Source organism: Arthrobacter sp. Y3222053 (assembly GCF_059092805.1).
Genome location: NZ_JBNHIA010000010.1, coordinates 1 through 54,959 on the forward strand (window position 1 = coordinate 1; position 54,959 = coordinate 54,959).

55 protein-coding genes are annotated in these 54,959 nt (G+C 70.2%); 17 read left to right on the forward strand and 38 right to left on the reverse strand.

Annotation, left to right across the window (positions count from 1 at the left end; translation table 11 throughout):
* Positions 1–93: 93 nt before the first annotated feature.
* Positions 94–1,197, reverse strand: coding sequence for an alcohol dehydrogenase catalytic domain-containing protein (locus tag AC5RUW_RS16215; protein ID WP_494161622.1), 1,104 nt, complete (start codon positions 1,195–1,197; stop codon positions 94–96).
* A gap of 183 nt (positions 1,198–1,380) precedes the next feature.
* Between AC5RUW_RS16215 and AC5RUW_RS16220 the strand changes: the two genes are divergently transcribed.
* A complete protein-coding gene (locus AC5RUW_RS16220) occupies positions 1,381–1,887 on the forward strand; it encodes a MarR family winged helix-turn-helix transcriptional regulator (RefSeq protein ID WP_494161623.1) in 507 nt (168 codons plus the stop codon).
* 47 nt (positions 1,888–1,934) lie between these two features.
* Complete coding sequence (locus tag AC5RUW_RS16225; RefSeq protein WP_494161674.1) at positions 1,935–3,611, forward strand: MDR family MFS transporter; 1,677 nt, start codon at positions 1,935–1,937, stop codon at positions 3,609–3,611.
* Positions 3,612–3,703: 92 nt separating this feature from the next.
* On the opposite strand, the gene AC5RUW_RS16230 is transcribed toward AC5RUW_RS16225, so the two are convergent.
* The 3 genes from AC5RUW_RS16230 to AC5RUW_RS16240 are packed head-to-tail and all read right to left on the reverse strand — an operon-like array spanning position 3,704 to position 6,851.
* Entirely contained in the window at positions 3,704–4,846 is a 1,143-nt protein-coding gene (locus AC5RUW_RS16230; RefSeq protein WP_494161624.1) for an FAD-dependent oxidoreductase, read from the reverse strand.
* Positions 4,847–4,860: 14 nt separating this feature from the next.
* Positions 4,861–5,628: a class I SAM-dependent methyltransferase gene (locus AC5RUW_RS16235; protein ID WP_494161625.1), complete on the reverse strand. Its 768-nt coding sequence runs from the start codon at positions 5,626–5,628 to the stop codon at positions 4,861–4,863.
* Complete coding sequence (locus AC5RUW_RS16240) at positions 5,625–6,851, reverse strand: type III polyketide synthase (protein ID WP_494161626.1); 1,227 nt, start codon at positions 6,849–6,851, stop codon at positions 5,625–5,627. The genes AC5RUW_RS16235 and AC5RUW_RS16240 overlap by 4 nt, the downstream gene beginning before the upstream one ends.
* Before the next feature lie 216 nt (positions 6,852–7,067).
* On the opposite strand from AC5RUW_RS16240, the gene AC5RUW_RS16245 reads away from it, so the two are divergent.
* Together AC5RUW_RS16245 and mmsB are read left to right on the forward strand one after the other, a co-directional pair.
* Positions 7,068–8,507 (forward strand): MFS transporter, encoded by a 1,440-nt coding sequence (locus tag AC5RUW_RS16245; RefSeq protein ID WP_494161627.1) that lies wholly within the window; start codon positions 7,068–7,070, stop codon positions 8,505–8,507.
* A gap of 86 nt (positions 8,508–8,593) precedes the next feature.
* Positions 8,594–9,502, forward strand: a complete 909-nt coding sequence (gene mmsB, locus AC5RUW_RS16250; RefSeq protein WP_494161628.1) for a 3-hydroxyisobutyrate dehydrogenase — start codon at positions 8,594–8,596, stop codon at positions 9,500–9,502.
* On the opposite strand, the gene AC5RUW_RS16255 is transcribed toward mmsB, so the two are convergent.
* From AC5RUW_RS16255 to AC5RUW_RS16265, 3 genes are all read right to left on the reverse strand, one after another.
* Positions 9,486–11,141, reverse strand: coding sequence for a RecQ family ATP-dependent DNA helicase (locus AC5RUW_RS16255; RefSeq protein ID WP_494161629.1), 1,656 nt, complete (start codon positions 11,139–11,141; stop codon positions 9,486–9,488). The genes mmsB and AC5RUW_RS16255 overlap by 17 nt on opposite strands.
* Before the next feature lie 174 nt (positions 11,142–11,315).
* Positions 11,316–12,095, reverse strand: coding sequence for a cytochrome c oxidase assembly protein (locus AC5RUW_RS16260; protein WP_494161630.1), 780 nt, complete (start codon positions 12,093–12,095; stop codon positions 11,316–11,318).
* Complete coding sequence (locus AC5RUW_RS16265) at positions 12,088–12,579, reverse strand: DUF2243 domain-containing protein (RefSeq protein WP_494161631.1); 492 nt, start codon at positions 12,577–12,579, stop codon at positions 12,088–12,090. Before AC5RUW_RS16265 ends, AC5RUW_RS16260 begins: the two co-directional genes overlap by 8 nt.
* Before the next feature lie 87 nt (positions 12,580–12,666).
* Between AC5RUW_RS16265 and AC5RUW_RS16270 the strand changes: the two genes are divergently transcribed.
* Positions 12,667–12,960 (forward strand): DUF503 domain-containing protein, encoded by a 294-nt coding sequence (locus AC5RUW_RS16270; protein ID WP_494008415.1) that lies wholly within the window; start codon positions 12,667–12,669, stop codon positions 12,958–12,960.
* Between the two features lie 53 nt (positions 12,961–13,013).
* A complete protein-coding gene (locus AC5RUW_RS16275; protein WP_494161632.1) occupies positions 13,014–15,503 on the forward strand; it encodes a Tex family protein in 2,490 nt (829 codons plus the stop codon).
* 91 nt (positions 15,504–15,594) lie between these two features.
* On the opposite strand, the gene AC5RUW_RS16280 is transcribed toward AC5RUW_RS16275, so the two are convergent.
* The 3 genes from AC5RUW_RS16280 to AC5RUW_RS16290 all read right to left on the reverse strand — a co-directional run bounded on the left by AC5RUW_RS16280 (position 15,595) and on the right by AC5RUW_RS16290 (position 17,184).
* The gene (locus tag AC5RUW_RS16280; RefSeq protein WP_494161633.1) at positions 15,595–15,906 is read right to left on the reverse strand and encodes a hypothetical protein; all 312 of its coding nucleotides are present in this window, start codon (positions 15,904–15,906) and stop codon (positions 15,595–15,597) included.
* A gap of 97 nt (positions 15,907–16,003) precedes the next feature.
* Positions 16,004–16,696: an HAD family hydrolase gene (locus AC5RUW_RS16285; protein ID WP_494161634.1), complete on the reverse strand. Its 693-nt coding sequence runs from the start codon at positions 16,694–16,696 to the stop codon at positions 16,004–16,006.
* A 2-nt stretch (positions 16,697–16,698) separates the two neighbouring features.
* The gene (locus AC5RUW_RS16290; RefSeq protein ID WP_494161635.1) at positions 16,699–17,184 is read right to left on the reverse strand and encodes a very short patch repair endonuclease; all 486 of its coding nucleotides are present in this window, start codon (positions 17,182–17,184) and stop codon (positions 16,699–16,701) included.
* Positions 17,185–17,290: 106 nt separating this feature from the next.
* Between AC5RUW_RS16290 and AC5RUW_RS16295 the strand changes: the two genes are divergently transcribed.
* Both AC5RUW_RS16295 and AC5RUW_RS16300 read left to right on the forward strand, forming a co-directional pair.
* A complete protein-coding gene (locus tag AC5RUW_RS16295; RefSeq protein ID WP_494161636.1) occupies positions 17,291–18,250 on the forward strand; it encodes an asparaginase domain-containing protein in 960 nt (319 codons plus the stop codon).
* A gap of 114 nt (positions 18,251–18,364) precedes the next feature.
* Positions 18,365–18,598, forward strand: a complete 234-nt coding sequence (locus tag AC5RUW_RS16300) for a YegP family protein (protein WP_494008409.1) — start codon at positions 18,365–18,367, stop codon at positions 18,596–18,598.
* A gap of 97 nt (positions 18,599–18,695) precedes the next feature.
* Here the strand turns inward: AC5RUW_RS16300 and AC5RUW_RS16305 are convergent, their stop codons facing one another.
* Positions 18,696–18,845, reverse strand: a complete 150-nt coding sequence (locus AC5RUW_RS16305) for a hypothetical protein (RefSeq protein ID WP_494161637.1) — start codon at positions 18,843–18,845, stop codon at positions 18,696–18,698.
* A gap of 176 nt (positions 18,846–19,021) precedes the next feature.
* Between AC5RUW_RS16305 and AC5RUW_RS16310 the strand changes: the two genes are divergently transcribed.
* On the forward strand, positions 19,022–20,689 hold the full coding sequence (locus AC5RUW_RS16310) for an FAD-binding dehydrogenase (RefSeq protein WP_494161638.1): 1,668 nt from the start codon (positions 19,022–19,024) through the stop codon (positions 20,687–20,689).
* A 155-nt stretch (positions 20,690–20,844) separates the two neighbouring features.
* On the opposite strand, the gene AC5RUW_RS16315 is transcribed toward AC5RUW_RS16310, so the two are convergent.
* From AC5RUW_RS16315 to AC5RUW_RS16335, 5 genes are all read right to left on the reverse strand, one after another.
* Entirely contained in the window at positions 20,845–21,417 is a 573-nt protein-coding gene (locus AC5RUW_RS16315; protein WP_494161639.1) for a hypothetical protein, read from the reverse strand.
* Positions 21,418–21,521: 104 nt separating this feature from the next.
* A complete protein-coding gene (locus AC5RUW_RS16320) occupies positions 21,522–22,187 on the reverse strand; it encodes a hypothetical protein (protein WP_494161640.1) in 666 nt (221 codons plus the stop codon).
* A 170-nt stretch (positions 22,188–22,357) separates the two neighbouring features.
* Entirely contained in the window at positions 22,358–23,293 is a 936-nt protein-coding gene (locus AC5RUW_RS16325; protein ID WP_494161641.1) for a ribokinase, read from the reverse strand.
* Positions 23,290–24,237, reverse strand: coding sequence for a uridine-preferring nucleoside hydrolase UriH (gene uriH, locus AC5RUW_RS16330; RefSeq protein WP_494161642.1), 948 nt, complete (start codon positions 24,235–24,237; stop codon positions 23,290–23,292). Before uriH ends, AC5RUW_RS16325 begins: the two co-directional genes overlap by 4 nt.
* Positions 24,237–24,869, reverse strand: coding sequence for a GNAT family N-acetyltransferase (locus AC5RUW_RS16335; protein ID WP_494161643.1), 633 nt, complete (start codon positions 24,867–24,869; stop codon positions 24,237–24,239). Before AC5RUW_RS16335 ends, uriH begins: the two co-directional genes overlap by 1 nt.
* 171 nt (positions 24,870–25,040) lie before the next feature.
* On the opposite strand from AC5RUW_RS16335, the gene AC5RUW_RS16340 reads away from it, so the two are divergent.
* Complete coding sequence (locus AC5RUW_RS16340) at positions 25,041–25,775, forward strand: CE1759 family FMN reductase (protein WP_494161644.1); 735 nt, start codon at positions 25,041–25,043, stop codon at positions 25,773–25,775.
* An 18-nt stretch (positions 25,776–25,793) separates the two neighbouring features.
* On the opposite strand, the gene AC5RUW_RS16345 is transcribed toward AC5RUW_RS16340, so the two are convergent.
* From AC5RUW_RS16345 to AC5RUW_RS16405, 13 genes are all read right to left on the reverse strand, one after another.
* Positions 25,794–26,774 (reverse strand): asparaginase, encoded by a 981-nt coding sequence (locus AC5RUW_RS16345; protein WP_494161645.1) that lies wholly within the window; start codon positions 26,772–26,774, stop codon positions 25,794–25,796.
* Positions 26,771–27,976: a M20/M25/M40 family metallo-hydrolase gene (locus AC5RUW_RS16350; protein WP_494161646.1), complete on the reverse strand. Its 1,206-nt coding sequence runs from the start codon at positions 27,974–27,976 to the stop codon at positions 26,771–26,773. Before AC5RUW_RS16350 ends, AC5RUW_RS16345 begins: the two co-directional genes overlap by 4 nt.
* A 42-nt stretch (positions 27,977–28,018) precedes the next feature.
* The gene (locus AC5RUW_RS16355; RefSeq protein WP_494161647.1) at positions 28,019–29,017 is read right to left on the reverse strand and encodes a LysR family transcriptional regulator; all 999 of its coding nucleotides are present in this window, start codon (positions 29,015–29,017) and stop codon (positions 28,019–28,021) included.
* A 14-nt stretch (positions 29,018–29,031) separates the two neighbouring features.
* A complete protein-coding gene (locus AC5RUW_RS16360) occupies positions 29,032–29,721 on the reverse strand; it encodes a DUF1028 domain-containing protein (RefSeq protein ID WP_494161648.1) in 690 nt (229 codons plus the stop codon).
* A 6-nt stretch (positions 29,722–29,727) separates the two neighbouring features.
* Positions 29,728–31,215: a 4-hydroxyphenylacetate 3-hydroxylase family protein gene (locus AC5RUW_RS16365; protein WP_494161649.1), complete on the reverse strand. Its 1,488-nt coding sequence runs from the start codon at positions 31,213–31,215 to the stop codon at positions 29,728–29,730.
* A gap of 63 nt (positions 31,216–31,278) precedes the next feature.
* Entirely contained in the window at positions 31,279–31,833 is a 555-nt protein-coding gene (locus AC5RUW_RS16370) for a flavin reductase family protein (RefSeq protein WP_494161650.1), read from the reverse strand.
* A 156-nt stretch (positions 31,834–31,989) separates the two neighbouring features.
* Entirely contained in the window at positions 31,990–32,769 is a 780-nt protein-coding gene (locus AC5RUW_RS16375) for an amino acid ABC transporter ATP-binding protein (RefSeq protein ID WP_494161651.1), read from the reverse strand.
* Entirely contained in the window at positions 32,766–33,491 is a 726-nt protein-coding gene (locus tag AC5RUW_RS16380; RefSeq protein WP_494161652.1) for an amino acid ABC transporter permease, read from the reverse strand. Before AC5RUW_RS16380 ends, AC5RUW_RS16375 begins: the two co-directional genes overlap by 4 nt.
* 9 nt (positions 33,492–33,500) lie before the next feature.
* Positions 33,501–34,322 carry a transporter substrate-binding domain-containing protein gene (locus AC5RUW_RS16385; protein ID WP_494161653.1) on the reverse strand — a complete coding sequence of 274 codons (822 nt, stop codon included), beginning with the start codon at positions 34,320–34,322 and terminating at the stop codon, positions 33,501–33,503.
* Between the two features lie 234 nt (positions 34,323–34,556).
* Complete coding sequence (sigJ, locus tag AC5RUW_RS16390; protein WP_494161654.1) at positions 34,557–35,534, reverse strand: RNA polymerase sigma factor SigJ; 978 nt, start codon at positions 35,532–35,534, stop codon at positions 34,557–34,559.
* On the reverse strand, positions 35,480–36,634 hold the full coding sequence (locus AC5RUW_RS16395; RefSeq protein ID WP_494161655.1) for an NAD(P)/FAD-dependent oxidoreductase: 1,155 nt from the start codon (positions 36,632–36,634) through the stop codon (positions 35,480–35,482). The genes sigJ and AC5RUW_RS16395 overlap by 55 nt, the downstream gene beginning before the upstream one ends.
* A 140-nt stretch (positions 36,635–36,774) precedes the next feature.
* Positions 36,775–37,569, reverse strand: coding sequence for an anti-sigma factor (locus AC5RUW_RS16400; protein ID WP_494161656.1), 795 nt, complete (start codon positions 37,567–37,569; stop codon positions 36,775–36,777).
* Positions 37,566–38,246 (reverse strand): sigma-70 family RNA polymerase sigma factor, encoded by a 681-nt coding sequence (locus AC5RUW_RS16405; RefSeq protein WP_494161657.1) that lies wholly within the window; start codon positions 38,244–38,246, stop codon positions 37,566–37,568. The genes AC5RUW_RS16400 and AC5RUW_RS16405 overlap by 4 nt, the downstream gene beginning before the upstream one ends.
* Before the next feature lie 240 nt (positions 38,247–38,486).
* Between AC5RUW_RS16405 and AC5RUW_RS16410 the strand changes: the two genes are divergently transcribed.
* From AC5RUW_RS16410 to AC5RUW_RS16420, 3 genes are all read left to right on the forward strand, one after another.
* A complete protein-coding gene (locus tag AC5RUW_RS16410) occupies positions 38,487–39,266 on the forward strand; it encodes a hypothetical protein (RefSeq protein ID WP_494161658.1) in 780 nt (259 codons plus the stop codon).
* A gap of 268 nt (positions 39,267–39,534) precedes the next feature.
* The gene (locus AC5RUW_RS16415) at positions 39,535–39,993 is read left to right on the forward strand and encodes a class F sortase (protein ID WP_494161659.1); all 459 of its coding nucleotides are present in this window, start codon (positions 39,535–39,537) and stop codon (positions 39,991–39,993) included.
* A 138-nt stretch (positions 39,994–40,131) separates the two neighbouring features.
* On the forward strand, positions 40,132–40,659 hold the full coding sequence (locus tag AC5RUW_RS16420; RefSeq protein ID WP_494161660.1) for a hypothetical protein: 528 nt from the start codon (positions 40,132–40,134) through the stop codon (positions 40,657–40,659).
* Between the two features lie 87 nt (positions 40,660–40,746).
* On the opposite strand, the gene AC5RUW_RS16425 is transcribed toward AC5RUW_RS16420, so the two are convergent.
* A complete protein-coding gene (locus tag AC5RUW_RS16425; RefSeq protein WP_494161661.1) occupies positions 40,747–41,595 on the reverse strand; it encodes a cyclase family protein in 849 nt (282 codons plus the stop codon).
* 170 nt (positions 41,596–41,765) lie between these two features.
* Between AC5RUW_RS16425 and AC5RUW_RS16430 the strand changes: the two genes are divergently transcribed.
* On the forward strand, positions 41,766–43,451 hold the full coding sequence (locus AC5RUW_RS16430) for a thiamine pyrophosphate-binding protein (protein ID WP_494161662.1): 1,686 nt from the start codon (positions 41,766–41,768) through the stop codon (positions 43,449–43,451).
* Between the two features lie 61 nt (positions 43,452–43,512).
* On the opposite strand, the gene AC5RUW_RS16435 is transcribed toward AC5RUW_RS16430, so the two are convergent.
* From AC5RUW_RS16435 to AC5RUW_RS16460, 6 genes are all read right to left on the reverse strand, one after another.
* Positions 43,513–43,944, reverse strand: coding sequence for a VOC family protein (locus tag AC5RUW_RS16435; protein ID WP_494161663.1), 432 nt, complete (start codon positions 43,942–43,944; stop codon positions 43,513–43,515).
* A gap of 48 nt (positions 43,945–43,992) precedes the next feature.
* Positions 43,993–44,499: an FBP domain-containing protein gene (locus AC5RUW_RS16440; RefSeq protein WP_494161664.1), complete on the reverse strand. Its 507-nt coding sequence runs from the start codon at positions 44,497–44,499 to the stop codon at positions 43,993–43,995.
* A 292-nt stretch (positions 44,500–44,791) separates the two neighbouring features.
* Complete coding sequence (locus tag AC5RUW_RS16445; RefSeq protein WP_494161665.1) at positions 44,792–45,247, reverse strand: MarR family winged helix-turn-helix transcriptional regulator; 456 nt, start codon at positions 45,245–45,247, stop codon at positions 44,792–44,794.
* An 80-nt stretch (positions 45,248–45,327) separates the two neighbouring features.
* Complete coding sequence (locus AC5RUW_RS16450) at positions 45,328–45,588, reverse strand: hypothetical protein (RefSeq protein ID WP_494161666.1); 261 nt, start codon at positions 45,586–45,588, stop codon at positions 45,328–45,330.
* A 135-nt stretch (positions 45,589–45,723) separates the two neighbouring features.
* Entirely contained in the window at positions 45,724–49,011 is a 3,288-nt protein-coding gene (locus AC5RUW_RS16455; protein ID WP_494161667.1) for a DEAD/DEAH box helicase, read from the reverse strand.
* Positions 49,012–49,177: 166 nt separating this feature from the next.
* Entirely contained in the window at positions 49,178–50,239 is a 1,062-nt protein-coding gene (locus AC5RUW_RS16460) for a sulfite exporter TauE/SafE family protein (protein WP_494161668.1), read from the reverse strand.
* A 181-nt stretch (positions 50,240–50,420) separates the two neighbouring features.
* Here AC5RUW_RS16460 and AC5RUW_RS16465 point away from each other — a divergent pair, with 181 nt between their 5' ends.
* Together AC5RUW_RS16465 and AC5RUW_RS16470 are read left to right on the forward strand one after the other, a co-directional pair.
* Positions 50,421–50,948, forward strand: a complete 528-nt coding sequence (locus tag AC5RUW_RS16465) for a gluconokinase (RefSeq protein WP_494161669.1) — start codon at positions 50,421–50,423, stop codon at positions 50,946–50,948.
* A gap of 37 nt (positions 50,949–50,985) precedes the next feature.
* On the forward strand, positions 50,986–52,389 hold the full coding sequence (locus tag AC5RUW_RS16470; RefSeq protein ID WP_494161670.1) for a GntP family permease: 1,404 nt from the start codon (positions 50,986–50,988) through the stop codon (positions 52,387–52,389).
* Between the two features lie 116 nt (positions 52,390–52,505).
* Here AC5RUW_RS16470 and AC5RUW_RS16475 read toward each other — a convergent pair whose 3' ends face one another.
* The gene (locus tag AC5RUW_RS16475; protein WP_494161671.1) at positions 52,506–53,237 is read right to left on the reverse strand and encodes a FadR/GntR family transcriptional regulator; all 732 of its coding nucleotides are present in this window, start codon (positions 53,235–53,237) and stop codon (positions 52,506–52,508) included.
* Positions 53,238–53,353: 116 nt separating this feature from the next.
* Entirely contained in the window at positions 53,354–54,397 is a 1,044-nt protein-coding gene (gene ppk2, locus AC5RUW_RS16480; RefSeq protein ID WP_494161672.1) for a polyphosphate kinase 2, read from the reverse strand.
* A gap of 237 nt (positions 54,398–54,634) precedes the next feature.
* Between ppk2 and AC5RUW_RS16485 the strand changes: the two genes are divergently transcribed.
* Positions 54,635–54,892, forward strand: coding sequence for a hypothetical protein (locus AC5RUW_RS16485; RefSeq protein WP_494161673.1), 258 nt, complete (start codon positions 54,635–54,637; stop codon positions 54,890–54,892).
* The last annotated feature ends 67 nt before the right edge of the window (positions 54,893–54,959 follow it).

The window sequence follows — 54,959 nt, forward strand, 5'->3', positions numbered from 1 at the left end:
TGGACGATACGAGTGTGGTAACCCATATCGAACCGGAGACCCTCGCCTATTTAACTCTTGCCACGCCGTTCACAACCTCCGTAAGAGCTACACCTAGAACAGCACCACCTGGCGCAGTTCGGCGGCGTCGGCCAGCCTGTCCATGCCGAGGTTGATGTCCTCCAGCCGCAGCTGCGCGGAGATCAGCTTCTCCACCGGCAGCCGCCCTTCCCGCCAGCGCCGCACATACTCCGGAATGTCGCGTGCCGGCACCGCCGAACCGAGGTAGCTGCCGATGATGGTCCGCGCCTGTGCGGTGATCAGCAGCGGAGAAATACTGACCCGGGCCTCCGGCGAGGGCAGCCCGGCCGTCACCGTGCGTCCACCGGGAGCCGTGGCGGCAAACGCGGTTTCGAAGGCACGGGCGTTGCCGGCGGCCTCCACGGCATGGCTGGCCGTCAGGCCTAGGTCGGCCACCTGCTGCGGCGTGTACACCTCATGCGCGCCCAGGTTCCGCGCGTGCTCCAGTTTTGCTTCGGCCATGTCGACGCCGATGACCCGGACATCGGGCAGGGACGCTGCGACCATGACCGCCGCCATGCCCACGCCGCCCAGGCCCACCACCATGAGCGATTCACCCGGTGCGGGGCGGGCGGCGTTCAGGACCGCACCGCCGCCGGTGAGCACTGCGCACCCGAGGACGGCGGCCACCGGCGCCGGCACGTCGTCGTCCACCGGCACCACCGAATTGCGGTGCACCACGGCGTGGTCGGCGAACCCGGAGACGCCCAGGTGGTGATGGACAGGCCCGCCGTCGCGGTGCAGCCGCCGTCCGCCGCCCAGCAGTTCGCCGCGTTCGTTGCTGGCGCTGCCGGCGCTGCAGGGCACCTGGCCGTCCGTGGCGCAGCCGGCGCACTGTCCGCAGCGGGGCAGGAAGGTCATCACCACGCGTTGTCCCGGCACCAGGTCGGCGACGCCGCTGCCCACCTGCTCAACCCGTCCGGCGGCTTCGTGACCCAGCAGCATGGGCACCGGCCGGCGGCGGTTGCCGTCCACCACGGACAGGTCCGAATGGCACAGCCCGGCGGCCTCCATGCGGACCAGCACCTCCTGTTCGCCGGGCGGATCCAGCTGAAGGTCGACAACGTTCAGCGGCCGCGACCGCGCGTACGGCCGGGCGGCTCCGATCTGTGCCAGCACGGCTCCGGTGATCTGCATGGGCGGGCCTTTCCGTCGGTGGGTGGAGCCAGTCTGACACGAGCCGGCGGCCCGGGGTGCATACCGCCGGCATGCACCCCGGAACTGTACCGTGGCCCACAGTTGGTTGCCTGAAGCAAACAACCTGCGTATAGTTGCCTGACGCAAGCAAACTTCCGTTCCCGCATCCCCTGAAAGGCGGACGTGTCAGTACGACAGGAAACCGCTGAAGACCTCATCCACCAGATTTCGGTGCTGCAGCGCCAGCTGCGCTGCGTCACCCAGCAGAGCGTCATCAGCACCGGCCCAGGCGCGGCCCTGCAGGGCGTCATGCGTATCATCAGCGAAAGCGGTGAACTGCGGGCCACCGACCTCGCCCACCAGCTGGGCATCGGTCCGGCGGGCCTCAGCCGCCACATCGCTGAATTGGAGGAGTTGGGCTGGGTCCAGCGCCGGCCCGATCCGCAGGACGGCCGCGCCTATCTGATCAGCCTCTCCGCGGAGGGCCGGGCCACCCTGGCCGATGCCCTGCACCGCCGCGCCCTGCTCCTGCAGGACATGCTCAAGGAATGGACCGAAGACCAGGCCAGCGACACCGCCGGCTGCCTGGCCCGCCTGTCAGCGACCCTGCAGGCGTCCACCCGGTCAACCCGCCCGGGCACCACATCCCTGCCCCTCACTTCACCTGCCCCGGAGGCCAACGCCCAGTGACCACCCCCAAGACTCCAGCCGCTCCGGCCCACCACGACCCGGAGAAGATGACGCACCGCCAGATCCTGCAGGTGCTCACCGGGCTTCTGGCCGCCCTGTTCACCGCCATGCTGAGCTCCACCATCGTGGCGACGGCGCTGCCGACCATCATCGGCGACCTTAAAGGCACCCAGACCGACTACGCCTGGGTCGTCACCGCCGCCCTGCTCGCCAACGCGGTCAGCACCCCGATCTGGGGCAAGCTCGCGGACCTGTTCAACAAGAAGGTGCTCGAACAGCTCGGCATCGTCATCTTCGTGGCCGGCTCGGTCCTGGCCGGGTTCGCCAATGACATGACCGTCATGCTCGTGGCCCGGGTCATCCAGGGCCTCGGCATGGGCGGCCTGACCGCGCTGGGCATGGCGATCATCGGCTCGATCATTCCGCCGCGGGAACGCGGCCGCTACTCCGGCTACATGGGCGCCGTCATGGCGGTGGCCACCGCCGGCGGCCCGCTGCTGGGCGGCTTCATCGTCGACAGCCCGCTGGGCTGGCGGTGGACGTTCTTCAGCTGCATTCCGCTGGCCGTGATCGCGATGATCCTGCTGCAGTTCACGCTCAAGATCAAGCACGAGAAGAAGCCCGCCAGCATCGACTGGCTCGGCAGCATCCTGCTCAGCGGCGGCGTCTCGCTGCTGCTCATCTGGGTCTCCTTCGCGGACCAGGACGGCTACTACGCCTGGCTCTCCTGGGAGTCGGCGGCCATGGTCGGCGGCAGCATCGTGCTGCTGGCCCTGCTGGTGCTGGTCGAATCCAAGGTCAAGGCCCCGATCATTCCGCTGAACATCATCCGGCAGCGCACCACCGCCCTGGTGATCATCGCCTCGGTGGCCGTGGGCATCGCCATGTTCGCCTCCACCACCTATCTGGGCCAGTACTTCCAGGTTGCCCGCGGCTACAGCCCGACGGCGGCCGGCCTGCTCATGCTGCCGCTGATCGCCGGCAACCTGCTCGGTTCCGTCGGCTCCGGGCAGCTGATCACCCGGTACGGCAAATGGAAGATCTACCTGATCATCGGCGCCGCCCTCGTGGTGCTGGGCACCGGGCTCTCGGGCATGATCAACCACGAGACGGACATGGTCCTGGTCGGGGTGTTCCTGTTCATCCTGGGCCTGGGCATGGGCCTGCTGATGCAGAACCTGGTGCTGGCCGTGCAGAACACGGTCTCCATCTCCGACATCGGCGCGGCCAGCGCCTCGGTGGCGTTCTTCCGCACGGTCGGCGGCGCCGTCGGCGTCTCGGTGCTCGGCGCCGTGCTTTCCCGCCAGGTCACCTCCCGGGTCACCACCCGGTTCGAGGAACTGGGCATGCCCACCGGCCAGGGCGCGGAGGCAGCCACCCTGGACATCGGTTCCCTGCCCGGCCCGATCGCCGAGATCTTCCGCGCCGCGTACGGCGACGGCATCGCCGTGGTCTTCCGGATCGCCGCGCTGGTCGCCGTGATCGCGCTGGTAGCCGTGCTGTTCATCCGCGAACAGAAGCTGCGCCTGACCCTGGACCTGAAGCCGTCCGCCCCGGTGGACCCGGAAGTGACCGGCGGCAGCGAACTGGTCCGCACGGCAGCCGATCCGGCTGCCCAGCCCGCCGGGGTGCCCGCCCGCCCGGCAGCGCCCGACGCCGGGCCCGACGGGGGAGCGGGGACCGCCGACGGCGCCTCCGAACCTTCGGAGGCCGGCCGGCGCTGAGGCCCCGGAAGACAGCAGGCAGCAACGGCGGCCGGTTCATAGGAACCGGCCGCCGTTCGCGTTTCGGGCCGCCGTGAGCCGGTTCGGGGCGCTTATTGCATGGTGAAGCGGCGTGCCACGGCGTCGGCGGCCGGCCCGGACCGCAGCAGCGCCCCCATTGCCCGGTTGCGGACCGCCATCACCGCCGGCGGCAGCGGCCGGCCCAGGGCCATGTTCAGCCGTGCCTGGGCGTCCGCCACCACGGCGCCGCGCCGCCGGCGCCGCTGGAACCGCAGCAGGGCGGCCCCCACGTCGTCGCCGCGCAGGGAACGGACGATCAGCGGCACGGCCGCGGCGGCGTCCATCCAGCCCAGGGTCATCCCCTGGCCGCCGATCGGGCTCACCTCATGGGCCGCGTCCCCCAGGAACAGGGTGCGCCCGTGCACCATGCGCCGGACCCGCCCGGTGCGCACGGTGAACGCGCTGAGCATGGTGTTGGAGTCCGGATCGATCTTCACACCGGTGCGCCGGCGGACCTCCCCGGCCAGGTCCGCGGCGTCGTCCAGGGGCCGCAGCGCGCCGGTGTGCGCGACCCAGCGGCGGGTGCCGCCCGGAAGCGGAAACGACTCCACGATGCCGTCGGGCTCCAGGTAGAGCACGCCCAGCGGGCCGTCGCCGGTGTCGTCGGCGAAGTCGCCCATGAGGTAGGAATCCAAGACCCGCTCGCCCGTCCGCGGCACTGCCAGCAGCCCGCGCACGCCGGACCGGGCGCCGTCGGCCGCCAGCAGCAGCCGCGCGGTCACCGACGCGTCCGACGCAGGGCCGGCCAGGTCCAGGGTGACCGAGGCGGGGCCCTGGCGGACGCCGGTGACGGCCGTGCCCCGGACCAGCGCCGAGGCGTCCAGCGCGGCGAGCCGCTCCTCCAGCACCTGCTCCGTCCGGACCTGCGGCAGGGTCAGGACGAACGGGTACTTCGTGTCGGCGGAGTCGAACCGCACCTCGGCCACCAGGGAACCGGCGAAGCGGGCCTGCCCGCGGCGGATCCGCATCCCCTCGCCGGAGAGCTGCTCCGCGACGCCGGCCGCGGCCAGCGCCCGCAGCCCGGGCGGATGGATGCCGATGGCCCGCGAGTGCGCGCTGCGCTCCGTGCGCTGCTCAAACACCCGCACCCGCAGCCCCCGGCGCAGCAGCAGGATGGCGGTGTATAACCCGACCGGCCCGCCGCCGACCACGGCCACATCCAGCTCCGGCTCCACGGAGGCCGGTCCCCTCACGGCTGCCGGCCGCCGTCGGGGGTGAACATCAGCAGGTTCTGCCACGGCCGGTGCTGCACCGTCGTCCACCCGCCGGGCGCCGCCGCGGCCATCTCGGTGCGGGTGAAGCTGCGCCGGATCGACGTCAGGCCGTCTTCGCGGATGAACGAGCCGGGGAAAAAGGGGAGCGTGCCCACCGAGAACAGGGCGTAGCCCCACGGGTTCCGTTCGATGTCGCTGTGCAGGCACAGCCGGCGGGTCAGCTGCTCCGAATCGGTCAGCAGCTCCTTGAACCGGGTCTCGTCCAGATGGTGCAGCATGTGGTTGCTGACCACAAGGTCGTATTCCCGGCCCTCGGCCACCAGGTCGGAGCTGTACGCCTGGCGGAACTCAAGCCCCGGCCGGGGCCGTGCGGACGCGAAGGCGTGGGCGCGCGGATCAGGGTCCAGGGCCGTGATCCGCAGGTCGATGCCGTCGCGGCGCGCCCAACGGGCCAGTGCCCGCGGCAGGTCGGCGCCGCCGGAACCGATGTCGAGCAGCGTGTGCGGGCCCGGGCCGGAGAGCAGCGGCCGCAGGTAACGGACGTAATTGCGCCGCCAGCCGGACACCACCGCGTTGATCAGCCAGAACTGCGCGTAGGTCCGCTCCAGCCGGCGCGGATCGCAGTCCGGGCGGTCCATCTGCTCCACCGCGTCGGTGGCCCGCACGCTCAGGTCCGGGACCAGGGCCCGGCGCAGGCGCGCCGCCGGGCTTCCGGTCCGGCTTCCCGTGCCGGATGCGCTCATGCTCCTGCCGGAACGGCGGCGGGTGCGCCGTCGGACACGTCCGCAGCAGCCGGAACCTGCACCGCAGCGGCGTCGGCCGCCGGGGCGCCCACCGGCCCGCCCACGCGGGTGAACAGGCCGGTCTCCACGGTCAGGCCGGGGCCGAAGGCCATCGAGCAGATCCGCTCGTTGCCGCCCGAGAAGGGCTGCTCCAGGATGTGCTTGAGCACGAACAGCACGGTGGCGCTGCTCATGTTCCCGAAGTTGCGCAGCGTTTCCCGGGCGGGCAGCAGCTGCTCCTCGGAAAGCCCCAGCTTGGACTCGACCTTGTCGAGGATGCTCCGCCCGCCCGGGTGGATCGCCCAGTGTTCAATCTCGTGGTACGGCACGCCGTCCAGCGTCGGATCGGAGGCGAGCAGCGGCTCCAGGGCCCCGACGATGTGGTCGTCGATGATGTGCGGCACGTAGGTGCCCAGGACCATTTCGAAGCCCTCGTCGCCGATGTTCCAGGCCATCGACTCCTCGCCGACCGGAGTCAGCACGGTTTCGAAGTGGTCGAGCTGGATGGCGGGGGTGTCGGCGGGCAGGTCCCGTCCGGTGATCACCGCGGCGGCCGCGCCGTCGGCGAAGAGGGAGGAGCCCATGATGGTGTCCGGATCATTGGACGTGCGCACGTGCAGCGAGCACAGCTCCGCGCTGACGACCAGGACGACGGCGTTCGGGTCCTCCTGGCAGAAGGACTTGGCGGCGCGCATGGCCGGGAAGGCGGCGTAGCAGCCCATGAAGCCAAGGTGGTAGCGCCGCACCGACGGGTTCAGGCCCAGGGCCCGCACCACCTTGTAATCCGGGCCGGGGTTGAAGAAGCCGGTGCAGGAGACGGTCACGACGTGCGTGACGTCCTCGGCGGAGATGTCGGGGCAGGCGGCGAGGGCCTTCTGCGCGGCCTCGATGAACAGCTTGGTGGCTTCCACCGCGAAGATCTCGTTGCGGGTCTTGGTGCTCGGGCTCATCAGCTGCCCGGACGCGGAGTCGAAGAACGCCGGGTTCTCGGCGCGGTGCCCCAGCGAAAGCTCGGCGACCGCAGTACGGCGCGTATCGATGGCGGCGGAGTCGAAACAGGTGCGGACCAACCGCTGGCCCAGGCGGGTGAGCCCGGGCTGGGAGGCGAACACGTCACGTGCCTCTGACTGGATAAGGATGGTCGGCGGGAGAGCAGTTTCGAGGGACCTCAGGGTAACCGTCATAGTCCATTCTTAGGGGAGAGTGTCGCCGGGCACAATCCGAGGGGCGCCGGGGACGGGGCTGCGGCGCCGCCGGACACGCCCGCCGAAAGGATTGAGCAGCGGGCCCGGCGGGGCCATACTCGTACCACCCTGCCCCCGCAGGGCCGGCCGGGCCTGCCGCCCCTGTGCACAGCGCTCCGCCCGGAACCGTGTCAATGAGGACACCAAGGAGTGCGCATGGCTTCCGTATCCCGCCCGGCCCCCGACGCTGAGCCCTCGCCCAGGAACCTTCGGCAGGTGGTGGCGGCCTCCATGGCCGGCACCGTCGTCGAATGGTACGAGTTTTTCCTCTACGCCTCAGCCGCGACCCTGGTGTTCGGCAAGCTTTTCTTCCCCAACGCCGGCACCGACCTCGACAGCATCATCGCCGCGTTCGTCACCTACGCCGTCGGCTTCCTGGCCCGGCCCATCGGCGGCATAGTCTTCGGGCACTTCGGCGACAAGCTCGGCCGGAAGCAGCTGCTGCAGCTGAGCATCATCCTGGTCGGCACCTCGACCTTCCTGATGGGGTGCCTGCCCGGCTTCGACTCCATCGGCTACTGGGCGCCGGCCCTGCTGGTGACGCTGCGCTTTATCCAGGGCTTCGCCGTCGGCGGAGAATGGGGCGGGGCGGTGCTGCTGGTCGCAGAGCACAGTCCGGCCCGCTCGCGCGGCTTCTGGGCCAGCTGGCCGCAGTCCGCGGTGCCGATGGGCAATCTGCTGGCCACCGGCGTCCTGTTCCTGCTCTCCTCCACCCTCAGCGAGGAGGCATTCCTCAGCTGGGGCTGGCGGGTGGCGTTCTGGCTCTCCGCCGTCATCGTGATCATCGGCTATTACATCCGCACCAAGGTCTCCGACGCACCGATCTTCAAGGCGGCGCAGGCGGAGGTGGAGCAGGAGTCGAAGGGCTACGGCGTGGTGGAGGTCTTCCGCCGGTACCCGCGCGGCGTCTTCACCGCCATGGGCCTGCGCTTCGCAGAGAACATCCTCTACTACCTGGTGGTCACCTTCTCCATCACCTATCTCAGCACCGTGGTGAAGACCGATACGTCCCGGATCCTGCTGCTGCTCCTGGCAGCGCACTTCATCCACTTCTGCACCGTGCCGCTGGTGGGCCGGCTCTCCGACTCCCTGGGCCGCCGCCCGGTCTACCTGGCCGGGGCCGTGCTGGGCGCCACCTGGGGCTTTTTCGCTTTCCCGATGATGGACACCGGCCGGGACCTGATGATCCTGGCCGCGGTGACGATCGGCCTGATGTTCCATGCGCTGATGTACGCCGGACAGCCGGCCATCATGGCCGAGATGTTCCCCACCCGGATGCGCTACAGCGGCGTTTCGCTGGGGTACCAGGTCACCTCCATCGTCGCCGGCTCGCTGGCTCCGATCATCGCCACGAGCCTCCTGAGCCGCTACGACTCCTCCGTGCCGGTTGCCATCTACCTGCTGATTGCCTGCATCATCACCGTGGTGGCGGTGCTGGCCCTGCGGGAGACCCGGGGATTGTCCCTGCACGACGTCGACGCCGCCGACGCGCAGGGCACCGCGGATCTGATGAGCGCCAAGGCTGCCAAGGACGCGGAAACGGCGGCGGCCGCCGGCGCCGGCCGGGGACGGCGCCGCACCCGGCCCGGGCGCTAGCCGCAAGGGGCCGGCAGGCCTTGCCCGCCCAGGGGCGGGAGTGCAAGGCTGTCAGCACTTCTCAACGCGAAGCAAAGGAGCTTGGCATGGCCGCAGTGGGCTGGATCGGATTGGGCAACATGGGCGGGCCGATGGCCGCCAACCTGGTGAAGGGCGGGCACTCGGTGCGCGGCTTCGACGTCGTACCGGCAGCGGTGCAGGCCGCGGCGGCGGCCGGCATCGAACCTGCAGGTTCCGTCGCGGAGGCGGTCGGCGGGGCCGACGTCGTCTTCACGATGCTGCCCAAGGGCGAACACTCGCGTGCCGTGTACCTGGGGGAAGACGGCATCTTCGCGGCAGCCTCCACGGACACGCTGCTCGTGGAATCCTCCACGATCGACATCGAAACGGCGCAGCTGCTGCACGACACCGCGGCCGGGGCCGGGTTCCGGTTCGTAGATGCCCCGGTCTCCGGCGGCATCAGCGGGGCGGCGGCGGGCACCCTTACCTTCATGGTGGGGGGTGAGCCGGGCGCGGTGCAGGAGGCGGCCGGCTACATCGAACCGATGGCCGGCAACGTCATTGCCACCGGAGGCCCGACCACCGGGGAAGCGGCGAAGATCTGCAACAACCTGATGCTGTTCATCAACATGGCCGGCACCGCCGAGGGCGCGGTGCTGGCGGACCGGCTGGGCCTGGACCGGAAGGTCTTCTGGGACATCGCCTCCGTGTCCTCCGGAGACAGCTGGGCCCTGCGCACCTGGTACCCGCTGCCCGACGTCGTCCCGACGGCGGCCGCGAACAAGGACTTCGCGCCGACCTTTACGGCGGACCTGGCGAACAAGGACATCACGCTCGCGCTGCAGGCCGCGGAGGGCACCGGTACGCCCCTGCGGGTCGGCGCCAAGGTGCAGGAGCTGCTCCAGCAGCTGCTCGACGCCGGGCAGGGAGGCCGGGACTGCACCATGATCGTGCAGCTGGTGGACGGGCGGCTGGAGGTCACCGACCGGGCTTGAGGAGTTCCTTTTCCAGCACCAGCTCCAGGGACAGGGTCTTGTAGCCCTCGGACTCGAAGAGCACGGTAACGGTCGCGTCCTCGTAGCTCATGACCATCCCGGGCCCCCACTCCGGGTGGGTCACCGTGGACTGCACGGGGAAGGGCTGCGGGCCCTCGGATTCCTGCGGGCCCAGCTCTTCGCCCTGCTCCTCCGCGCGCTCGCAGTTGTCGCAGTACCCGCACATGTCCTCGGCGTCCTCGCCGAAGTAGTTCAGCAGGAAGCGGCGCCGGCACTCCGTGGTCTCGGCGTACTGGCGCATCATTTCCAGGCGGGAGGAGTCGATGTTCTCCCGCTGCCCGGAGAACTCGACGGCGGCCTGCACCGCCGCGTCGACCCCGCCGCGCCGGGACACGTAGCAGTAGCCGTCTTCGCCGGCCTCCACCGAGCCGGACTGCTCCAGCAGCGAGAGCTGGCCGGAGAGCCGCCGCGCGCCGACGTCCAGCTCCTCCCGCAGCTGCGCCGCGGGCACCGGGTTGTGCCGGCCCTTCAAAGCGTTCAGCACCTGCAGCAGGCCGTCCTCGTCCGGAGCCTTGGCGGCGAAGAAGCGGCGCAGCCCCAGGTCCTCGGGCCGGTAGTGCAGAAAGACCTCGCAGGCCTGGCCATCGCGGCCGCCCCGGCCGATCTCCTGGTAGTAGCTGTCCACCGAATCCGGGACATCGGCGTGCACCACGAACCGCACGTTGGGTTTGTCGATGCCCATGCCGAAGGCCGTGGTGGCCACCACCACGTCCAGTTCATCGCCCAGGAACTGCTCGTGGATGCGTTCGCGGTCGTCCTTCCGGCGGCCGGAATGGTAGGCGTCGGCGCGCACCCCCGCCTCCTGCAGCCGCTCGGCGTACTCTTCGCTTTCCCGTCGCGTCGCCACGTAGAGCAGTCCCGGACCCGGCAGCGCGGCCACCTGCTCGAGGATCGCCCGGCGCTTGTCCTCATCCTCGACGTAGCGGCCGGCGCCCAGGTGCAGGTTGGGGCGGTCAAAGCCCTGCGCCACCTGCAGCGGCTCCCGCAGGCACAGCTGCTCGATGATTTCCGCCCGCACGGGCGGGGCCGCGGTCGCGGTCAGCGCGACGACGGGCCGGCCGAGCGACTCGACCAGAGGACCGAGCTGCAGGTAGTCGGGACGGAAATCGTGGCCCCAGGCGGAGACGCAGTGTGCTTCGTCGATCACCAGCAGGGAGACGTCGAGCCCGCGCAGCCGGTCGGCAATTTCCTCCCGGGTGACCTGCTCCGGTGCCAGGAACAGGAACTTCGCCCGCCGCGACTCGTCGTCCTCTTCCGCCGCGGCCCAGGCCTCGTCCCAGGATCCCTGGGACTCTGTGGAGTTCAGCACGTAGGCGCGGACCGCGCCGGCGGCCTCGTTGATGGCGTCCGCCTGGTCCCGCTGCAGGGCGATCAGCGGAGAAATCACGACGGCGGTGCCCGGCATTGCCATGCCCGGCACCTGGTAGACGGCGGACTTGCCGGCGCCGGTGGGCATCACGCAGAGCACGTCCCGGCCCGCAGCGGCGGCCTCCATGGCTTCGAGCTGTCCCGGCCGGAAGTCTTCCCAGCCGAACACCTCGGCGGCGGTGCGCTGCAGGTCGCTGCGGGACGTGGTCATGGTCTTTCCTCCTGGCCTGGAAGCGGTGCCGGCGGCGCCGCGGTTCATCAGCCTACTGAGTTCCGCGGCCCCGCGCCGCATTGGGTGGCTTACGCCACGTCGGGGAGCTTCGCCCCCTGGGTTGCCGGTGACGGGCACGGGAATCGTGTGGGCTGACGGATGGGCGGAGCGGTGTCAGGATGCCCGGGGGCGGGCGACGGCGGCGCGTTCCCGGGGCCGGGCGGCCCGGTACCACTGCCGGCAGAAGATGATGATGACCACCAGCTCCAGCACCGCCCCGCCGTAGTACATCACCAGGGCGCCCGCCTCGGCCTGCTCCGCCGGGACACCGGCCGGCGGGTCCGCGTAGATCACCTTGGCCAGGATGTTGTGGGCCGCCACCGAAAGCACCAGCACCGCGGCGCGCAGCGGGAAGGACGCCCGGTGCGCCAGCGGATCCCGGCTGATCAGGGCGGCTGTCCACAGATAGCCGGCGGCCACCAGGTGCGCGGTGACCAGCCAGTGCACCGGCATTGACTCCTGCATGGCCTGCAGCAGCGGCGTGCGGAACATGAGCCACATGCCGCCGACGTTCAGCACCGCCGCTGTCACCGGATGGGCGAGGAAACGCAGCGGAACGCTGCGCAGCAGCCGGCTCAGCCGGCGGGCGGGAAACACCGCCAGGGTGCGCAGCGCCAGGGTGAAGGGGCGTGAGAGCACCAGCAGCAGCGGGGCGGCCATCCCGGCCATCAGGTGCGCGACGCTCAGCACCGTAAAGGAGTCATGGATCGCATTGGCCATCGGCTGCAGCACAGTGGCCAGGGCAGTCAGCACGCCGGCCGTGAAGAACGCGGTGCGGTACCAGGGCCAGCGTCCCGAGCGGGCGGAGAACGCAGCCCTGCCGTAGGCGATCACCGCCACGACGGCAGGAATGAGGAACAGGGACTCCGCGGTCCCGCCGCCGTGGTTATGCATCGGTCCCGTGCGTCACACGGTGGGCCGGCACGGCGCTGCGGGTGCGGTACAGCAGCAGGGTGCCGGCCAGGATCAGCAGCACGGCCACGCCGTTCCACACGGCGTCGTAGGGCAGCAGATCCACGTTGTAGCGGATCTGATGCAGGTTCAGGAGCTTGTGCTGCACGATGCCGTCGTAGAGCTGGAACGCCCCGGCACCCAGCAGCACGGCCCCGGCCCAGCGGGCGGGCAGAAGATCCTGCCGGCGGCGGAGATCCGCGAACAGGAACAGCGACGCCACGGTGGCGAACCAGCTGAAGGCATGGAACAGGCCGTCGGAGACCAGGCCGGCGGCCAGCGTCGCCCGGTCGTAGAAGTGGTGCCAGTGCAGCAGCTGATGGAAGACGACCTCGTCCACGAACCCGGCAATGCCGATGCCGAGCAGGAGCCCGGACAGGAGGTTGCGGCGGCGGGCGGTGGGGGCAGTCGTGGTCTCGGAGGCCATTAATCGAACATAACACTGCTGATGATTGCCGCACACGGCCGGCGGGCCTGCTGGCTCCCGACACCGCAACCGGGTGAGGATGGACCCATGTGGATCGGTGCCCTGGAATTCGACCTGCTGCTCGGCGACGTGCATTCGCTCAAGGCCAAGCGCTCGGTGGTGCGCCCCATCCTGGCCGAACTGAAGCGCAAGTTCGACGTTTCCGCGGCCGAGGTCGGCAGCCTGGACCTGCATCGCCGGGCGGCGATCGGCGTCGGGCTGGTGGGCGCTGACCGCGCCCACGTGTCCCAGGTGCTCGACGCCGCGGAGCGGCTGGTGGCCGCCCGGCCGGAGGTGCAGCTGCTGGCAGTGCGCCGTCAAATGCTCACGGCGGAGGACTGAGATCGGCCGCGGCGTTTGCGCCGCCCGGCCGGCCATGGGGAACAATTGGGCGGGTGAGCCCAACCGCATCCGAGACCGCTGACCAAACCGCCGAAGAATCCGTGCTCGCCCGGATCGCCGCTGAACTGGGCGTCGCCGTACGCCAGGTGCGTGCCGCCGTCGAGCTGCTGGACTCCGGCTCCACCGTGCCGTTCATCGCCCGGTACCGGAAGGAGGCCACCGGGGCGCTCGACGACGCGCAGCTGCGCGAACTGGAGGAGCGCCTGCGCTACCTGCGTGAGCTCCAGGACCGGCGCCGTGCCGTTCTGGAGGCGATCGGGGGCCAGGGCAAGCTGACCGATGAGCTGCGCGCGGCTGTCCTCGCCGCCGAGACCAAGGCCCGTCTGGAGGACATCTACCTGCCCTACAAGAGCAAGCGGCGGACCAAGGCGCAGGCCGCGCGGGAGGCCGGGCTGGAGCCGCTGGCCGAGGCCCTGCTGTCCAATCCCGGGCTCGACCCCGAGGCGGAGGCCGCCCGCTACCTTTCCGACGCCGTCCCGGATGCCGGCGAGGCGCTCGCCGGGGCCCGCGCCATCCTGGTGGAACGTGCCACCCAGGACGCGGACCTGCTCACCGAGCAACGTGAACGGCTGTGGAAGCAGGGTCGGCTGCGGTCCCGGGTCCGGCCCGGCAAGGACGCCGAAGGGCAGAAGTTCGCCGACTACTTCGATTTCGCGCAGTCGCCTTCCGGGATGCCCTCGCACCGGGTGCTGGCCCTGCTGCGCGGAGAGAAGGAGGGGGTGCTGGAACTGACCCTGGCCGAAGCGGATCCGGCCGACGCCGAGGCCCTGGCCGCTGCCCGGGCCCGGTTCGAGGCCGCGGTGGCCGCCCGGCTCGGCGTGCGCGCCGGCGGCCGGCCCGCCGACGCATGGCTGGCGCAGACCGTGCAGCAGGCCTGGCGGCGCATCCTCGCCAAACTGTCGGTGGACCTGCGGGTCCGCCTGTACACCGAGGCGGAGGAGGAGGCCGTGCGGGTCTTCGCCGCCAATCTGCGCGATGTGCTGCTGGCTGCCCCGGCCGGCAACCGTGCCACCCTGGGCCTGGACCCGGGGCTGCGCACCGGCGTGAAGGTTGCCGTGGTGGACGGCACCGGCAAGGTCGTGGACACCGACACCGTTTATCCGCACGCCCCCGCCCGCCGCTGGGACGAAGCGCTGGGCCGGCTGGCGGACCTGGCCCGCCGGCACGCCGTCGAGCTGATCGCCATCGGCAACGGCACCGCCTCACGCGAAACGGACCGGCTCGCTGCGGAGCTGCTGCGGCTGCTGCCCGGAACCCGGCTTCAGAAGCTGGTGGTGTCCGAAGCGGGGGCCAGCGTGTACTCCGCCTCCGCCCTGGCCAGCGCGGAACTGCCGGGGCTGGACGTGTCGCTGCGCGGCGCGGTGTCCATCGCCCGCAGGCTGCAGGATCCGCTGGCCGAACTGGTCAAGATCGACCCGAAATCGATCGGTGTGGGCCAGTACCAGCACGACGTCACCCAGGCCAAGCTCGAACGTTCCCTGGACGCCGTGGTCGAGGACTGCGTCAACGCCGTCGGGGTGGACCTGAACACCGCTTCGCCCGCCCTGCTGGCCCGGGTGGCCGGCGTCGGCCCGCTGCTGAGCGGGAACATCGTCGCCTACCGCAACGAGGTCGGCCCCTTCACCCGCCGGAAGGACCTGCTCAAGGTGCCGCGGCTCGGAGCGAAGGCGTTCGAGCAGTGCGCCGGGTTCCTGCGGGTCAGCGGCGGGCCGGAGCCCCTGGACGGCTCCAGCGTGCACCCCGAGTCCTACAGTCTGGCCCGCCGCATCCTGGCCGCCGCCGGTGCCGAAATGGGCCCGTCCGGGGCCGAGCTGGCCGGGCTGGACCCGGCGGCGTTCGTCGACGACACCTTCGGGCTGCCCACCGTGCTGGACGTGATGGCCGAACTGCGCAAACCGGGCCGGGATCCGCGCCCGGCGTTCAGGACCGCCGAATTCTCCGACGGCATTGAAAAGATCTCGGATCTGCAGCCAGGAATGGTGCTCGACGGTGTGGTCACCAACGTGGCCGCGTTCGGCGCGTTCGTGGACGTGGGCGTGCACCAGGACGGACTGGTCCACATCTCCGCGATGTCACACAGCTTTGTCTCGGATCCCCGGGAAGTGGTCAAATCCGGGCAGGTCGTCAAGGTGAAGGTCCTGGAGGCGGATCCGGAGCGCAGGCGCATCTCCCTGACCCTGCGGCTGGACGACGACGCCGCGCCGGGCGGCAATCCGCGCGGCGGACGCGAGGGGCAGCGGGCGGACAGCCGCCGGCCCGGCGCGGGCGCAGCCGCCAGCAACGGGAAAGGCCGGAACCGGGACGGCAAGACCACGGACCGTAGCGCCACGGCGGGCGCCGGCAGGGAAGCCCGCCAGCCTGCCGGCCGCGGCGGGCAGCCGGCCCGGCAGGGAGGAAAAGCGCCGCGCACACCGGGCAGTGCAGGACGGCCGGAGCCGCAGGGCGCCATGGCCGAGGCGCTGCGCCGGGCGGGGCTGGCCTAGAGGCATTCAGCGCCGGTCCCCGGGCAGCCGGTCAGCCCGGGGACCGGGCTGGCCGGCACAGCAAGGCCGATTGGCAGCCGGGGGGACAGGCTCAGCGCCCGGGCTCCTCATCCGCCGCGTCCGGATCCAGCAGCGCTTCCTCCGGGGCACCGGGGCCGGCCGCGCCGTCGCGCGCTTCGTCGCCGATGTAGGCGGCGGGAACGGTGCCGCCGGCATGGGTGCCCTGTTGCTCACGGATGTTGCCGGCGTGGCGGTCAGTGCCCGGGCCGTCGCCCGGCCGGGGGGCCTCCGGGTCGTGCTGCTCTCCGACAAGCCGCGGTTCGCCGGTGGCCTCGGGGACCCGGATGCTGGGGCCCAGCGGATCGGCGGCGTCGCTCTTCGGGCCGGTGGATTCATTGCTCACGAAAGAAGTCCTTCCTGCAGAGTGCTTCGACCCTAGCAGCGCAGCGTGCCGCCGGTGGAAGCTCCAAGCGTCATATGTCCGCGGCCGCCGCCCAGCGTCAGTCCCGGTCCAGCAGCCTGCCGAGCAGGCTCGCATCCAGTTTCTCCAGCAGTTCACGGGGATCGCCGTAAACTTCCTCCGCGCCGGCCTCACGCAGCTCCGCCTCGCTGGTGCCGCCGCAGGTCAGGCCGATGGTCGGGATGCCGAGCTCGGCGGAAGCATGCACGTCCCAGACCGAATCGCCGACGAAGACGGTGTCCTCGGCAGCCAGCTCAGCTGCCTCCAGAGCCGCCTGCAGGATGTCGGGGGAGGGCTTGGACTCCTCGGCGTCGCCCGAACTGGTGGCGGCGGTGATGGCGGAATCGGCGTCGATCACCTCGCGCAGCACCTTCAGCTCCGGCTTGGACGCCGAGGAGGCAAGCACGACGACGAGCTCGCGGTCCGCGCACTCACGGACGAGCTCCCGGGCGCCGTCGAAGCTGCGCAGCGACGGCCACCAAGTGGAGAACACCGCGCCGTGCGTCGCGTCGAGCTCCTCGTCCTGGCCGGCGTCGCGGTCCTCTCCGAGCAGATGCGCCACCAGCTTGTCTCCGCCCATGCCGATCGCCCGGTGGATGGCGGACATGGGCACGTCATGGTCGTACCGGCGGAAGGCCTGCCACCAGGCGACCGCGTGCAGGTAATTCGAATCGACCAGCGTACCGTCCACGTCGAAGAGGACGCCGCGCCTGCCTGAAGTTTCCGTTGCCATGCCTACCTGCCTTCGTTGCCGCCGGGGTGGTTCCCGGTTTCCGAGTCTAGTGCCCGCCCAGCCGGGCCGGCCGGTCCGAGGAAGGCGTGAAGCTGTGCCTCCAGGAGGGACGTTTCCAACAGGTCACACTCCCACACGGTGAAGGATTCCCAGCCCTGCGCCGCCAGCGCCTGGACCGCAGCCTCGTCCCGTGCCACGGTACGGGCGCGTTTCCCGGCCCAGAACGCGGCGTTGGTACCTGGCGCCGCCCGTCCCGCCCGGCAGGTGTGTGAATGCCAGAAGCACCCGTTGACGAAGATGACCTTGCGCCGGCCGGCGAAGACCAGGTCCGGGCGGCCGGGCAGCTTCCCTCCGCGCGCGGCGCCGTGCAGCCGGAACCGGTAGCCGGCGGCGTGCAGCAGCCGGCGCACCAGCAGCTCGGGTTTGGTGTCCCGGCCGCGGATCCGCGCCATGTTGCGGCTGCGCTGCTCCGGGGAGACGGTGTCCATGGTTCCAGCCTAGAGTGGCTCCGCGCGGCGCGGTGAAGCCCGCGGCTCTGGTGCATGCCGGGCTGCCCTGCTTTGGTAGAAGGTGATCTGCGAAAGGACACGGCGGATGGCGCACATTCGGATACTGGGCACCGGCGCAACGATCGCTTCCACGGCCGGCGACGACGGCGCCGCGGTGGCCGCCGGGGTCGAGCCGGGCACCCGGGAGGACCCGGAGACGGGGCTGGCCGGCCGGCACACGGTTTCCACCCGGCAGGTCGGCACCGCCGGACGGATGCCGCGCCTGGCCGATCTGCGCCGGGTGGTGCTGGCCGCCGTCGCAGCCTTGGAGGAGCCCCGGGTCGACGGCGCCGTGGTCACCTATCCGTCCGCCGGGATCGCCGAGGCGGCGTTCCTGCTCGACCTGGTGCTGGCCTCCCCCAAGCCGGTGGTGTTCACCGGGGCGCGGCGGGCACCGGGCAGGCCGGGCGCGGACGGGCTGCGGAACCTTGCCGAGGCGGTGGAGGCAGCGGCGGCCGAGGAGCTGCACGGCGCCGGTGTCCTGATCGCGATGGGCGGGACTGTCCGGACGGCACGCGGCGCGTTCATGGGCCCGCCGATCCGGGGCGGGACCGAGGTCGGGCGTTTCCTGGGTGACCGCCTCCACGTGACCGCCCGGCCGGTGCGGTCCGCTCCGCTGCCGGTGCCCTCCGATGACTTTGACCGGGCCCGGGTCGATATCGTCGACTGCCCGCTGGGTGCCGACACCTCGTTGCTGCGGCATGCGGCGGGGGCGGCGGACGCCGTGGTGCTCACGGGCTCGCAGCTGGCGGAACCGTCCGAGGATCTTGTGGCCGCCGTCCAGGACGCCGTGACCGCCGGATGCCCGGTGATGCTCAGCAGCTGGTGCTCCTCATTGGTGCTTCCCGGGTATGGGGAGCTCGTGGCGCCGGAGCTCGTCGCGGCCGGCGGCATGCCCTCCGGTGGGCTGGGGGCCGCCCAGGTGCGGATGCTGGCCGCGCTGCTGACGTCGGCGCCGGCCGCGCACGAGGAGATCCGCCGGGCCCTCACCACAGGCGGAGCCTGAACGCCAGTAGGGAAGGGTGATTCCTACGCATTTTTCCGACTACGGGTTTTCTGCTCCCTAAGTGAGCTTATGATTGACCCTACCGTTGGTACCCCTTACAAGGAGGTAAGAAAAATGTCGGGCTACTTCAAGCTGGTGGACGCCCATGACGGCGCCTACCGGATCAAGCTGATTTCCGGCGAGGGTGCCCTGATGGCCGTATCGGCGATGTTCCCCACAAAGCAGGCTGCCGTTGCCGGCATCGAGGCCCTCCGGGAGATTGCCGGGACCGGCCCGGTTGTCGATCAAAGCAGCGACGTCGACGTCCTGGCCGAAGCACGGCGCAAGGGCCCGGCCAAGGCCTCCTAGGAGACCGGCCCCGCCTCATAAACGGAGCCTGCCGATCCGCCCAGTGGGCGGGGAGGCAGGCTCCATTTATTGTGTCTGTCGGTCCGGCGCAGTCGGGTCAGGTCTGGTCTTCGCCGCCCTCAGCCGGCTCCTCGGGATGTTCCCGCTCCTGGGTGGGACCCGCTTCCGTTTCACCCTCGGCGGGTTCTTCGGGCCGGGTGCGGATCTTGTCGTCCGGGTCCGGATTGGATGTTCCGGTCTCACTCATGGGTCTCTCCAGTCGTTGGTGGTTCCTCCTGGCGCAGGCCCGCGATCGGCGCGCCCGTACCTGCCAGTCTAGGAACCGGCAGCGGCGGAGGACAGGGGCGGGGGCGCTGCCGGCCGGAACCGGGCCGCGGAGGCAGCCCTAGGCAGCGGGAGCAGTCCTTGGGTAGCGTGTGCCGCGTGCACCCTACAGACGCAGATGTCATCGTGGTCGGCGCAGGCCTGGCGGGCCTGGTCGCCACCGCAGAGCTGATCGACGCCGGCCGGCGGGTCCTCCTTGTGGAGCAGGAGGGCGGGCAATCGCTGGGCGGGCAGGCATGGTGGTCCTTCGGCGGGCTCTTCCTGGTCAATTCTCCCGAGCAGCGGCGCCTGAGGGTGAAGGACTCGGTGGAGCTGGCCTGGCAGGACTGGCTGGGCACCGCCGGCTTCGACCGTCCCGAGGACTACTGGCCGCGCCGCTGGGCTGAGGCCTACGTGAACTTCGCCGCGGGAGAGAAGCGGTCCTGGCTGCAGCAGATGGGCCACCGGTTCTTCCCCGTCGTCGGCTGGGCCGAGCGCGGCGGATACGGCGCCACCGGCCCCGGCAACTCGGTACCGCGGTTCCACATCACCTGGGGCACCGGTCCGGGCGTCACCGCCCCCTTCGAGGCGAAGCTGCGCGAGGGCATTGAGCGGGGACTGGTCCGGACCGCCTTCCGGCACCGGATGGAGGCGCTGACCACCGCAGGCGGCGCGGTTACGGGGGTCACCGGCAGCATCCTTGAGCCGACGACGGCGCCGCGCGGCACCGCCTCGCCCCGCACCGCCGTCGGGCAGTTCGAATTCTCCGCGCCGGCGGTGGTGGTGACCACCGGCGGGATCGGCGGCAGCCATGAGCTGGTGCGTGCCGCCTGGCCGGACCGGCTGGGCACTCCGCCGGGCCGCATGCTCAGCGGCGTTCCCGAACACGTGGACGGGCGGGGCATCGCAGCGGCCGGCGAAGCCGGCGGCAGGGTGATCAACCCGGACCGCATGTGGCACTACGTCGAGGGCATCCGCAACTGGAATCCGGTCTGGGCCAACCATGGAATCCGAATCCTGCCGGGCCCCTCATCGCTCTGGCTCGACGCCGCCGGGAACCGGCTGCCCGTCCCGTTGTTCCCCGGATTCGACACCCTGGGCACCCTCGCGCATCTGCGCGCCACCGGCCATGACTACAGCTGGTTCGTGCTGAACAAGGCCATCATCCGGAAGGAGTTCGCGCTCTCGGGCTCCGAGCAGAATCCGGACCTGACCGGCAAGTCGATCCGTGACGTGCTCAAGCGGGCCACGGCCGGAGTGCCGGACCCGGTCCAGGCCTTCCTGGACCACGGGGAGGACTTCATCTCCGCCGACAGTCTCGAGGAACTGGTGGCCGGCATGAACGCCTTGGCCAAGGAAGACACCGGAGGGCAGGCTCCGGTGCTGTCCGCCGAAGCGCTCCGACAGGAGATCGAGGCGCGGGACCGGGAAGTGGGCAACCGGTTCAGCAAAGACGCCCAGGTCACCGCCATACACGGGGCCCGCAGCTATCTGGGCGACAAACTGATCCGCACCGCCCCGCCCCACCGGATTCTGAATCCGAAGGCGGGACCGTTGATCGCGGTGCGGCTCTCGGTGCTGACCCGCAAGAGCCTCGGGGGGCTGGAGACCGACCTCGAGTCCCGCGTCCTGGGACCGGCCGGGCAGCCGGTCCCAGGCCTGTTCGCCGCTGGCGAGGCGGCGGGGTTCGGCGGTGGAGGCATGCACGGCTACCGGTCCCTGGAAGGGACGTTCCTGGGCGGGTGCCTGTTCAGCGGCCGCTCGGCGGGGCGGGCGGCGGCAGGATAGGGGCGGGACCGTCCGGGAGCCTCTTGGAGGGGTGGCGGGCAGCCGGTCACGCGAGGCCGCCCGGAGGCACACCCCGGCCGGGGCGGGCAGGCCCTCAACGTTTAAACGGCGGGGCCGGATGCCCCTGTGGCATCCGGCCCCGCGCTGCACCGCGCTCAGGCAGCGAACTTCCTGGCCTGGCGGTAGGCCTTGCTGGCCGTGAAGAACTCGTTGGAGGGCTTCAGGAACAGCAGGACGGCGGCAGCCACGAAGGTGGCGATGGACAGCAGGCCGGTCAGGCCGGCGAGCGGTCCGGCGAGGAAGAGGCCGCCCAGCAGGCCGGTCAGCGACAGGACGGCAAAAACCGTGAGGACGATCCGCGCCCAGTTCTGTCCCTGCCGGGCCAGAGCGGCCAGTGCGATCCTGATGGCGGTGCCGAAGATGAATCCGCCGGCCGCGGCTCCGGTCACCACGGCCCCGCCGGACATTTCGTTGAAGTAGTCCAGGGTCAGGAAATAGTTGAGGATGTTCAGCACTGACGAGGCGATGACCAGCCAGAAGGCCAGCTCAACCGTGCGCGGCCGGGCCGGCTCGGCGGCGGGGGCCTGCGGCATGCCGGCGTAGGGATTCCCGCCGTAGTTGTAGCTGCTTCCCGGGGCGCCCGGGTAGCCGCCGGCCCCCGGAGCGCCGGGGTTGTTCCCGGCAGCGGGGCCGGGCTGGTTGGTGTTGGACTGCATAGGTTCGCTCATGCTGGTTCCCCCTCTGATACGGCATGCCTGTGTACGAGTGCGGGTGCCCCATCAAGGGACACCCGCAGTCAGCGTAGCCGGATTTTCGGAGATTGGCAGCTACCTTAGTAAGCGCCGAATTTCCGTGCCTGCCGGAAGGCCTTCTTCCGGGTGAAGTACTCATTCGCGGGCTTCAGGAACAGCAGGACCACCGCCGCCACCGTGGCCAGGATCGAGAGCAGGGTCAGGATGCCCACCGCCGGGCCCGCCGAGAAGATCCCGATCAGCCCGAAGAGGGAGAACGCCGCGAACACGGTGACCACGATGCGTGCCCAGTTGTATCCGGCGCGCACCAGGAAGGCCAGGGCCACGCTCACCGCGAGGCTGAAGAGGCTGCCCAGGACGGCGCCGACCGTGGCGCCGGCGATCGTGGCGGAGAGGTAGGTCTGGTCAACGCTCAGGCCGGCGTCGCGTGCCGTCTGCTCCACCAGGTCCAGATACTCAGGCGAGTTGAAGTAGGAGATGGTGAACGGCAGTGCGATCAGCCCCAGCACGGCAGTGGCGATCAGCAGCCAGAAAGCCAGGTCGACTTCCTTGGGCCGCGCCGGATCCTGTGCGGGGGCCATCTGCCCGTAGGGGTTGCCCGGGTAGGCGTAGCCGCCCTGGGGCTGGCCCGGCTGGTTGCCCGGGTAGGCGTAACCGCCGGGCTGCTGGCCGGGCTGGCCTGCTCCGGGGTTGCTGCTGGTGCCGCCCTGCACTGCGTTGTAGTCCGGCTGGCCTGGTTCAGTCATGTTCGGTGACCCCCTGGGTTAGGCGTCCGATGCCCGCACCGGACGCTGTGGTGCCGCCCTCCGTGGAGGTGGGCGGATGCTCTGCTGCCAGCCTAGCCGGGGCGGGCGCGCGGCGGATCCGCTTTACGACGGATGCCGCGCGCCGCGGCCTCTCCGTCGCAGGGCGGGGATTACCGTCCGGAACGGCGGACGTCGTCCGCCAGATCCGCCAGGGGCGGATAGGAGGACTGCGCCCCGTGTCCGGTTGCCGCGAGGGCGCCCGCCCGGGCCGCCACCGCCGCAGCAGCGTGCAGGTCCGCGCCTGCGGCGAGGCAGGCACCCAGCGCTGCGGTGAAGGCATCGCCGCAGCCGGTGGTGTCAACTGCGGCCACCGGAACCGGAGGGACGGAACGCACCCGGGAGCCGGCGTCGGCGTCCGCGTCCAGCACCACGGCGCCGTCTGCGCCGAGGGTGACGACGGCGCGGCGCACCCCCAGCCGGGTCAGCGCCTCCAGCGTGCCGGGCCAGTCGGCGTCGGGCAGGCCGGTCACCTGTGCCGCCTCGTGGCGGTTCACCAGCAGCACGCTGGTGTCCGCCAGCAGCTCCGCCGGCACATCGCGGTAGGGCGAGAGGTTCAGGAGCACCGGAACCCCGGCGGCGCGGGCCTGCCGGGCCGCGGCCTGCACGGTGGGCAGCGGCACCTCCAGGCTCAGGCAGAGCACGGCCGCCGCCTCGAACAGGTCCGCCGGCAGGTCCGAGGGTGCCAGGGTGCCGTTGGCGCCGGGGGAGACGATGATCGTGTTCTCCCCGGCGGAGTCGACCACGATCATCGCGGTTCCGGTGGCCGTGCCGCTGCGGCGCAGCACGCTGGAGGCGTCCACACCGGCGGTCGTGGCGGCCCGGACCAGCAGCTCGCCGTGCGGGTCGGCGCCGACCGCTCCGAAGAGGACGACGTCGGCGCCCAGGACGGCGGCGGCCGCGGCCTGGTTGGCGCTCTTGCCGCCGGGCACGATGACCAGTTCGGAGCCGGCCAGGGTCTCCCCGGGCTGCGGAAAACGTTCGGTGCGGACGGTGAGGTCGGCGTTCAGGGAGCCGACGACGACGACGCGGGAGGCCACAGCGGTCACGGTTCCACCTCTCCGATGCGCTCCAGCGCATCCACGATCAGGTTCCAGAACCGCTCATGGTCCAGGTCCACGGCGACCGAGGTGGTGCAGCCCGCGGGAGCGGGGGCACGGAAGTCGGCAACCGTCATGCCCAGGGTGCGGGTGCCGGTGAGTTCCACGTCCAGCGGAGCCCGGCGGGTGGTCATTACGGCCCGGTCGATCACGTAGGCCACGGCGCAGGGATCATGGACCGGCGGGTGGTCGAAACCCTGCGCGTCCTGGTAGGCCTTCTCGAAGAAGGCCAGCAGCTCGCCCACGAAGCGGGCCGGTGCGGTGCCGACGGCGGCGATGCGCTCCACGACGTCGGGCGTGGCCAGCGCCTGGTGGGTCAGGTCCAGGCCGACCATGGTCAGCGGCCAGGACTCGTTGAAGACGATATGCGCGGCTTCGGGATCGATGATGATGTTGAACTCGGCCACCGCGGACCAGTTGCCCGTGTGGTAGCCGCCGCCCATCAGCACGACCTCCTTCACCCGTTCCGCGAGGCGCGGTTCCTTCCGTACGGCCAGGGCGATGTTGGTCAGCCCGCCGGTGGGCACCAGGGTGACGGTGCCCGGCTCGTGCGACATCACGGTCTCGATGATCAGGTCGACGGCGTGCCGGGGGTCCAGGTCGATTGCCGGTTCGGGCAGCACCGGGCCGTCGAGGCCCGAGTCGCCGTGGATGCCGGGCGCGGTTTCGATGGTCCGGACCAGGGGCCGGGCGCAGCCGGCGGCGAAGGGCACACCGGTGATGCCGGCGACGCGGGCCACCGAGAGGGCGTTGCGGGTGACCTTGTCCAGGGTCTGGTTGCCGACGACGGTGGTGACGGCCAGCAGCTCGATCTCCGGGTTCCCGTGGGCCAGCAGCAGGGCGATGGCGTCGTCGTGGCCGGGATCGCAGTCGAGGATGATTTTGGAGGGCATTACCTGGGTGCTCGTGTCTTTCCCTCGAACAGCAGCTCGAGTTTATGGTGCAGGTTCAGCCGGACGGCCGGCCATTCCGAGGCGATGATGGAGAAGACCACGGTGTCCCGCAGGCTTCCGTCGGCGCCGAGTTGGTGGTTGCGCAGCACGCCGTCCTGTTTGGCGCCCAGCCGGGCGATGGCGGCGCGGGACTGCCGGTTGTGCCAGTGGGTGCGGAACTCGACCGCAATGCAGTCCAGCTCCTCGAAGGCCCGGGTGAGCAGCAGCAGTTTCGCTTCGGTGTTGATCGGGGTGCGCTGCGCGGAGGCGGCGAGCCAGGTGGAGCCGATCTCCAGCCTCCGGTTCGCGGCGTCAATGTTCATGTAGGTGGTCATCCCGCAGGCGGCGCCGGTGTCCTGCCGGCGGATCGTCCACGGTGCCATGGTGCCGGCCGCCTGCAGTGCCAGGCGGCGGTCGATTTCGGCGGGGACGTGTTCCGGTTCCGGGACGTGCGTGTACCAGGCCCGCCACAGTTCGCCGTCGCGGACCGCCTCCGCCAGGGGCGCGGCGTCGGCGCGGGCCAGCGGCTCCAGGGCGACGGTGCGGCCGGCCAGGGGCACGGGCGTGGCAAAGGCCGGAGGCGGGGGAGTCATGGCTCCATCATAGGTAGCCGCCGGCGGAAGCCGGGCACCGGGGCGATGCGTCCGCGGTCCCGGCAGCCTGCCCGCCGCACCCGTCCTGCGGCTTCCGGGAATATCCGGGCGGGGCGGCCCGTTGGAAGGAACATGCAAACGCATGAAAGCAAAGGTGGGCGGGAGAGCGGGATGACCGTTACGGGAACGGCACGGATTGCGGTGGTGACGGCGGGGCTGGGTACACCGTCGTCGTCCAGGATGCTCGCGGACCTGCTCTCGGCGGAGGCCGCCCGGCAGCTCACCGACGCCGGAACAGCAAGTCGGCGGGCACTGGAGGTGGACACCTTCGAGCTGCGCGACTTCGCGGTGGACATCGCGAATGCGATGGTCTCGGGCTTCGCGCCGCCCCGGCTGGAGGAGGCGATCCGGTCCGTCGTCCGTGCGGACGCGCTCATCGCCGTGACCCCGGTCTTCACCGCGTCCATGAGCGGGCTCTTCAAATCCTTCTTCGACGTCCTCGACAACAAGGCGCTCCAGGGCAAACCGGTGCTCATCGGAGCCACCGGCGGAAGCGCCCGGCACTCCATGGTGCTGGACTTCGCGCTGCGGCCGATGTTCGGCTACCTGCGCACACGGCTGATGCCGACGGCGGTCTTCGCCGCCCCGGAGGACTGGGCCGGCGGATCCGGGGCCGATGGCAGCACCGCCTTGGACGACCGGGTACGAAGGGCGGCAGGAGAGCTCGCAGCAGAGCTTTCCGCGGTCCGGGGCGGGCAGCCCGTGGCCTGGCAGGAGGGCCCGAAGACCGAGGACACGGATCAGGGCGCGGAAGCGGGGCCGCGTCCCGCCGTCAGCCTCGATCCGGGGACCGACCCCTGGCAATCGCTGCCGTTCGAGCAGCTGCTGGCCCGAACCCAACGCTGAGCCGGACCGGCACGCAGGCTAGGTGCCGGCCGCGGCAAAAACCTCACGAATGACGGACAGCGGGCTGCGGTTGCCCAGCAAAACCGCCAACAACAGTCTGCTCCTGTGGCCGCCCAGGAAACCCGAATCGATCAGCCCGCCCCCGAGCAGGTCCTGCTCGCTGCCGGGAAAGCCGTATGTCCGGCGGAAGATCGGACCGGCGGACGCACGGGACGCCAGGACCACCGGCAGCTGAGCCGCGGCCAGGTCCTTGGCAGCCTCCGCCCACGCCTTGGACACATGGCCGGCTCCGAAGCCCTGCACGACGACCCCGGCGAATCCCAGGTCCGGCAGCGCACGAAGGATCCGCCCGTCGTCGCCCAGGCTGAAGGGCACCAGGGCAACCGGAGGGTGGGCCGCCGGCAAACCGAGCCGGGGAAGCGGTGCCGCCGGGCGGGCCGCCAACCGGACGTTGCCCTCGCTGACCAGGCCCAGTGGCCCGAACCCGGGGGACGTGAAGGCCGACACGCTGGCGCTGTGCGCCTTGGCCACGTGTGCAGCGCCGTGGAGTTCGCCGGCAAAGCAGACCAGCACGCCAAGCCCGCGCACCGAGGCTGATGCCGCCGCAGCGATGGCATCAGCGACGTTGCCCGGCCCATCGGCAGACGGTGCCGAGGCCGCCTTCATGGCACCGGTGACGAGCAGTGGCGCCTCCGCGTCCCAGGTCAGGTGCAGGGCCCAGGCCACGTCCTCCAGCGCATCCGTTCCGGTGGACAGCACAATGCCGTCCACGCCGTCCCGCACGAGCGAGGCGCAGAACCGGGCGACGTCGGCGATGCGGTCCAGGGTCAGTTCCACCGAAGGCAGCAGGTCCAGGCTGTGCGCCTCGATGCTGATATCTTCGGCTATCGGCACGGCAGCCAGCTGGCCGGCGGCTCCGAGGCTGGGAACGGCTCCTTTGCCGGTGGCGGAAGTGCTGGAGATGGTGCCGCCGAGGGAGCAGTAAGCGATCCTGGTCACTTGGCCCCGCCTTGGCTTGATTCTGCTGCCGTGGAGCCGTCCAGGTCGAACCGTCCGGTGCCGGCGAGCTGGTCCAGGATCCCGCACAGCAGGGCGATTTTTCCCGGCAGGGCGTCGAGGTCGACATACTCGTCGGCAGTGCAGATTCCGCCGCCGTCGGCGCCGAGCCCGTCCACGGTGGGTATGCCCATGGCAGCGGTGAAGTTGCCGTCGGAGCCGCCGCGGGTGGTGACGAACCGGACCGGCAGCCCGATGCTTGTTCCGGCCCGCCGTACCGCGTCCTGCAGCGGAGCCAGGGGCAGGTCATCAGGGTAGGCCGGGCGGGTGATTCCGCCCCTGACGCGGGCTTCGACGCCGGGCACGACCGGGCGGGAGGAGACCTTGGCGATGTGCTCAAGGAGCCGGGCCGCGTCCGGGCCGGTGGCGGCACGAAGGTCGATGTTGAGCTCCGCGTGGGCCGGAACCACTTGGCGTGCCGTTCCCGCGTGCAGTTCTCCCACATTCAGGATCCGGCCCCCGGGCCGGTCGCTCGCGGACTCCAGGGCGATGGCCATGTGCGCTGCGGCGATGAGGGCGCTGGCGCCCGGGTCGTCCGAGGAAGCGTGGGAGTTGCGTCCGGACACGCTGATGCGCAGGGCCCCGACAGCGCCGCGCCGTCCGACAAGTGAGCCGTCCGCCCGCCCGGGTTCCATGACCAGGGCGAAGTCGGCCCCGGCGGCGTGTTCCTCCACGATCCGCCGGCCGTGGATACTGCCCAGCTCCTCGTCACCGGTGGCGATGACCGTGAGCCTGCGGGGACCGTCCCAGCCGTCCCGGAAAAGGTGTTCCAAGGCGGCCAGCGCTACGACCCAGCCGCCCTTCATGTCCAGCACGCCCGGGCCCAGTGCGCGTCCGTCCTCGATCCGGAAGACGGGGCCGGGGTAGGTCCGGCCCGGCCAGACCGTGTCCAGGTGCAGCAGGAGAACGACCTGGCCGGAACCGCTTCCGGCGCGGTGTCCGACGACATGGTTGCCGCCGTCGGGGTTTTCGATGATGGTCGGAGCGAAGCCCAGCACTCGAAGCTCGGCGGCGAAGACCTCAGCCGTCGAGTCGACCTTTGCCTTGTCATCGGAGCCGCTTTCGGCGCGCACGTACCGTTCCAGCCGGGCGGCCAGCTCGGCTTCGCGCAGCGCCCAGGAATGGCGGACGGCGGACAGATGCACAGTTATCTCCTTCGGTGCCGGCCGCAGCCGGGGCGTGGTTTGTCAGGCCCGGCGGGAAGGGCGGTGGGGACTGAACTCCGCAGCGATTGAGGGGACCGCCTCCCGGAGCAGGGCGGCTACGGCCTCAGCCCTGGTGGTCAGCCGGGATCCGCGCACCGTGGCCATGACCACCGGGATGTCGGCAAACGTGCCTTCGAGCTCCAACGCCACGACCCGGCCGCCGTCGTAGGTGAGGTCGTGAACGGGGCGCTGGTTCAGGACCGAGTATCCGAGCCCTGCCGCGACCATCGAGCGGACCGTCTCGAAGTTTGGGCTGCTGAACGCGATCCGGGGGCTGATTCCGCTGTTTTCGGCGATGTCCAGGAAGTACCGGCCGGGAAAGGGGATGTCGAGCAGGATCATCCGGTCTTCCGCGAGTTCCTGCAGGGTGATGCGGCGTCGCGGCGTCCGCCGGGCCAGGCGGTGGCGCTCGCCGACGATGACGTAGGGAGGGGACACGGCCAGCTGCTCAGTGGCGATCATTCCCGGAACTTCGCTCTCGTAGGTGAGCGCGACTTCGGCTTCGCCGGTCAGCAGGGACTCGAAGACTTCGGCCTTTTCTCCCTCGACAACCCGAATGGACAGCAGCGGATACTGTTCGGCCACCCGTTCCAGGATGCGGGGCAGGTAGAAAGGGCTGAGGGTGTGGTAGCAGGCGAGCTTGACCTCGCCTTCCACACTCTCGCCGAGTCCGCCGGCCAGGGAGAGGATGTCGTTGGCTCGGGCAAGCAGGTCCCGTGCCTGCAGCACGAACTCCCTGCCCGCCGGGGTCAGCGTGAGTCCGCGGGCATGGTGCCGGATGAACAGCTGGACCTTCACATGGCGTTCCAGCTGGGCGATGGCGTTCGAGACGGCGGACTGGGAGGCATGCATGGCACGCGCCGTCGCCGTCATGCTCCCGGTCTCCGCTGCTATCGAGAAGTAGCGCAGCTGTGTCAGCGTGAACCCCGGGTCATCCTGGGTGCCCCGCTGCGGTGCTCCTGCGTCCTCCGAGCCGATCATCCGAACACGTCCCCCTATACCTGGTTCTCGGACTCCAACTGGCTGCTGACCAGTGCATATGCCTCCCGGGGATCATATGCCCTGTCCCGGTAGGCAGCTGCCTGGGGCAACCAGCGGGCGGTCAGGTCCGCCAGCTGCTCCAACGGGTGCCCGTGCCAGTCCACACGGACATCGACGAGCGGCCAGGAGTCGCCGGCCAGGACCATGACCCCGGCCGAACGCAGCTCACGGACCTCGCCGCCGGCGGCTTCACCTGCCTGCAGGGCATGGACCAGGCGAAGGGCCAGCGGGGCGTTCGGGTCCTGCCGGTAGCCGGCGGAGACCGCTTCAAGGACCTGCCCATGGGCGAGCATGTTGCCGGCGACGACGTGGTCGCCGGCGTCGAGCACCGCATGGTAGCCCAGCACCAGCGGGCCGCTGTAGCCCGCATGGGCTCCGGCGAAGGACATGGCGGTCAGCTGGCGGTACTCAAAGTGGGCCTCCTCGGCCTGCAGGCCGGCGAGGGCCGCCGTCGGATCCTGGCCCCGGCCGAGGCGGGCCAGCAGGCTTTCGCCCAGCCGCGGGTCGGTGATGCTCTGGGAACAGGAAATGCCGACCGCGGGATCCCAGCGCAGGCAGCGGGCTGCGACGGAAAAACTCGAGGAGGTGACCGCTGCTCCAACGGACGTGCCGTTGGAGCAGCGGGCAACAATGGAAATGGTCATTTCCGGCTAGGCCCCTGCACCGGACAGAGCCAGGTCCTTGGCGTACCGCTCGGGCAGGATGTTGTCCGAAAGCCCGGCGGCTTCCTTGACGACGTCCAGCGAGTGGTTCCAATCGAAGGAGCGGTAGAGCGCGTCCGAGTTGGCGAAGGGCGGAGACTGGGCGAAGAGCTGGAAGGTGACGCGGTGTCCGGCGTAATCGCTGTTCAGCAGGTCGCGGGCGTAGGCGAGCAGGCGGCGGCGGTCCTCCGCAACCCAGTTCTCGTTCACGCTGTAGAACTTGTTCAGCCAGGGACCGGTTTCCGGGTGCTGGAAGGACGCGTAGTCCGGGGTCAGGACCATCTGGCCGCCGCAGAGCTCACGGGCGAGGTGCATCATTTCCGGCAGCTGGCTGGAGGCCAGGATCCGGCCCGAGTACAGCAGCGACTGGTTGGGCATGTACAGGCCGCCGGGGCTGGTCTCACCCAGCTTCACCGCGGCCGTCAGGTGGGCGTGGATTCCTTCGCGGTAGCAGGCAAGCCGGGCAAGTTTCTCCTGCACGGCCGGAACCTTGTCCAGCCCGGTCTGCTTCACGTTCCACAGGGCGGTGCCGATCAGCATGTCGGCCAGACGGATGACGCGCAGGACGAAGGGGTAGGCGCTGTAGCGGTGCAGGGTCTGGCGGATGTAGGTGGCAGCCTTGGTGTGCTGGTAGAAGAACACGTCCTCCCAGGGGATCTCGACGTCGTCGAAAACCACCAGCGTGTCGACCTCGTCCACCCGGTTGGACAGCGGGTAGTCCTCGGGCTTCTGGCGGCCGGCAAAGCCCGAGCGGCAGATGAACTTAAGCCCCGGCGTATTCATGTCCAGGGAGAAGCCGAGGGCGTACTCGGAGAGCTCCGAGTTGCCCCAGTTGGCGATGGTGGGCTTCACGAAAGCCCGGTTGGCGTAGGCGGCAGCCGTCTCGTACTTGGCGCCGCGGACGATGATGCCGCGCGGGGTTTCGGCCACGGCGTGCAGAAGCATGTCCGGATCCTGCTCATGCGGCGGACGCGAGCGGTCGCCCTTGGGGTCGGTGTTGGCCGACACCTGGAAAAGGTCGGCGGTCACGGCATCGTCAAGGTGACGGCCGATGTTGTCCGCGTAGGCGGGGTTGACCTCGTTGAGGACGTCGCGGCCGTCGTACAGGGACCACATCTCACCGATGGTGGCGTCACCGACCCGGGTAACGACACCCTTGACATCGTCCAGGACGGCTTCGACCGCCCGGCGCTTGTCCAGCCAGTCCTGCTCGGAGTACGGGCGCTTGTGGGCGATCGAGTTCGTCTCCCCGTCTGCCTCATAGGTCATGATGCTGCGGGTCTTATCTTCATGCGCCATGTCATAGATGCGGGCACGGACGTCGATCGCGGGCTTGAAAACCGGGTGGTTGAGTATGTCCTCCACCTTTTCGCCATCAATCCAGATATCTCGGCCGGTATTGATGGAGTGGCGGTATTCGTCACCTGTGCGGATCATGGGGTTTCTCTCTTTCTCGGTAAAAACTGTTGCGCTGCTGATCGGTTGAAGCGGGGATCTGTTTCAGGCCGCGGGGGTATGGGAACCGAACGAGCGGGCGTGGTAGGTCATGGGCGCGGCGTCGGCGGCCCCGGGCAGGCTCTGGACCGGAGAGGCCACGAAGACGTGGTGGGTGCCGTAGCGGTGGTGGCCGATCAGCCGGCATTCGAACACGGCGGCGCTCGCGTCCAGGAGCGGCTGGGCGAGGGCTCCGGACCGCCAGGCATGGCGGGAAAAGTCGTAGGGAGCTGATCCGCCGGGAGCCTGGCCGGCGAAGGTCTGCGCGGCGTCTGCCTGGTCGGCGGCCAGCACGTTCACGGCGAGGGCGCCGTTGGCGATCACGGCCTGCGCCAGGGGGCTCTTGTCATGTACGCACACCAGCAGGCAGGGCGGATCCGCGGAGACGGAGGCCATGGCGCTGACCGTCTGGGCGAACCGGCCGGCCGGACCGTCGGTTGACACGATGGTGACTCCGGTCGCGGCCATTCCCATGGAGCGGACAAAGGAGGTGCGGGCGAGGGTTTCGTCGACCTCTGTGGTCGGGGCCGCAGAGGGAGGAAAAGTTGGTGCAAGGCTCATGATTTCATCCTCACGATCATTCTTGCAAAAATAAAGCGGATTCAAGATAAAAGAGTCATCGAAAAAAGTGTTGCAATTGGGTAGGCGGGAGGGAGCGATCGTTTCCCGGGCCCGCCTGGCCCCTGCCGCCGGCGGCAGGGACCAGGCGGAGCGCTGCTACAGCGCCTGGAGCAGGAACCGCCGGGTGACGTCCTCCGCCGGATCGGTAAAGATCTGCTCCGGCGGTCCTTCCTCCAGGATGCGGCCTTCGTGGAACACGGCGACGGTGTCGGCAACATGGCGGGCAAAGCCCAGCTCGTGTGTGACCACCATCATGGTCATGCCGTCGGCTGCCAGGGACTCCATCACGGCCAGTACCTCCCGGACGAGCTCAGGGTCAAGGGCCGACGTGGGTTCGTCGAACAGCAGCACCTGCGGCGACATCACCAACGCCCTGGCGATGGCGACGCGCTGTTGCTGTCCGCCCGAGAGCTCGGAGGGGAACGCGAAGCGGCGCTCCGTCAGTCCAACCCGCTCCAGCATGGCCTCGGCGATCTCCCGGGCCTCGGAGCGGGCCGTCCCCTTCACCCGGCGCAGGGCCAGCATCACGTTGTCGATGGTGCTGAGGTGCGGGAACAAATTGAAGGACTGGAACACCATGCCCATGGGTCGGCGCTGCAGGGCAAGACGGCCCTCCGGCAGGGGCCTGCCCCGGCCGTCAACGCCCATCCGCTCCCCGTTCAGGAGGATCTCTCCTCCGTCAGCGTGCTCGAGCAGGGCGGCCAGGCGCAGCAGGGTTGACTTGCCCGAGCCGGAGGGGCCCAGGACCGCCTTCACCTCACCGTGTCGGAGGGAGAAGTCGACGCCTTTCAGGACCTCGGTGCCGGCGTAGGCCTTGCGCAGCCCGCGCACTTCGCAGACGGCGGATCCGGTGCGGGAAACAACTGTTTGGCTCATGCGGACACACTCGCTTTTGTTTTCTTCGGCTGGGAAGTGGATCGGGAAGAGGTCCACTTGTAGCGACGTTCGACGTAGTGCTGCGCCAGCATCAGCAGACTCACGATGACCAGGTAATAGACCGCAGCCGCGGTGTAGAACTCGGCATAACGGAAGGTCCGCGTTACCTCGTCCTGAGCTGCGGTCATCAGTTCCTCCATAGCAATGACGCTCGTGAGGCTGGTGATCTGAACCTGCAGGATGATGCGGTTTCCCAGTGGGGGAAGGATGGTGCGGATGACCTGCGGCATGATGATCCAGCGGTAGGTGCCCACAGGTGCGAACCCGAGGGCCCGCCCCGCAAGCCGCTGCCCGTCGTTGACCGAGCTCAGGCCGGACCGGAACACCTCGGACATCAAGGCTGTCTCATGCACCGTCAGGGCCAGCAGCGCCGCCAGGAAGGGCGTGTACCAGGACTCGCGGAGTGCCGGAACCATCTGGGGCAGTGCATTCCAGGCCAGGATCAGCAGCAGCAGGACCGGGAGGGCCCTGAAGACCCAGGCGTAGCCGAGGGCGAAGAGACTCAGGGGCCGGAAGGAACTGCGCCGCAGCATCGCCACGCCCAGTCCCAGCACCGAGCCCAGGAACTGTGCAAGGAAGGCAAGCCCGATGGCGAGGGCTGCGCCGGACAGGTATGCCTGCGAGGTCAGGGCCTCCAGGAACAGGGAGACATCGAATTGCACGACGAGCCCCTACTTGCCGTCGGAGATGGACTCGGGGCTCAGGTTGAACTCTTCCAGGATGCCCGCGAGGGTGCCGTCGGTGCGCAGCTCATCCATGGCGGCAGTGAGTGCATCCTCCAGTTCGCTGTTTTTGTAAAGGAAGCCGGTTACCGATCCGGTGGGGAAGAACGTCGGCTCGAAATCGAGGCCGGCGCGTTCTTCGCTGAAGAAGTTGCTGGCGAAGATTTCAGTCTCGCCGGCTGCATCCGCTTTTCCGTTCATCACTGCGTTGATGGCGGTAACGGGGTCGTCGTAGCTCTGGACCGTAATGGGTTCCTTCCCGGCAGCCTCGAGATCCGCCGATACCGCCTCGACGGTGCTGGCCTGGACGGACCCGCGCTGGACAGCGACAGTCTTGCCGGCGAGGTCCTCGGGCTCCGCGTAGCTGTTCCCCTCGGGGAAGATCAGCGCCACGTTCGCTGCGAGATAGGGCAGTCCCTTCATGGTTTCCAGCCGCTCCGGGGTCAGGAAGAACGCTCCCATGGCCAGGTCGCAGCGGTCGGACTGGATAGCCGGGATCACGCCGGCGAAAGCCATGCGGGTGAAGCTGACTTCAAGGCCGAGGCGCTCAGCCAGCGCCTCGGTCAGGGACGGCTCCACGCCGGCGAACTCGCCGTCGTGCATGGAATACATGGGCGCGTAGTTCGAGTCGGAGCTGCAGACGGTCAGTTTCCCAGCCTCCGTCAGGCCGGGCAGCGAACCCTCGGTGGTGGCTTCCGCGCTGCTGCAGGACACCAGCGCGAAGGCCAGTGCGGAAACGCCCAGCGCGGCTGAAAGACGGCGTCGGTTCATTGATTCTCCTTGGTGCGCGTCCGGCTTCTGCACGGAGGCAGAAGCCGGACCTGTGGGGGGCGAATCAAGTATGGTTTGGGGCTCAAGACCAGTGCAATCGCTCTTGTCTTATAGCAGTCATCGAAAAAAATGATGCCAATGGCTCGTCCTCAGGAATTCCGCGTTTTTTGCCGAGCGGGGACAAAAAGCGGAAGTACGCGCGAAACACAGATTTAACCTGGTGACGCGGTGCCCCTAGGCCTGGAGCCGCACCAGCTTGTCCGGATTGCGCATGGTGTACACGCCCTGCACCAGCCCGTCGGCCACGCTGAGCTGGAAGACGGTGGTCACCGCGCCGTCGGCCTCGCGGAAGGCGACCGCCGGCAGCCCGTTCAGTTCCAGGAAGAACGGTTCCACCCCGGCGCCGTACTTTTCGGCCAGCCCGAGCATCAGGCGGGCCACCTTCTCCGGTCCGGTGACCGGGCGCAGCGCGGCGGTGGCCTTGCCGCCGCCGTCGGAAATCAGCACCACGTCGGGCGCGAGCACGTCCAGCAGTCCCTGGACCTGGCCGTTCGAGGCAGCAGCGAGAAACCGTGCCACCGTTGCCCGGTGCTCCGCCGGGTCCGGCGGGTTCCGCGGCACCCGGGCCTGCACCCGTGCCCGCGCCCGATGCACCAGCTGGCGTGCCGCGGGCTCACGGGTGTCCAACGCCCCGGCGATTTCCGCATAGCCGAAGCCGAACACCTCGCGCAGGAGGAAGGCCGCGCGCTCCGGCCCGGTGAGGGTCTGGAGGACGACCAGCAGGGCCGTCGAGACCTCGGCTGCGGTCAGCGCCGCAGCTTCAGGATCGGCTGCCGGCCCCCATGCCGCGTCGGAGCCGGCAGCCGCCGGACCCTGCCTTCCTGCCCCAGCACCGGTCAGCAGCGGCTCCGGCAGCCACTCGCCCGGATAGTCCTCCCGCCGCCGCTCAGCGGTGCGGACGGCGTTCAGCGCCTGCCGAGCCGCGATCCGGGCGAGGTAGGCGCGCGGATTGGCGACGTCGCCCGGCACCGCCCGCCAGCGCAGATAGGTCTCCTGGACGATGTCCTCCGCGTCCGCCACCGAGCCGGTGATGTCGTACGCCACCGCAAACAACAGCCGCCGGTGGGCAACGAAATCCTCGTCGCGGTCCGCGCCGATCAGGGGCGGCTTTCCACCGGTGCCCGCCGCGGCGCGGTCGGTCCCTTCGGCCATGAGTACGCTCCGCTTCTTTTCGCTTCGCTGCGGATCCACCGCAGGGTCATTCGGCAGATTATTTCCTTCAGGACCGCAGCCGTCCGACCATGCAGGTGCAGGCTCCGCGGCGTGTCGTCCGCGCCGACGAACTGCACGAGTCCGTCGGTACGGCCCAGGCTGATGCACTGGGCCTGGAAACCGCTGTCGTGCCGGCGCGGGGGCAGTCCTTCAAGCGCGCGGAGAATGTTCCCGGCGGCCTCCGCTCCCATCGGCATCGCCGCCGCGCAGCTCATCCGCAGATAGGCATATCCGGGATCCCCGATCACCGCGGCGTCACCGGCGCCGAACACACGGTCCTGCCCGGCAGCGCGAAGTGACGCGTCCACGCACAGGCGGCCGGCGCCGTCCACCGGCAGCGCGCTGCGGGCAGCCAGGTCCGGAACGCTGAACCCGGTGCACCACAGGACCAGGTCCGCGCCGAGCTGCCCGCGGGGATCCGTCGCGGCGGACACCGGAACCTCGGGATGCACCTGCACTCCGGACCGGCGCAGGCAGCGCAGCAGGCCGGCCCGGGAGGGCTCCGGCAGCAACCGTCCGGGGAGGGCGGAGCACCAGAGGTGGACCCGGAGCCGGGGATGGGCCCGTGCCGTCTCGGCCGCGGTCTCCAGGGCGGTCAGTCCGCCGCCCACGACGGCGACCGCCGCCCCGGCGGGCAGCGAGCGCAGGGACGTGCGCGCCGCCGCGGCGTCCGCGACGTCGGCCACCGCCAGCGCGCCCGCCGGTGCAGCCGGGCCGGTGCTGCCGACCGCGTAGAGCAGATAGTCGTAGGGCAGCGTTTCGCCCTCGGCCAGGCCGACCGTGCGCCGCCCGGCGTCGATGGCGACGGCGGTGCCCGCCACCTGGCGGACGGCCGGATGCAGCAGCCGGCCGAAGGACACGGCCACGCCTGCGCGGGTGCCGGCTGCGTACTCGTGCAGCCGGATCCGTTCGATGAACTGCCGGCGCGGATTCGCCAGCCGAACCTCCAGTCCCGGCCTGGACGCGACGGCCAGCCGGTTCGCCGCCATCACGCCCGCGTAGCCGCCGCCGAGGATGAGGACTCTGGTTTCGACGCTCATGGTCTTGGCTCCTGTCATTCGGGGCCGGCCCGCTGCCGGTCTGTCCATAGGACACCGGCCGACTCCGATTTGTGACAGCGTCCCGGCGCACGGATGATGCCGACGGATGCCTTAGCCGCCCCGGACGGCGCTGAGGCGCGTCAGCCGTCGATCGCGGCGACCGCCAGCAACGGGTAGGTGGGTGTCGCCGAGCCGCCCTCAGGCTCGATGGTCAGCGCCACCGCGTTGGCGGCGGCAAGGTTCCCGCGCAGCCACACTCCGCGCTCCCCGCCATCCTTGAACCGCGCATCGGGGATCGGAGTCTCGTCGTCTACCAGCCAGAGCTGATACTCGCTGTCGGGCTCCGGCGCCGGCAGGTCGGGGCCGACGAACAGGCCTTCGTTCCGGCTCTCGGAGAACAGCAGGGTTGCGGCGGCGCCGTCGACATCGACACTTCGGGCCTCGATGTCGGGGGCGGCGAGCAGCGCGCTGAGCCGCTCCTGCTCCGCGGCGGCGAGTTGCCCCTGTTCCTGTTCCGCGGTCCTGACACCGAGAGCCCAGCCTGCCAGGGCGATTCCCGGCACCAGCACCACGGCTGCGGCCGCAGCCAGCAGCCGGCGGGTCCGCCGCCGCCGCTCGACCAGCCCGTCCGGCACGGGCGCCGCCGCCAGCGGTTGAAGCCCGTGGGGTGCCTGCTGTCCGGGCTGCGGCCGTGTGTTCCGGATTGCGGCAAGGACCGATGCCCGCACCGCCGGCGGCGGGGCCAGGGCCGTCCCGGCTGCCAGTCCGGCGGCCGCCTCCGAGAAGCCGACGACCTCGTCACGACAGGTCCGGCAGCCAGCGAGGTGCTGTTCAAAGGCGGTGCTTTCCTCAGGGCTGAGGGCATCCACGGCGTAGAGGGCGGCCAGGTCGTGGAGGTTCCCGAAGCCCACGCCTTTGTCTTCCGGCCGGGTCATGGCTGACCGCCCAGTGCCGAACGCAGGCGGGTGAGGCCGTCGCGGATCCGGGCCTTCGCAGTGCCCAGGGGAACATCGAGACGCCGGGCCACTTCCTGGTGCGTGAAGCCCTGGTAGTAGGCCAGGGCCACCGCCTCCCGCTGGAGGGGCGTAAGGTGCCCCAGCCCCGCCCGGACCTCGTGCGTGTCCATTGTCTGCTCCACTTCCTCCCAGGTCTGGTCCGTGGGCGTTTCCGCCCGGCGCTGCTCATACGTCTGCTCCCGCTCCCGTTCCCGGGCTGCCTGGCGGATGCGGTCCACGGCCCTCCGGTGGGCCAGGGTGCAAAGCCAGGCCGGCACGGAACCGCGCGAAGCATCGAAGCGACCGGACTGCTGCCAGGCCATCAGGTAGGTCTCCTGGACCACCTCCGCGGCGAGTTCGGGGGAGCGTGTCACCCGCATCGCCAGGCCGTACACGGCGGCGGAAGTGACGTCGTAGAGGGCGGCGAAGGCCGCCTCGTCGCCCTGCCCGGAGCGGCGGACCAGGTCCTGGAGGCCGTCAGGCGTTCCCGGCTCGTGCGATGCGACGGCGGACGCCGGCACATCATGAGCGGCTGCGGGAACGGTGGGATCCGTTCGGCCGGGACGCTCCGGACGCCGGCCGAGGCTCCCGCCGGGGTCCGCTTCCGCATCAGTCATCGGCGTCCACTGCAGTCCCTTCGGCCTTGCCGCCCCGTTGGGAGGACACGGAGCGTTTCGGTCTGAACCTTGCCACAGCCGGGCTCCGGCCGCCAGCCGTCTTCAAACACCGCCGCCTCCGCCCGGCCGGGAAAAGATTTCGCCTGCAGACCCATCCGGAACGGGGACGGCTCCGAATAGCCCATGTCACCTGAACGCCGTGCACCCGCTGTGCGGCCCGACACGCTGGAGGAACCGAAAATGAACACGAAGATGCGACTGCTGGCTGTTCCGACCCTCGCGCTGGGTGCCCTGGCACTGTCCGCCACGCCGGCGCTGGCCCATGGCGAGGACTCCTGGTCAGGCCAAGCCACCCTGAATACCCTGAACAACTCGGGCACCAGCGGCCAGGCCATGGTCGAGGTACACGGCACCGAGGCGACGGTGACGGTTGATGTGGCCGGTGCGGCCGAGACTTTCATGGACGGGCCCTTCCCACACGCCCAGCACATCCATATCGGCGCCCAGGGCACCTGCCCGGGCTCCGACGCCGACACCGACGGTGATGGCGTCGTGAACACCACCGAGGGCCATCCGTTCTACGGCATGATCGGTACGTCGTTGACCACCGAGGGCGACACCAGCCCCGACTCCGCCCTGGCTGTGGAACGGTTCCCGGGCGGCTCCGCATACTCCTACGAGCGCACCTTCCAGCTTGATCCCGAAACGGCCGCCTCGCTGGAGAACGGCAGCGCGGTGATCGTGGTGCATGGCGTCGACCCCGCGCTGATGCCGACGGCAGCCGCCGAGAAGATGTCCGACCTTGACCCGACGCTGCCCGCCGCCGCGACTCTGCCGGCAGCCTGCGGCACGGTCGCGGTTTCACAGATGGGGGCCATGCCTGAAGGCGGCGCCGACACGGGTGTGGAGGTCGGCACCGATCGGGGAGTGAGCGCAGGTATGTCCGCAGCCGGCGTCGGCGCCGGCGGACTGGCCGTGGCCGCAGCAGCCGTGGTCGCCCGACGCCGCGCCCGCGCCTGAGCACTGCGCTGCCGGTGATGGGAAGAGCGTCATCATGACCGCATCCCGCGACGGCCGCCGAGCAGGGCTGATGCCCTGGGCAGCGGCCGCACTGGTTCTGCTGGCCGGGTGCGCCGCGCCGGATACCGAGGCAGGACCGTCGCAGGCCCCGCCTCCGTCGCCTGCGCCGACTGCGGGAACGTCGTCCGCTCCCGCTGTGCCGGGCCCGTCGGGTTCGACTCCTGCGGGCACGGAGGGCGCGGAGGGAGGCGAAACCGACCTTCCACCGGTGCTCCCGACAGCGGTCCCCGTCTCCCTGCGGATTCCCGTCACCGGCACAGAGTCGGATCTGCTTCAGCTGGGGCTGCGCGGGGATGGAACTCTGGAGGTGCCGCCCGAGGCGCCAGGATCCCCGGCAAGCTGGTACACCGACTCACCTGCTCCCGGAGCCCGCGGACCTGCTGTGCTGCTGGGCCACGTCAACGCCACCGGGGGTGGCCCCGGCGTGTTCGCTGACCTGCGCAGCCTGGTTCCCGGGGACCGGATCGAGATCGCCCGTGATGACGGGACCACGGCCGTCTTCCTGGTGGACCGGGGAGAACAATACGGAAAGGGCAGCTTCCCCACGCTGGAGGTGTACGGCAATACGGAGGGCTCCGAACTCCGGCTGATCACCTGCGACGGGTATGACCCGGTGACCGGGACGTTTAACGACAACTACGTCGTCTTCGCCTCGCTCGCCGGCTGACCGTGCCCGGTGAAGACGGTTCCTGACCGGTACGCTGCCGGGTCTGGCCAGCGGGCGCCGGCCGATACAGGAATGTGACAACGGCCAGGTCGGCAGGCCCGGTAGGCTCTGGCACAAAACCGGCCGGCAGGGGGAGTGATGGCACACGGGCAGGACCAGGACATACAGGATCAGCACGACGGCGCGGACAGCACCCGGGCGACGGCGGACCCGGCTGCCCGCGAAGTGGTGGCGGCGGCGTTCATCGCCGCTCTCTGCTACTTCCTGTTCACCGGGCGGGGCAGCGCCGGGGGGTGCGCCGGCGGCTATACGTCCGACGGCGGGTTCACAGACGGCCGGGGAAACCCCACGACAGCCGTTCCGCAATGCGTGCAGATCGAGTACGGGCCGCTGCCTGTCGTCATGCTTCTGGTGCTGGCCGTTGTGACTGCGGCGCTGGCCTGGATCCGGTACCGGCGGACGCGCAACCGTTCAACCAGGCCCGTTACCGCGACGGTGCTCCCGGTGCTGACGCTGATCGTCGCCCTCTTCGTGGCCGCGCAGGCGGCCTACCGGCCCGGCGACGCGGTCCAGGAGTGGGTGGAGACCGGAGTCCTGCCGCCGCCGCCTGCCCTGGCCGGGGTTACGGTGACGTACTCAGAGATGCCGCCGCCCGACCTGCCCTGAAGGCGCGTACCTGCGCCTTCGCGGATGGGAAGAACCCGCCTCGGCCGGAGGGAAGTCCCGGCCCGAAGGTCCCTGCTTCCTTCCCGGTCAGAGGGCGGATTCGGCCCCCAGAGTCTCCGCCAGCACCTCGGCCGGCTCCGGCCTGCGCTCCACCAGGGCGTACACCCGGGCCGGGGAACCGGTGCCGCCGACAATGGGCAGCGGCGCGACAATGAGCATCGCCCCTGTGGGCGGCAGCTGGGCCAGGTTCTGCAGCAGGGTCAGGCCGTACTTGTTGTTTCCCATCAGGTAGTAATGCGCCGGGAAGGGCGGATCGAAGGATCCGGCGTTGCCGGCGTCGATCCCCACCGTCTCGACGCCGAGCCCGGTGATCGGGCGCTCCTCGCCCAGCCAGCGGGCGCATTCGGCGGAGATGCCGGGGGTGTGGGAGCCGGTGTCGTCGATATTCAGGAACGCGGCCTCATCGTCGGCGAATTTGTCCCACCCGGTGCGCAGCAGCAGCCAGGCGCCGTCCGGCAGCGGCCCGTGCTCGGCCTCCCACGTCTGGATGTCCGCCACCTCCACCGTGAAGTCCGGGTCCAGTGCGGCCTGCTCGCTGAAGTCGAGGACGACGGCGGGCCCGATCAGCCGCCGCGGCGGCACCTGGGAGACATCGTCGCCGTCCCGGCCGGAAATCCAATGCGCCGGGGCGTCCAGGTGGGTGCCGATGTGCTCACCGGTGTGGATGTTGTTGTGCCGCCAGAACGGGCCGGGCTCGTTGAAGGCCGCGACCTCCTCCAACCGGAAGTCGATGAGGTTCACGAAGGGCTCGGGCAGCTTCAGCGACGGCGTGCCGCTGCTCAGCGGAGCGGTCAGGTCCAGCACCTCCAGGGCGCCGGAGGACAGCGCCTCCAGGAACGAGCCGATCAGCTGCGGTTCGGTGCCGTTCAGGCTCATGTGATCTCCTCGTGCGTTCCGGTGGGTGTGCAGGAAGAATACCCGCCGCCCGGCCATGTACCGCGCACCGGCGTCATATAGCCGTTCCCGCCCGGCGGCGGGAACGGCCTAGAGTCTTGAGGAGGAACGCTGGACGGCAGCGGCATCATCAACGGTGGAACGGAGCAGGCGTGGCGGAGCAGGGGACCGGGCAGACCGTGGCCGGCGTCATCGGACGGACGCTGGCGGAGCTGGGAATCGGACACGTGTTCGGCGTGGTGGGCAGCGGCAACTTCCACCTGACCAACGCCCTGATCCGCCACGGCGTGCCGTTCACCGCCGCCCGGCACGAGGGCGGCGCCGCCACCATGGCCGACGCCTATGCCCGGATGTCCGGCCGCCCCGCCGTTATCACCACGCACCAGGGCTGCGGCCTGACCAACGCGGCGACCGGCATCGGCGAGGCAGCCAAGTCCCGCACGCCGCTGATCGTGCTGACCGCCGACACGGCCGGCGCCGCCGTCCGTTCCAACTTCCGCATCGACCAGGACGGGCTCGCCCGCAGCCTCGGGGCCGTCCCCGAACGCATCCACAGCCCGGGCGGCGCCGTCGCCGATACGGTCCGGGCCTGGCGCACCGCCGTCAACGAGCGTCGCACCGTGGTGCTGAGCGTGCCGCTGGATGTCCAGGCCGCGCCTGCCCCGGCCGGCTCCGGGCCCGCCCCGGTGCCGACGCCGCCGCCCGCACCCCGGGTGCGCCCGGAGCCGGACGCCGTCGCCGCCCTGGCCGCCGCGCTGCGCCGGGCCCGGCGCCCCGTGTTCGTGGCCGGGCGCGGCGCCCGCGGGGCCGGGCCTGAGATCGCCGCGCTCGCCGAAAAGGCCGGCGCCCTGCTGGCCACCAGCGCCGTCGCCAACGGATTGTTCGAAGGCAGCGACTGGAACCTGGGCATTTCAGGCGGCTTCTCCTCGCCGCTGACCGCGGAGCTCATTGCCGGCGCGGACCTGATCGTCGGCTGGGGCTGCACCCTGAACATGTGGACCATGCGGCACGGGGCCCTGATCGGTCCGGGCACAACCGTGGTGCAGGTGGACGTGGAGGAACCGGCCCTGGGCGCCAACCGGCCCATCGACCTGGGCGTCCTGGGCGATTCCGCGCTGACCGCCGCCGACGTGCTGGCCGCCCTGCCGCAGCGCCCCGCGGTCAACTACCGCACCCTCGAGACAGGCCGGCGGATCGCCGACGAGGCCCGCTGGCAGCAGGTACCGGTGCAGGACATTTCCACCGCGGATCGGATCGATCCCCGGCTGCTGACCATCGAGCTGGACCGGCTGCTGCCCGGGCAGCGGATCGTCTCCATCGACTCCGGCAACTTCATGGGCTATCCCTCTACCCATCTGCGGGTGCCGGACGAGTTCGGCTTCTGCTTCACCCAGGCGTTCCAATCCGTCGGGCTCGGCCTGGCGACGGCGATCGGCGCCGCAGCGGCCCGGCCCGACCGGCTGCCGGTGCTCGGCACCGGTGACGGCGGCTTCCTGATGGGCATCTCCGAGCTGGAAACCGCGGTGCGGCTGCGCCTGCCGCTGGTGGTCATCATCTACAACGACGCCGCCTACGGGGCCGAGGTGCACCACTTCGGCACCGCCGGCAGCGACCCGGGGGACACGGTACCCATGGACACCGTGACCTTCCCGGACACGGATCTGGCCGCCGTCGCCCGCGGCTACGGAGCCGACGGCGTCACGGTGCGGTCGGTGGCCGACCTCGCCCCGGTGCAGGCCTGGCTGGACGGACCCCGCACCGCGCCGCTGGTTATCGACGCGAAGATTGCCTCCGACGGCGGCGCGTGGTGGCTGGCCGAGGCCTTCAAGGGGCACTGACCCCGCTCTTGCCGGGCCGGCCCCGGGGGCGCTGGCTGGCAGCGCCCCCGGGGCCGGCCGGTCAGTCGAGTTCTTCGAACAGGGTCAGCTGCAGGCCCTCGGGGCCGTCCAGCCGGGAGTTCAGCGACCGCCACGGTGTCTCGCGCGGCTGAGCGACCAGCTGCGCTCCGCCGTCGACCGCCGCCCGGGTGGCCGCCGCGGCGTCCTCCACCTCAAAGGCCACCCGCAGCTTGCGGCTGGGAAGGCCGCCGGCCTCCACCTCGTCGATCATGCGGACCTGTGCGGCATTGGCGATCTCCAGGGTCGCCCGGCCGGCGTCCAAAATGGTGACCTCGGCGCCGTCGCCGCCCTGATAGGCGGCCTGCTCGGGCATGCCCAGCGTGTCGCGGTAAAAGGCCAGTGCGGCGTCGTAGTCTTCGGCGGCCACCACCAGGCGCAGCTGGCGGACCGGCGGGGCGGGTGGCGTCGGGGCATTGTCACGGGAAGTGTCCATGCCGACGCAACCGCGCCCCGCGGCGGGCTATTCCTGTGCGGCCCTGCGTTACGAGCGCACCCGGTCCAGGAACATTCCGGCCCGACGGCGCAGGGCCGCGAGGCGCTCGGCGGCGGCCTGCTCCGGGTCGGTGATCAGGGCGTTGGCCGGAGGCTCCGCGACGGCGTTCTGCGCGCAGCCGAAGTCGGCGTGGATCAAGGTGCCGACGGAATCGCCGTTGCGCCCCCGGGATCCGGCGCGGCGGGCCACGTACATGAGTACGTCGTCCTCGGAGTGGATGTCCTCGCAGAGGGCGCAGATAACGCGTCGTTTCCGGCCGGCGGACGCGTCCGGGGCCCGCAGCAGGACGCCGGCGGGTGCCCCCGACGCCGGGTCCTCCACCACGAGGTAGGCGCGCAGCGGCAGCTTGGGATCAGGCCAGCCGAACACCGGCGTCGTGCTGAGGTCCGGCGCGGTGAACCCGGCGGGAAAGGTGATCGCCGCGCTTTCGGAGCGGGAGGCGTTGATGAAGCAGCGGCGCAGGGCCGTCTCGGACAGGGGGGAAAACGTGGTCATGGCAAAAGTCCTTGCAGGGTCGATGCGTCGGAGCAGCCCGGACTCCCGGCAGCCGCAGAAGGCAGCACGCGGGGAAGGGGATTAACCGACGGCCGAAAAGATTCGGCGGTGAGACAGCCGGAAGGAGCCGGCCGAAAGGAGGAAAAGGCGGAAGGCTACGCCGGCGATGCAGTGCAGGCCGTGCGGCCCACCTGCCCTTCCGTGCGCACCCGGCGCATGCAACTCATCGACACAGTGCACGAGCTTAGACCCGTCTCCGCCGCCGGCGCCACCTGCGCCGGCGGCGGGCCCGCTAGGCGGTCGCGCCGGGAGGCTCCGGAGCCTCGTCGGTGTCGGTCCAGCCCAGGTTGCGGGCCATCCGCTGCAGCAGGTCGATCAGGGTGCGGTACTCGTCGTCGCTGATGCCGACGGCGAGGTCGCTGCGGATCCGTTCGACGGCTTCCCGCAGGTTTTCCAGGGCCCGCCGGCCCAGGTCGGTCAGGCCGTATCGTTCGTCGCTGCGTTCCAGCCAGCCGCTTTCACGCAGTTCATCGATCAGTTCCACGGACGTGCCGACCTCGGCGGCGGGAAAGAAAGGACGCAGCCCGTCCACCAGCTGCTTCTCCGTGGCGGGGCCGCGTTCGAGCATGTTCATCATCTGCCACTGCCGACGGGTGACGCCGTGTTCCTCGAAGCTTGCTCCGAACTGGTCATCGACCAGCTGGTCCACAAGTTTGAGCCAGTACCCGATGGGACGTTCGTCAGCCATGTCCCCACTGTACAAACGGGAACCTGCCGTGGGAACCGTCACCGGCCGCCCGGGCGGGACGAGGGGCGGCGGGCCCGGCGCTAGTCGAAGCGGGCCTGCATGCCGCAGCGGGGGCAGGGGCCGGAGCGGGCCAGTTCCATGCATACCACGCAGACGGGCAGGCTCCCGTTGTCGTCGCGCAGCGGACGGGGCGGCATCTGCTTGCCGCAGTAGGGCACCGGACGACGGGCGCGGCGCATGGCCTGGCGCTTGCAGGGAGTGCAGAAGATATGCACCAGCTCATCCTCGTCCCGGGGAGGAGCCTCAACGGGACGGGTCAGCGTCGCTTCCATCGTGCTCATGATCTTCCACGCTAGCCCCCGCCGCCTGGCCGGATACGCCGCCCGGACGGCAAAGCAGCAGGTCAGAGGGGATGCGTCGGCATCATCGGTTAGGCGATTCACGGCCTACTGTTGGCCGGGCAACACGTGCAGCCCCTACTCCAGCAGGACCCGGATGTCTTCGGCGGTGAGGGCGGAGCTGAAGGCGGCGCCGTCGTCGTCCATCACCGAGCTGAACAGCTGGGCCTTCTGCTCCTTCAGGGCCATAACCTTTTCCTCGATGGTGCCGGCGGCGACCAGCCGGTAGACCATGACGTTCTTGTGCTGGCCGATCCGGTGCGTGCGGTCCACCGCCTGGTTCTCGGCGGCGGGGTTCCACCAGGGATCAAGCAGGAAGACGTAGTCCGCCTCGGTGAGGTTCAGTCCGAAGCCGCCGGCCTTGAGGCTGATCAGGAACACCGGGGCGGCGCCGTCCTTGAAGCGGCCGATCACCTCGCCGCGGTTCCGGGTGCTGCCGTCGAGGTAGGCGTACTCGATGCCCTGGGCCTCCAGCCGGTCCGCGGCCTTCTTCAGGAAGGAGGTGAACTGGCTGAACACCAGCGTCCGGTGGCCCTCGGCGGTGATGTCCTCGAGCTGCTCGAACAGCACATCGAGTTTGGCGGAGCCGACGTCGGCGTATTCCTCGGCGTCGATCAGGGCCGGATCCAGGCTGAGCATGCGCAGCAGGGTCAGGGAACGGAAGACGATCATGCGGTTGCGGTCCAGGTCCTGCATCAGGCCCATCAGCTTCTGCCGTTCCCGCTGCAGGTGCGCCTCGTAGATGCGCCGGTGCTTGGGGCCGAGCTCGATCTCCAGCACCTGCTCCTGCTTCTCGGGCAGGTCGGCCGCCACGGCCTCCTTGGTGCGGCGCATCAGCAGCGGCCGGATCCGGCGGCGCAGCTGCGCCAGCCGCTCCGTATCCTCGCCCTGCTCAATCCGCCGCTGGTACTCCTCGGCGAAGCGGCGGGGGGAGGGGAACAGCCCGGGTGCGGTGATCGCGAACAGCCCCCACAGCTCCATCAGGTTGTTCTCCATGGGCGTGCCGGTGATCGCCAGCTTGAACGGTGCCGGCAGGTCACGGGCGCACTGATGGGCGCGGGTGGTGCGGTTCTTGACGAACTGCGCCTCGTCGAGGATGAGTCCCTCCCACGGCTGGTTCCGGTAGGAGGCGAAGTCCAGGCGGAACACGGCATAGGAGGTGACGACGACGTCGGCGCCGGCGATCACCTCGGCCAGCGGCTTCTTCGACTTGGCGGAGGTGTCCGGCACCGCCTGCACCGTCAGCCCGGGCACGAACCGCGCGGCTTCGGCCACCCAGTTCGGGACCACGGAGGTGGGCGCGACGACCAGGAACGGCGGCCGGCCCGGGGCGTGCTGCCGGGCGTGGGCGATCAGCGCCAGGGCCTGCAGGGTCTTGCCCAGGCCCATGTCGTCGCCCAGGATGCCGCCGAGCCCGTGTTCCCAGAGGAAGGTGAGCCAGTTGAACCCCTCCTGCTGGTACGGGCGCAGCTCGGCCTTCAGCCCGGCGGGCAGCGGGACGGGCTCGACGGCGGCGCCGTCGCGTCCGGCGAGGTCCAGCAGGCCGCCCACGGCCGCCCGCCAGGCCTCGGCTTCCTCGGTTTCCTCGGCGAGCTCTTCGAATTCGGACCACAGCCCGGCCTGGTAGCGGCTGATGCCCAGCTCGCCGGTGTCCCACTCGTCGAGGGTCTGGGATTCGGCGACCAGGGCATGCAGCCGCTCGAACTCCGGCCGGTCCAGGGACAGGTAGCTGCGGTCCGGCAGGATGATCTTCGACTTGCCCTGGGCGATGGCCTTGAAGATGTCTGGAAAGGGCACCAGCCGCCCGTCGATCCGGACCATGATGTGCAGGTCGAACCAGTCCCGGCGCTCGCTCTCCACCGTGGTGACCTTCAGGGTGGCCAAGCCGGTGAGTTCCCGGTAGTCGGGGCGCTCGCCGTGCACCTCGACCAGGACGTCCTCCAGCTTCTCCAGCTTCGGCAGCAGGTGTTCGGTGAACTCGGCGGCGTCGACGCCGCGCAGGGTCCGCGGCCGGGGCGCTTCGCCGAGGACCGGGCGCACCGCCTCGATCACGTTGGCCTCGGCCGCGGTGTCACGGTATGCGCCGTCATCGGCGGCAGGCCCCGAGGCGGCCGTGAGCGGCAGCCTCTCGGCCTGCCCGCCCTGGCGGTACTCCCAGGACCAGTCCAGGGCCAGCACGTCCTCGGGCTGGAAGTGTGCGGCCAGCACCAGCCGCGGCGGCAGGATTTCGGGGAAGGCCACGGACCCGTCGCGGCTTTGCACGGGCAGCACCTGGCGCAGCCGCGGGTAGAACTTCTCCAGGAAGACCGGGGCGTCCGACGCCGGGACGCGCAGCGCCTTGGAGCCGTGCAGCAGGGCCCGGTCCTGGTCGGTCAGCAGCCGGTCCAGCGGGGCCAGCCGCAGCACGTCGTCGGGATGGTGCACGTAGACGCCGTGGTTGCCGATGGTGCCGGTCCGCTCCGGCGGATACTGCTCGCCGTCCAGTTCCAGGACCGGGTCCAGGCGCAGCGGCGCCGGCGCGCCGCCGCCGTCGTCGGCGCGCACGTCCAGGGACAGTGTGGCGCCGTCGGCCAGGAGCACCTGGACGTCTTTGCGGGTGCCGACGAACTCGATGCCCAGCCGCCGGGCCTCCCGCAGCAGCTCCCACAGCAGCGGGTTGGCGAAGTCGTCGAGGTAGAGCCAGGAATCGTTCTGGCCGAAGTAGGTCACCCCGGTGGCCCGGTGCAGGGCCGGGAACTGCGAGAACCAGCGGTGCTGGTCGGGGTCGAGTTTCAGGCCGTGGGTCTGGTAGGCGATGTTGGACCAGGCCAGGTTGTTCTTCACCCAGTTGCCGCGCTTGTTGCGCACCACCGGCCGCACGCCCAGGCGCAGCGGCGAGGCGCCCAGCGACTTCGGGGCACCCCAAATGGACGGCGAGGGCTGGGAACGGACCTCGAACTGCAGGGCCAGCGGCACGGCGGGCTCCGCGCCGGCGGGCGGGCGGCCGTCGAGCAGCCCCTGCAGGGACACCTGCCATTCCGGCATCTGGGCCTCTGGCGCCGCGGGCCGGTGCCGGGACAGCAAATGGGACGTGTTGCTCTGCATGGCGACGGCGGCCACGTGCTTGCAGTCGAAGCCCACCGGACAGCTGCAGTGGTTGTCCTGCAGCCGGTAGTCACCCTGGCGTTTGCGCTCAAGCTGGAGCAGCGTCCGGTACGGCACGGAGCCCCCGCCCTGGACCCGGGCGCGCAGCACTCCGGCGGCGGCGTCCCAGTCCAGGCCTTCGACGGCGCCGGAGCGCGCGTACGCCTGCCCGCGCTGAAAAGCCGCTCCGCCGACCACCCGGATGATGTCCTGAACATCGACAAGCGGCGGGGAGTGGACCATGCGCCCATCGTCTCACGCAGCACCGACGTTCCGGCCTGCCCCGGGGCCTGGCCGGGAGGCTGCCACGCCCGGCCGCGGGCGCGTTTCGCTTTCCGGCAGCCACCTCGCTAGCATCGACGTAACGCAGGTCACAATGGGGTGGCCTGCGTTTCTCATCATCCGTTTCTCATCGCCCCTGGTCCCGCAGGGCGCAGGCCTCGCGCACGAAGGTGTGCAGCGCTGCGGTGAACTCGGGGGCCGGCGCGGCGAGCAGCACGGAACGCACCGCGGCCGAGCGGAGCACCAGCGCCTCGCCGGTGCGGTTCCGCACCGTTACCTGGATCGTCCGCTCACCGGCATCCAGGCGGCTGGCCGCCAGCGTGGCGGTGAGCGGGGCCGCTTCCGGCGCGTCCCGTTGCGGCCCGACCGAGGAAGTGGACGGGCCGGTGCCCGCGGGGGCGTCGTCGGGCACCGGGCCGGAGGCTCCGCCGGAGACCAGCCCGGCGCCCGCGGTGACCCCCACCCACGCGGCCACGGCGAAGATGACCGCGGCGAAGGCCCTGGACACCACGCGGTCGTCCAAACGGGCGGCCACGGAGGTTGCGGCCAGGGAGCTGAGCACGGCCGTGCCGGCAAACACTGCCGTCAGCGGCCAGTCCAGGTTCAAATTCGTGATGTGGGCGGCGAACCCCGACGCCGAGTTCAGCACGATCACGGCCAGGGACGTGCCGACCGCGCGGTGGATGGGAAGGTGCAGGACCAGGGTGAGCGCGGGAATGATGAGGAACCCGCCGCCGACCCCGAGCAGCCCGGTGAGGAAACCGACGGCCAGCCCGACTGCGATGCCCTGCGCCGTCCGCCGGGGCCCCGACACCGCCGGGGCGGGCTTGGCGCGCGGCGCCAGGGCCATCCGCAGCCCGGCCAGCACCATGACCGCGGCGAACAGGAGCATCAGGACGTCCGGGTCCAGCCGCCGGCCGAGCCATGCTCCGGCCCAGGAGGCGGGAAACCCGGCCAGGCCGACGATCAGCGCCAGGGGCCAGTCGACGGCGGTGCGGGCGCGGGGAAGCACTGCGGCCAGGGCGGAGAGTCCCACGACGATCAGTGACGTGGGCACGGCTTCATGCGGGGCCAGCCCGATCAGGTAGACCAGCGCCGGGACGGCAATGATCGCGCCGCCCGCGCCCACCAGCCCGACGACGGCGCCCACCACGACGCCCACGAGGACCGCGAGCAGCAGCATGCCCATGGGGCCACGTTTCCACAGGGTGGCGTTGCGCTGGCAGGGCGGCAGCCGCGGACGGGCGCGCTTCCCTGAAGCGCGACGGCGCTCACAGCTGCCTGTGCTATCTTTGACGCGATAAATCTGATTTATTGTTGCCGCGGCCACACCAAATCAGATGTAATGGAGCGTCTGAGGGAGTATCGCCATGCCGTCGACCCGGGAACAGCTGCCGCCTCTGATCGTCATGGGTGTGCAGGGCTGCGGGAAATCCACAGCGGGTCGGGCCATCGCCCTCCGACTGGGGCTGCCCTTCATTGACGGCGATGACCTGCACAGCGTCGAGAACAAGCAGAAAATGGCCTCCGGCCAGCCCCTGGACGATGAGGATCGGCATCCGTGGCTGACCACCATCGGCCGGACGCTCGCGGACCGGCTGGCGGAAAACCAGCCGACCGTCATCGCCTGCTCCGCGCTTAAACGCCGCTACCGCGACCTCATCCGCGACCTGGCGCCCGACGTCCGCTTTGTGTATCTGCAGGGCGACCAGTCGCTGATCGCCGACCGCCTCTCGCAGCGGAACCATGAGTACATGCCCGCGGCCCTGCTGGACTCTCAGTTTGAAACCCTGGAGCCCCTGGCGCAGGATGAGGCCGGTATCCGGCTGGACATCACGCTTTCCCCCGAAGAGATCGCCGAGGCTGTCGCCTCGGCCCTCGCACCGGCCGGGCGCTGACGCGCGGCCGCATCACCCCCACCCTGATAGGACGAAGATGACCGATCTCGAGTTGAACTGGACGCTGAGCACGTCCGGACTTCTGCTCATCGCCGTGGCGGCCATTGCGCTGCTGCTGGTGCTGATCATGAAGTTCCGCGTGCATGCCTTCCTGGCGCTGATCCTGGTGTCCCTGCTGACCGCCGTGGCCACCGGCATTCCGGCCGCGGACCTGGTGCCCACCCTGCAAAGCGGCTTCGGCAGCACCCTGGCCAGCGTGGCCCTGCTGGTCGGCCTGGGCGCGATGCTCGGCCGCATGCTGGAAATTTCCGGCGGCGCCCAGGTGCTGACCGACGCGCTGATCCGCCGGTTCGGCGAGAAGCGCGCGCCGCTGGCCCTGTCCGTGGCCTCGCTGCTGTTTGGCTTCCCGATCTTCTTCGACGCCGGGCTGGTCGTCATGCTGCCGATCATCTTCGCCGTGGCACGGCGGATGGGCGGCTCCCTGCTGACCTACGCCTTCCCGGCCGCCGCCGCATTCTCCGCCATGCACATCTTTGTGCCCCCGCACCCCGGACCGGTGGCCGCCACCGGCCTGCTGGGCGCCGACGTCGGCCTGGTGCTGATCTTCGGCCTGATCGTCGCCATCCCCACCTGGTACCTGACCGGCTATCTCTTCGGCAAGTTCCTGGGCCGCAAGTTCGACATTCCTGTTCCGGCCATCCTGGCCGCCCCGAAGGGCTCGGAGCTGGACGAGTTCCGCTCCACGCCGAAGCTGGGCACCATCCTCACCCTGCTGCTGCTGCCGCTGCTCCTGATCTTCCTCAACACCGGCCTCAACATGGCCAACACCGCCGGCCTGGTCTCAACGGACGACACCTGGGTGCAGATCCTCCGCGCCCTCGGCGAGACCCCGGTGGCGCTGCTGATCACCGTGCTGCTGGGCATGTTCCTGCTCGGTGCCCGCAAGGGCAAGCCGAGCAGCCTCACCGAGATGGTCGTGGACAGCGCCCTAGGCCCGGTCTGCACCATCATCCTGATCACCGGCGCCGGCGGCATGTTCGGCGGCGTCCTGCGGGCCAGCGGCATCGGCACGGCCATCGCCGACTCGCTGGATGCCATCGGGCTGCCGGTCATCGTGGCCGGCTTCGTGATCGCCGCCGTCGTCCGGGTCGCCCAGGGCTCGGCCACCGTGGCACTGACCACGGCCGCTGCCCTCCTCACGCCCGTGGTGGCGGGCAACCCCGACTACAACTCGGTGGAGACCGCCGCGATCGTGCTTGCCCTGGCTGCCGGCTCGGTGTTCGCCAGCCACGTCAACGACTCCGGCTTCTGGCTGGTCAGCAGGTTCTTCGGCATGGACACCAAGACCACCCTGAAGACCTGGACCGTCGGCCAGGCGCTGCTGGGCGTCGTCGGCTTCGTCTTCGCGCTGGCCATCTTCCTGGTCGCCACGAACTTCTAGCCCCTGAACACACAGGAGGCGGGAACGGCTGATGCCGTTCCCGCCTCCTGGCGTTTGTCGTCCCGGCGGCCGTCGCCGGGCTGAACCCGAACGGCGGGCGGCCCGTCATGCGGGCTTTAGACGGCGGCGTCGGGCTCCGTGAAGAGCCGTGGCTCGTCCGCCCAGACGCTTTCGACCTCCGCCACGGTGCGGCGCATAATCCGGTCCATGGCTTCCCGCGCGGTGTCGGGATCGTGGCCCTGGATGGCGTAGGCGACGTCCACGTGCAGCTGCAGCGCCTCCTCGTGGGGGCGGTCGGGCATCAGCCCGTAGTCGGTGCGGCCGCGCAGCACCTCGGCGATCATTGATTCCATCCGGGTGAACATTTCGTTTCCGGAGGCCGCCAGGACCAGCGCGTGGTAACGGATATCAAGGTCGAGGAAGCGCTGCAGATCACCGGCCCGGCCGACGGCGCGCATCTGCGCGGCGACCCCCATCAGCTCCGCGGCGAGGTCCTCCGGGCAGTACCGGGCCGCGAGCTCGGCGGCGGCGGGCTCGACGGCGGAGCGCAGCTCGGTGAGTGAGCGCAGCTGGGCCCCTTTGCCGTCCGCTGCGAGCCGCCAGCGGATGACGGACGGATCGAAGACGTTCCATCCGGCTGCCGGCAGCACCCGGATGCCGACGCGCTTTACGGTCTCCACCAGCCCCAGCGACTGCAGCACCCGGACCGCTTCCCGGGCCACGGAGCGGGAGACTTGCAGCTCGGCCTCCAGCTGCTCGGAGAGCATGGTGTACCCCGGGGGCAGCTCGCCGGAGACCACCCGCCGGCCCAGGCTCTCCACCACGAGGCTGTGCAGGCGTGAGCTCATGCGGCGGCGGGGGTAGGAGTCATCCGCTCATTGTATGTAACCTGTGCCGCAGTGCCTGAGGAGCCGGTGTGTGCTGCGTGCCGCATCAGGGAAGCCGGCACCGTGGCCGGGACAGCCTACGGCTGCGGCTTCACCACCGGGAAGGCGCCGAGGTCGTGGCCTTCCTCTTCCTCGAAGAGGCTCGACGCCGGGCCCAGCAGCAGCGGATCGGGAGCGTGCGCCACCTGCGGGTCCTTGTTGGGATAGTCCACGCTGTGCAAAACGAAGCGCATCGCTTCAAGACGGGCGCGTTTCTTGTCATTGGACTTCACCACGGTCCACGGCGCGTCACCGGTGTCCGTGTAGAAGAACATCGCCTCCTTGGCCTCCGTGTAGGCGTCCCACTTGTCCAGGCTGGCCAGATCGGTGGGGGAGAGCTTCCACTGCTTGACGGGATCGGTCTCCCGGGCGGCAAAGCGGGCCAGCTGCTCCGCCCGGCTGACCGAGAACCAGAGCTTGAACAGGATCACGCCCGAGTTGACGAGCATGCGCTCCAGCTCGGGCACCTCCCGCATGAACTCCAGGTACTGCGCGGGGGTGCAGTAGCCCATGACGCGTTCGACGCCGGCGCGGTTGTACCAGGACCGGTCCATCATCACGATCTCCCCGCCGCTGGGCAGCTGAGAGATGTAGCGCTGGAAATACCACTGCGAGCTTTCCTGGGGCGTGGGCTTTTCCAGTGCCACGATCCGGGCACCGCGGGGGTTCAGGTGCTCCTCGAAACGCTTGATCGCCCCGCCCTTGCCGGCGGCGTCCCGGCCCTCGAAGATGATGAGCATTTTCTGCCCGGTCTCCTTGACCCACAGCTGCATCTTCAGCAGCTCGATCTGCAGGGCCCGCTTCTGCCGTTCGTAGGGCCGGCGTCCGAGCTTGGTGTCATACGGATAGTGCTGCCGCCATGCCTCCTCGCGCTGCCTGCTGTCCAGCTTGCGGGTCTTGGCCGTCAGCTCCTGCATCTCGTCCAGTTCGCCGGCGTAATCCAGGGCAAGCCCCTGTGAGGGCTGCGCCTCTCCGGCCTCGGGACCCTTTCCGCCGCCGCTGCCGTTCCTGGAAGGCGGTGCCGGGTCCCTGCCGTCGCTGCGGGCAGCGGCGTCCTGCGCTTCGGTGCTGGTCTTGGCCATGTCGCCTCCTTGGGGTGGCGGGTGCATCCCTAGCACCGAATCTACGTCCCCGGCGAGGGCCGGGAAAGGCCCGTTGGGCGACTGCCGCCCGAGGACCGCGCCTGTCCGCAAAGCGGTGGCCCGTGCTCCGCCCGCTTCCTAGCGTGGTGGAAAGCGGGGGGCGGCCGCCGCGCGGAGGATCCGGTGATGCACAAGGCAACGCCTTACATCGGAGCGGCACAACGGAAAGGAAGAGGCATGGGATTGATGGAGATGCAGCTGGCGCAGCAGATTGTCCGGGAGCGGGCGCAGGACGCTGAACGGCACAGGGACCGGCGCCGCCTGCTCCAGGATCGCCTGCCGGCTTCGACGCCCCACGGACAGGGCAGTACCCCGCGCCGGCAGCTGACGCTGCTGCTGGGACACCTGCTCCATTTGAGGGTCCGCCGCCTTGAGGAGAGGGGCGTCGAGCAGGCGGCAGGAGCCCGATTTGCGCGGGTGCCGGAGGGCGTGTAATGTTTTGGAAGTCGCCGCGGCCGGGACGCTGGAAAAGCGCCCGAAGCATGGCGGCCAACCCCAACAA

What these genes read in the sequence shown, in the direction of transcription:
- AC5RUW_RS16225 (WP_494161674.1), top strand. Translation starts at nt 1,935, where the DNA reads ATGACGCACCGCCAGATCCTGCAGGTGCTCACCGGGCTTCTGGCCGCC.
- AC5RUW_RS16425 (WP_494161661.1), bottom strand. Translation starts at nt 41,595, where the DNA reads ATGAGCCTGAACGGCACCGAACCGCAGCTGATCGGCTCGTTCCTGGAG.
- AC5RUW_RS16305 (WP_494161637.1), bottom strand. Translation starts at nt 18,845, where the DNA reads ATGAGTGAGACCGGAACATCCAATCCGGACCCGGACGACAAGATCCGC.
- AC5RUW_RS16385 (WP_494161653.1), bottom strand. Translation starts at nt 34,322, where the DNA reads ATGAACCGACGCCGTCTTTCAGCCGCGCTGGGCGTTTCCGCACTGGCC.
- AC5RUW_RS16485 (WP_494161673.1), top strand. Translation starts at nt 54,635, where the DNA reads ATGGGATTGATGGAGATGCAGCTGGCGCAGCAGATTGTCCGGGAGCGG.
- AC5RUW_RS16255 (WP_494161629.1), bottom strand. Translation starts at nt 11,141, where the DNA reads ATGACCACGTCCCGCAGCGACCTGCAGCGCACCGCCGCCGAGGTGTTC.
- AC5RUW_RS16410 (WP_494161658.1), top strand. Translation starts at nt 38,487, where the DNA reads ATGAACACGAAGATGCGACTGCTGGCTGTTCCGACCCTCGCGCTGGGT.
- AC5RUW_RS16420 (WP_494161660.1), top strand. Translation starts at nt 40,132, where the DNA reads ATGGCACACGGGCAGGACCAGGACATACAGGATCAGCACGACGGCGCG.
- uriH (WP_494161642.1), bottom strand. Translation starts at nt 24,237, where the DNA reads ATGCCCTCCAAAATCATCCTCGACTGCGATCCCGGCCACGACGACGCC.
- AC5RUW_RS16440 (WP_494161664.1), bottom strand. Translation starts at nt 44,499, where the DNA reads ATGACCACGTTTTCCCCCCTGTCCGAGACGGCCCTGCGCCGCTGCTTC.
- AC5RUW_RS16370 (WP_494161650.1), bottom strand. Translation starts at nt 31,833, where the DNA reads ATGAGCCTTGCACCAACTTTTCCTCCCTCTGCGGCCCCGACCACAGAG.
- AC5RUW_RS16295 (WP_494161636.1), top strand. Translation starts at nt 17,291, where the DNA reads ATGGCGCACATTCGGATACTGGGCACCGGCGCAACGATCGCTTCCACG.
- AC5RUW_RS16235 (WP_494161625.1), bottom strand. Translation starts at nt 5,628, where the DNA reads ATGAGCGCATCCGGCACGGGAAGCCGGACCGGAAGCCCGGCGGCGCGC.
- AC5RUW_RS16400 (WP_494161656.1), bottom strand. Translation starts at nt 37,569, where the DNA reads ATGACCCGGCCGGAAGACAAAGGCGTGGGCTTCGGGAACCTCCACGAC.
- AC5RUW_RS16340 (WP_494161644.1), top strand. Translation starts at nt 25,041, where the DNA reads ATGACCGTTACGGGAACGGCACGGATTGCGGTGGTGACGGCGGGGCTG.
- AC5RUW_RS16315 (WP_494161639.1), bottom strand. Translation starts at nt 21,417, where the DNA reads ATGAGCGAACCTATGCAGTCCAACACCAACCAGCCCGGCCCCGCTGCC.
- AC5RUW_RS16435 (WP_494161663.1), bottom strand. Translation starts at nt 43,944, where the DNA reads ATGGACACTTCCCGTGACAATGCCCCGACGCCACCCGCCCCGCCGGTC.
- AC5RUW_RS16285 (WP_494161634.1), bottom strand. Translation starts at nt 16,696, where the DNA reads ATGGCAACGGAAACTTCAGGCAGGCGCGGCGTCCTCTTCGACGTGGAC.
- AC5RUW_RS16240 (WP_494161626.1), bottom strand. Translation starts at nt 6,851, where the DNA reads ATGACGGTTACCCTGAGGTCCCTCGAAACTGCTCTCCCGCCGACCATC.
- mmsB (WP_494161628.1), top strand. Translation starts at nt 8,594, where the DNA reads ATGGCCGCAGTGGGCTGGATCGGATTGGGCAACATGGGCGGGCCGATG.
- AC5RUW_RS16215 (WP_494161622.1), bottom strand. Translation starts at nt 1,197, where the DNA reads ATGCAGATCACCGGAGCCGTGCTGGCACAGATCGGAGCCGCCCGGCCG.
- AC5RUW_RS16245 (WP_494161627.1), top strand. Translation starts at nt 7,068, where the DNA reads ATGGCTTCCGTATCCCGCCCGGCCCCCGACGCTGAGCCCTCGCCCAGG.
- AC5RUW_RS16355 (WP_494161647.1), bottom strand. Translation starts at nt 29,017, where the DNA reads ATGATCGGCTCGGAGGACGCAGGAGCACCGCAGCGGGGCACCCAGGAT.
- AC5RUW_RS16335 (WP_494161643.1), bottom strand. Translation starts at nt 24,869, where the DNA reads ATGACTCCCCCGCCTCCGGCCTTTGCCACGCCCGTGCCCCTGGCCGGC.
- AC5RUW_RS16405 (WP_494161657.1), bottom strand. Translation starts at nt 38,246, where the DNA reads ATGACTGATGCGGAAGCGGACCCCGGCGGGAGCCTCGGCCGGCGTCCG.
- AC5RUW_RS16460 (WP_494161668.1), bottom strand. Translation starts at nt 50,239, where the DNA reads ATGGGCATGCTGCTGCTCGCGGTCCTCGTGGGCGTCGTGGTGGGCGCC.
- AC5RUW_RS16260 (WP_494161630.1), bottom strand. Translation starts at nt 12,095, where the DNA reads ATGCATAACCACGGCGGCGGGACCGCGGAGTCCCTGTTCCTCATTCCT.
- AC5RUW_RS16465 (WP_494161669.1), top strand. Translation starts at nt 50,421, where the DNA reads ATGCCGTCGACCCGGGAACAGCTGCCGCCTCTGATCGTCATGGGTGTG.
- AC5RUW_RS16455 (WP_494161667.1), bottom strand. Translation starts at nt 49,011, where the DNA reads ATGGTCCACTCCCCGCCGCTTGTCGATGTTCAGGACATCATCCGGGTG.
- AC5RUW_RS16270 (WP_494008415.1), top strand. Translation starts at nt 12,667, where the DNA reads ATGTGGATCGGTGCCCTGGAATTCGACCTGCTGCTCGGCGACGTGCAT.
- AC5RUW_RS16365 (WP_494161649.1), bottom strand. Translation starts at nt 31,215, where the DNA reads ATGATCCGCACAGGTGACGAATACCGCCACTCCATCAATACCGGCCGA.
- ppk2 (WP_494161672.1), bottom strand. Translation starts at nt 54,397, where the DNA reads ATGGCCAAGACCAGCACCGAAGCGCAGGACGCCGCTGCCCGCAGCGAC.
- AC5RUW_RS16320 (WP_494161640.1), bottom strand. Translation starts at nt 22,187, where the DNA reads ATGACTGAACCAGGCCAGCCGGACTACAACGCAGTGCAGGGCGGCACC.
- AC5RUW_RS16450 (WP_494161666.1), bottom strand. Translation starts at nt 45,588, where the DNA reads ATGAGCACGATGGAAGCGACGCTGACCCGTCCCGTTGAGGCTCCTCCC.
- AC5RUW_RS16470 (WP_494161670.1), top strand. Translation starts at nt 50,986, where the DNA reads ATGACCGATCTCGAGTTGAACTGGACGCTGAGCACGTCCGGACTTCTG.
- AC5RUW_RS16300 (WP_494008409.1), top strand. Translation starts at nt 18,365, where the DNA reads ATGTCGGGCTACTTCAAGCTGGTGGACGCCCATGACGGCGCCTACCGG.
- AC5RUW_RS16395 (WP_494161655.1), bottom strand. Translation starts at nt 36,634, where the DNA reads ATGAGCGTCGAAACCAGAGTCCTCATCCTCGGCGGCGGCTACGCGGGC.
- sigJ (WP_494161654.1), bottom strand. Translation starts at nt 35,534, where the DNA reads ATGGCCGAAGGGACCGACCGCGCCGCGGCGGGCACCGGTGGAAAGCCG.
- AC5RUW_RS16360 (WP_494161648.1), bottom strand. Translation starts at nt 29,721, where the DNA reads ATGACCATTTCCATTGTTGCCCGCTGCTCCAACGGCACGTCCGTTGGA.
- AC5RUW_RS16265 (WP_494161631.1), bottom strand. Translation starts at nt 12,579, where the DNA reads ATGGCCTCCGAGACCACGACTGCCCCCACCGCCCGCCGCCGCAACCTC.
- AC5RUW_RS16445 (WP_494161665.1), bottom strand. Translation starts at nt 45,247, where the DNA reads ATGGCTGACGAACGTCCCATCGGGTACTGGCTCAAACTTGTGGACCAG.
- AC5RUW_RS16475 (WP_494161671.1), bottom strand. Translation starts at nt 53,237, where the DNA reads ATGAGCTCACGCCTGCACAGCCTCGTGGTGGAGAGCCTGGGCCGGCGG.
- AC5RUW_RS16290 (WP_494161635.1), bottom strand. Translation starts at nt 17,184, where the DNA reads ATGGACACCGTCTCCCCGGAGCAGCGCAGCCGCAACATGGCGCGGATC.
- AC5RUW_RS16375 (WP_494161651.1), bottom strand. Translation starts at nt 32,769, where the DNA reads ATGAGCCAAACAGTTGTTTCCCGCACCGGATCCGCCGTCTGCGAAGTG.